Source organism: Streptomyces sp. R11 (assembly GCF_041051905.1).
Lineage (GTDB): Bacteria > Actinomycetota > Actinomycetes > Streptomycetales > Streptomycetaceae > Streptomyces.
In genome coordinates, this window is the sequence record NZ_CP163432.1 from 1136532 (window position 1) to 1193570 (window position 57039).

51 protein-coding genes are annotated in these 57039 nt (G+C 70.5%); 30 read left to right on the forward strand and 21 right to left on the reverse strand.

The genetic code is table 11. The features are described from left to right. Nucleotides 1-173: 173 nt before the first annotated feature. Both AB5J55_RS05205 and AB5J55_RS05210 read right to left on the reverse strand, forming a co-directional pair. Nucleotides 174-377, reverse strand: a complete 204-nt coding sequence (locus AB5J55_RS05205; protein WP_079664111.1) for a cold-shock protein — start codon at nucleotides 375-377, stop codon at nucleotides 174-176. 113 nt (nucleotides 378-490) lie between these two features. Continuing rightward, nucleotides 491-913 carry a secondary thiamine-phosphate synthase enzyme YjbQ gene (locus AB5J55_RS05210; protein WP_369269517.1) on the reverse strand — a complete coding sequence of 141 codons (423 nt, stop codon included), beginning with the start codon at nucleotides 911-913 and terminating at the stop codon, nucleotides 491-493. 209 nt (nucleotides 914-1122) lie between these two features. Between AB5J55_RS05210 and AB5J55_RS05215 the strand changes: the two genes are divergently transcribed. The 5 genes from AB5J55_RS05215 (at nucleotide 1123) to AB5J55_RS05235 (ending at nucleotide 5369) form a co-directional block, all read left to right on the forward strand. Beyond that, nucleotides 1123-1206 carry a putative leader peptide gene (locus tag AB5J55_RS05215; protein ID WP_349817350.1) on the forward strand — a complete coding sequence of 28 codons (84 nt, stop codon included), beginning with the start codon at nucleotides 1123-1125 and terminating at the stop codon, nucleotides 1204-1206. A gap of 142 nt (nucleotides 1207-1348) precedes the next feature. Continuing rightward, nucleotides 1349-2239, forward strand: a complete 891-nt coding sequence (locus AB5J55_RS05220; protein WP_369269518.1) for an ABC transporter permease — start codon at nucleotides 1349-1351, stop codon at nucleotides 2237-2239. Further along, nucleotides 2212-3006, forward strand: coding sequence for an ABC transporter ATP-binding protein (locus AB5J55_RS05225; RefSeq protein WP_369269519.1), 795 nt, complete (start codon nucleotides 2212-2214; stop codon nucleotides 3004-3006). Before AB5J55_RS05220 ends, AB5J55_RS05225 begins: the two co-directional genes overlap by 28 nt. A gap of 26 nt (nucleotides 3007-3032) precedes the next feature. Next, nucleotides 3033-4058, forward strand: a complete 1026-nt coding sequence (locus AB5J55_RS05230) for an ABC transporter substrate-binding protein (protein WP_369269520.1) — start codon at nucleotides 3033-3035, stop codon at nucleotides 4056-4058. Between the two features lie 225 nt (nucleotides 4059-4283). Next, nucleotides 4284-5369: an NAD(P)-binding domain-containing protein gene (locus AB5J55_RS05235; protein ID WP_369269522.1), complete on the forward strand. Its 1086-nt coding sequence runs from the start codon at nucleotides 4284-4286 to the stop codon at nucleotides 5367-5369. Nucleotides 5370-6014: 645 nt separating this feature from the next. On the opposite strand, the gene mltG is transcribed toward AB5J55_RS05235, so the two are convergent. Then, on the reverse strand, nucleotides 6015-6878 hold the full coding sequence (mltG, locus tag AB5J55_RS05240) for an endolytic transglycosylase MltG (RefSeq protein WP_369269523.1): 864 nt from the start codon (nucleotides 6876-6878) through the stop codon (nucleotides 6015-6017). Between the two features lie 43 nt (nucleotides 6879-6921). Continuing rightward, entirely contained in the window at nucleotides 6922-8724 is a 1803-nt protein-coding gene (locus tag AB5J55_RS05245; protein WP_369269524.1) for an ABC transporter ATP-binding protein, read from the reverse strand. A gap of 93 nt (nucleotides 8725-8817) precedes the next feature. Between AB5J55_RS05245 and AB5J55_RS05250 the strand changes: the two genes are divergently transcribed. Next, complete coding sequence (locus AB5J55_RS05250; RefSeq protein WP_369269525.1) at nucleotides 8818-9267, forward strand: MarR family winged helix-turn-helix transcriptional regulator; 450 nt, start codon at nucleotides 8818-8820, stop codon at nucleotides 9265-9267. Between the two features lie 89 nt (nucleotides 9268-9356). Here AB5J55_RS05250 and AB5J55_RS05255 read toward each other — a convergent pair whose 3' ends face one another. The 3 genes from AB5J55_RS05255 to AB5J55_RS05265 form a co-directional block, all read right to left on the reverse strand. Continuing rightward, nucleotides 9357-10796 carry a cation:dicarboxylase symporter family transporter gene (locus AB5J55_RS05255; protein ID WP_369269526.1) on the reverse strand — a complete coding sequence of 480 codons (1440 nt, stop codon included), beginning with the start codon at nucleotides 10794-10796 and terminating at the stop codon, nucleotides 9357-9359. Nucleotides 10797-10994: 198 nt separating this feature from the next. Beyond that, complete coding sequence (locus AB5J55_RS05260; RefSeq protein ID WP_369269527.1) at nucleotides 10995-12650, reverse strand: peptide-N4-asparagine amidase; 1656 nt, start codon at nucleotides 12648-12650, stop codon at nucleotides 10995-10997. 51 nt (nucleotides 12651-12701) lie between these two features. Further along, a complete protein-coding gene (locus tag AB5J55_RS05265) occupies nucleotides 12702-13451 on the reverse strand; it encodes a hypothetical protein (protein WP_369269528.1) in 750 nt (249 codons plus the stop codon). Between the two features lie 662 nt (nucleotides 13452-14113). Here AB5J55_RS05265 and AB5J55_RS05270 point away from each other — a divergent pair. The 4 genes from AB5J55_RS05270 (at nucleotide 14114) to AB5J55_RS05285 (ending at nucleotide 19400) form a co-directional block, all read left to right on the forward strand. After that, nucleotides 14114-15964 carry an ABC transporter transmembrane domain-containing protein gene (locus AB5J55_RS05270; RefSeq protein ID WP_369269529.1) on the forward strand — a complete coding sequence of 617 codons (1851 nt, stop codon included), beginning with the start codon at nucleotides 14114-14116 and terminating at the stop codon, nucleotides 15962-15964. Further along, complete coding sequence (locus AB5J55_RS05275; RefSeq protein WP_369269530.1) at nucleotides 15961-17754, forward strand: ABC transporter ATP-binding protein; 1794 nt, start codon at nucleotides 15961-15963, stop codon at nucleotides 17752-17754. The genes AB5J55_RS05270 and AB5J55_RS05275 overlap by 4 nt, the downstream gene beginning before the upstream one ends. 809 nt (nucleotides 17755-18563) lie before the next feature. Further along, nucleotides 18564-19031, forward strand: coding sequence for a DUF5709 domain-containing protein (locus tag AB5J55_RS05280; protein ID WP_369269531.1), 468 nt, complete (start codon nucleotides 18564-18566; stop codon nucleotides 19029-19031). Nucleotides 19032-19139: 108 nt separating this feature from the next. Further along, entirely contained in the window at nucleotides 19140-19400 is a 261-nt protein-coding gene (locus AB5J55_RS05285; RefSeq protein ID WP_369269532.1) for a type B 50S ribosomal protein L31, read from the forward strand. Nucleotides 19401-19501: 101 nt separating this feature from the next. On the opposite strand, the gene AB5J55_RS05290 is transcribed toward AB5J55_RS05285, so the two are convergent. Further along, nucleotides 19502-20296 (reverse strand): metal-dependent hydrolase, encoded by a 795-nt coding sequence (locus AB5J55_RS05290; protein ID WP_369269533.1) that lies wholly within the window; start codon nucleotides 20294-20296, stop codon nucleotides 19502-19504. A 145-nt stretch (nucleotides 20297-20441) separates the two neighbouring features. On the opposite strand from AB5J55_RS05290, the gene AB5J55_RS05295 reads away from it, so the two are divergent. Together AB5J55_RS05295 and AB5J55_RS05300 are read left to right on the forward strand one after the other, a co-directional pair. Further along, nucleotides 20442-22955, forward strand: coding sequence for a DEAD/DEAH box helicase (locus tag AB5J55_RS05295; protein WP_369269534.1), 2514 nt, complete (start codon nucleotides 20442-20444; stop codon nucleotides 22953-22955). A 19-nt stretch (nucleotides 22956-22974) separates the two neighbouring features. Then, entirely contained in the window at nucleotides 22975-23844 is an 870-nt protein-coding gene (locus tag AB5J55_RS05300) for an acyl-CoA thioesterase (RefSeq protein WP_369269535.1), read from the forward strand. On the opposite strand, the gene AB5J55_RS05305 is transcribed toward AB5J55_RS05300, so the two are convergent. Beyond that, the gene (locus AB5J55_RS05305) at nucleotides 23831-24745 is read right to left on the reverse strand and encodes a DUF6397 family protein (protein WP_369269536.1); all 915 of its coding nucleotides are present in this window, start codon (nucleotides 24743-24745) and stop codon (nucleotides 23831-23833) included. The genes AB5J55_RS05300 and AB5J55_RS05305 overlap by 14 nt on opposite strands. Nucleotides 24746-24870: 125 nt before the next feature. Beyond that, entirely contained in the window at nucleotides 24871-25284 is a 414-nt protein-coding gene (locus AB5J55_RS05310) for a roadblock/LC7 domain-containing protein (protein ID WP_369269537.1), read from the reverse strand. 96 nt (nucleotides 25285-25380) lie between these two features. Between AB5J55_RS05310 and AB5J55_RS05315 the strand changes: the two genes are divergently transcribed. Continuing rightward, nucleotides 25381-25809, forward strand: a complete 429-nt coding sequence (locus AB5J55_RS05315; RefSeq protein ID WP_369269538.1) for a PPOX class F420-dependent oxidoreductase — start codon at nucleotides 25381-25383, stop codon at nucleotides 25807-25809. Nucleotides 25810-25897: 88 nt separating this feature from the next. Here AB5J55_RS05315 and AB5J55_RS05320 read toward each other — a convergent pair whose 3' ends face one another. From AB5J55_RS05320 to AB5J55_RS05340, 5 genes are all read right to left on the reverse strand, one after another. Beyond that, the gene (locus AB5J55_RS05320; RefSeq protein ID WP_369269539.1) at nucleotides 25898-26500 is read right to left on the reverse strand and encodes an ATP/GTP-binding protein; all 603 of its coding nucleotides are present in this window, start codon (nucleotides 26498-26500) and stop codon (nucleotides 25898-25900) included. 124 nt (nucleotides 26501-26624) lie between these two features. Next, nucleotides 26625-27038: a DUF742 domain-containing protein gene (locus tag AB5J55_RS05325; RefSeq protein WP_369269540.1), complete on the reverse strand. Its 414-nt coding sequence runs from the start codon at nucleotides 27036-27038 to the stop codon at nucleotides 26625-26627. A 22-nt stretch (nucleotides 27039-27060) separates the two neighbouring features. Continuing rightward, nucleotides 27061-27498: a roadblock/LC7 domain-containing protein gene (locus AB5J55_RS05330; RefSeq protein WP_369269541.1), complete on the reverse strand. Its 438-nt coding sequence runs from the start codon at nucleotides 27496-27498 to the stop codon at nucleotides 27061-27063. Continuing rightward, a complete protein-coding gene (locus tag AB5J55_RS05335; protein WP_369269542.1) occupies nucleotides 27495-30017 on the reverse strand; it encodes a nitrate- and nitrite sensing domain-containing protein in 2523 nt (840 codons plus the stop codon). Before AB5J55_RS05335 ends, AB5J55_RS05330 begins: the two co-directional genes overlap by 4 nt. Before the next feature lie 65 nt (nucleotides 30018-30082). Continuing rightward, entirely contained in the window at nucleotides 30083-30856 is a 774-nt protein-coding gene (locus tag AB5J55_RS05340; RefSeq protein WP_369269543.1) for an MHYT domain-containing protein, read from the reverse strand. Between the two features lie 152 nt (nucleotides 30857-31008). Between AB5J55_RS05340 and AB5J55_RS05345 the strand changes: the two genes are divergently transcribed. Continuing rightward, entirely contained in the window at nucleotides 31009-31608 is a 600-nt protein-coding gene (locus tag AB5J55_RS05345; RefSeq protein WP_369269544.1) for a class I SAM-dependent methyltransferase, read from the forward strand. A gap of 10 nt (nucleotides 31609-31618) precedes the next feature. Here AB5J55_RS05345 and AB5J55_RS05350 read toward each other — a convergent pair whose 3' ends face one another. After that, complete coding sequence (locus AB5J55_RS05350) at nucleotides 31619-32368, reverse strand: alpha/beta fold hydrolase (protein ID WP_369269545.1); 750 nt, start codon at nucleotides 32366-32368, stop codon at nucleotides 31619-31621. A gap of 143 nt (nucleotides 32369-32511) precedes the next feature. Here AB5J55_RS05350 and AB5J55_RS05355 point away from each other — a divergent pair, with 143 nt between their 5' ends. Then, complete coding sequence (locus AB5J55_RS05355) at nucleotides 32512-33036, forward strand: PadR family transcriptional regulator (protein ID WP_369269546.1); 525 nt, start codon at nucleotides 32512-32514, stop codon at nucleotides 33034-33036. Here the strand turns inward: AB5J55_RS05355 and AB5J55_RS05360 are convergent. Then, entirely contained in the window at nucleotides 33022-33918 is an 897-nt protein-coding gene (locus tag AB5J55_RS05360) for an oxygenase MpaB family protein (protein WP_369269547.1), read from the reverse strand. The two genes, AB5J55_RS05355 and AB5J55_RS05360, sit on opposite strands and share 15 nt — an antisense overlap. Nucleotides 33919-34008: 90 nt before the next feature. On the opposite strand from AB5J55_RS05360, the gene AB5J55_RS05365 reads away from it, so the two are divergent. The 3 genes from AB5J55_RS05365 (at nucleotide 34009) to AB5J55_RS05375 (ending at nucleotide 36907) form a co-directional block, all read left to right on the forward strand. Beyond that, nucleotides 34009-34305, forward strand: a complete 297-nt coding sequence (locus AB5J55_RS05365) for a hypothetical protein (protein WP_369276099.1) — start codon at nucleotides 34009-34011, stop codon at nucleotides 34303-34305. 135 nt (nucleotides 34306-34440) lie between these two features. Continuing rightward, nucleotides 34441-35307, forward strand: coding sequence for a hypothetical protein (locus AB5J55_RS05370; RefSeq protein ID WP_369269548.1), 867 nt, complete (start codon nucleotides 34441-34443; stop codon nucleotides 35305-35307). Nucleotides 35308-35509: 202 nt separating this feature from the next. Beyond that, nucleotides 35510-36907 (forward strand): tannase/feruloyl esterase family alpha/beta hydrolase, encoded by a 1398-nt coding sequence (locus tag AB5J55_RS05375; RefSeq protein ID WP_369269549.1) that lies wholly within the window; start codon nucleotides 35510-35512, stop codon nucleotides 36905-36907. Here AB5J55_RS05375 and AB5J55_RS05380 read toward each other — a convergent pair whose 3' ends face one another. Next, nucleotides 36908-37090, reverse strand: coding sequence for a hypothetical protein (locus tag AB5J55_RS05380; RefSeq protein WP_062704261.1), 183 nt, complete (start codon nucleotides 37088-37090; stop codon nucleotides 36908-36910). A gap of 359 nt (nucleotides 37091-37449) precedes the next feature. On the opposite strand from AB5J55_RS05380, the gene AB5J55_RS05385 reads away from it, so the two are divergent. The 3 genes from AB5J55_RS05385 (at nucleotide 37450) to AB5J55_RS05395 (ending at nucleotide 43218) form a co-directional block, all read left to right on the forward strand. Continuing rightward, a complete protein-coding gene (locus tag AB5J55_RS05385) occupies nucleotides 37450-40317 on the forward strand; it encodes an SNF2-related protein (RefSeq protein ID WP_369269550.1) in 2868 nt (955 codons plus the stop codon). After that, nucleotides 40314-41600, forward strand: coding sequence for an SWF or SNF family helicase (locus tag AB5J55_RS05390; protein WP_369269551.1), 1287 nt, complete (start codon nucleotides 40314-40316; stop codon nucleotides 41598-41600). The genes AB5J55_RS05385 and AB5J55_RS05390 overlap by 4 nt, the downstream gene beginning before the upstream one ends. 253 nt (nucleotides 41601-41853) lie before the next feature. Then, nucleotides 41854-43218, forward strand: a complete 1365-nt coding sequence (locus AB5J55_RS05395; RefSeq protein WP_369269552.1) for an esterase-like activity of phytase family protein — start codon at nucleotides 41854-41856, stop codon at nucleotides 43216-43218. Between the two features lie 41 nt (nucleotides 43219-43259). On the opposite strand, the gene AB5J55_RS05400 is transcribed toward AB5J55_RS05395, so the two are convergent. Both AB5J55_RS05400 and xylA read right to left on the reverse strand, forming a co-directional pair. Beyond that, the gene (locus tag AB5J55_RS05400) at nucleotides 43260-43535 is read right to left on the reverse strand and encodes a hypothetical protein (protein ID WP_369269553.1); all 276 of its coding nucleotides are present in this window, start codon (nucleotides 43533-43535) and stop codon (nucleotides 43260-43262) included. Nucleotides 43536-43951: 416 nt separating this feature from the next. After that, nucleotides 43952-45118: a xylose isomerase gene (gene xylA / locus AB5J55_RS05405; RefSeq protein WP_369269554.1), complete on the reverse strand. Its 1167-nt coding sequence runs from the start codon at nucleotides 45116-45118 to the stop codon at nucleotides 43952-43954. A 191-nt stretch (nucleotides 45119-45309) separates the two neighbouring features. On the opposite strand from xylA, the gene xylB reads away from it, so the two are divergent. From xylB to AB5J55_RS05450, 9 genes are all read left to right on the forward strand, one after another. After that, nucleotides 45310-46755, forward strand: a complete 1446-nt coding sequence (xylB, locus tag AB5J55_RS05410; RefSeq protein WP_369269555.1) for a xylulokinase — start codon at nucleotides 45310-45312, stop codon at nucleotides 46753-46755. A gap of 24 nt (nucleotides 46756-46779) precedes the next feature. Next, a complete protein-coding gene (locus tag AB5J55_RS05415) occupies nucleotides 46780-47988 on the forward strand; it encodes an ROK family protein (RefSeq protein ID WP_369269556.1) in 1209 nt (402 codons plus the stop codon). A gap of 373 nt (nucleotides 47989-48361) precedes the next feature. Continuing rightward, nucleotides 48362-49372 (forward strand): acetamidase/formamidase family protein, encoded by a 1011-nt coding sequence (locus AB5J55_RS05420; RefSeq protein WP_369269557.1) that lies wholly within the window; start codon nucleotides 48362-48364, stop codon nucleotides 49370-49372. Between the two features lie 104 nt (nucleotides 49373-49476). Continuing rightward, nucleotides 49477-50076: an N-acetylmuramoyl-L-alanine amidase gene (locus tag AB5J55_RS05425; protein ID WP_369269558.1), complete on the forward strand. Its 600-nt coding sequence runs from the start codon at nucleotides 49477-49479 to the stop codon at nucleotides 50074-50076. Nucleotides 50077-50194: 118 nt separating this feature from the next. Beyond that, nucleotides 50195-51472: a GAF domain-containing protein gene (locus AB5J55_RS05430; RefSeq protein WP_369276100.1), complete on the forward strand. Its 1278-nt coding sequence runs from the start codon at nucleotides 50195-50197 to the stop codon at nucleotides 51470-51472. Between the two features lie 141 nt (nucleotides 51473-51613). Next, nucleotides 51614-53137, forward strand: a complete 1524-nt coding sequence (gene adh / locus AB5J55_RS05435) for an aldehyde dehydrogenase (RefSeq protein ID WP_369269559.1) — start codon at nucleotides 51614-51616, stop codon at nucleotides 53135-53137. Between the two features lie 775 nt (nucleotides 53138-53912). Then, a complete protein-coding gene (locus tag AB5J55_RS05440) occupies nucleotides 53913-54488 on the forward strand; it encodes a hypothetical protein (protein WP_369269560.1) in 576 nt (191 codons plus the stop codon). A 61-nt stretch (nucleotides 54489-54549) separates the two neighbouring features. After that, nucleotides 54550-55239: a GAF and ANTAR domain-containing protein gene (locus AB5J55_RS05445; protein ID WP_369269561.1), complete on the forward strand. Its 690-nt coding sequence runs from the start codon at nucleotides 54550-54552 to the stop codon at nucleotides 55237-55239. A 78-nt stretch (nucleotides 55240-55317) separates the two neighbouring features. Beyond that, the gene (locus AB5J55_RS05450) at nucleotides 55318-56034 is read left to right on the forward strand and encodes a GAF and ANTAR domain-containing protein (protein WP_369269562.1); all 717 of its coding nucleotides are present in this window, start codon (nucleotides 55318-55320) and stop codon (nucleotides 56032-56034) included. Between the two features lie 614 nt (nucleotides 56035-56648). Here AB5J55_RS05450 and AB5J55_RS05455 read toward each other — a convergent pair. Further along, nucleotides 56649-56927, reverse strand: a complete 279-nt coding sequence (locus AB5J55_RS05455; protein ID WP_369269563.1) for a hypothetical protein — start codon at nucleotides 56925-56927, stop codon at nucleotides 56649-56651. Nucleotides 56928-57039: the final 112 nt, after the last annotated feature.

The window sequence follows — 57039 nt, forward strand, 5'->3', positions numbered from 1 at the left end:
AAAAGGGCACGCACCGAGAAATTCCCGACAGGAATGAGCCGGATAAATTGCAAGAGCGAGCCGAATGCAAATCCAAAGAAAAAGAATCAAAAAAGAATTCCGGCGGATGCCGGAAAAATTAAGCTGAGGCCGCACCGCAAGGCGTGGCCTCAGCCCTCTCACACGTTTCGACGTCAGGCAGGAGTGATGTTCTCCGCCTGCGGACCCTTCTGGCCCTGCGTGACGTCGAAGTTCACCTTCTGGCCCTCCTGGAGCTCACGGAACCCCTGGGCGGCGATGTTCGAGTAGTGGGCGAAGACGTCCGGGCCGCCGCCGTCCTGCTCGATGAAGCCGAAGCCCTTTTCCGAATTGAACCACTTGACGGTGCCGGTAGCCATGTCTTTTCTCCCAACTGCAACTATCGTCAAGTTTAGCACGGTACGCGCATCCGGCATTACTCGAGGAAAGCCAATCGCACCTCTGGAATCCCTCGGCGGCCCTTGCCGGGCACCTAACCGAGGAAGCTCAGTCGCACCTGCCGGTCAGGGTTGTCCCGGTTGGTGTCCACAAGGCACACCGACTGCCACGTCCCGAGCTCCAGCCGCCCGTTCAGCACCGGCAGCGTCGCATGCGGCGGGACGATGGCCGGGAGGACGTGGTCGCGGCCGTGGCCGGGACTGCCGTGGCGGTGCTGCCAGCGGTCGTCGGCGGGGAGCAGGGTGTGCAGGGCGGTCAGGAGGTCGTCGTCGCTGCCGGCGCCCGTCTCGATGATCGCGATGCCTGCGGTGGCGTGCGGCACGAAGACGTTCAGCAGGCCGTCGCGGCCCGCGGCCACCTCCCGCAGGAAGGCCTCGCATTCGCGGGTGACATCCACGACCCGCTCCGAGGAGCCGGAGGCGACGTTCAGAACTCGGGTGGTGAAGGCGTCTGACATGCTCTCCATCCTCGCCCATCCACCAGAGTTCAAGCGCGAGGACACGTCCCGGACGGCCGAGGGACGACTGGGGGACGACCGAGGGACGACTGGGGGACGGCCGAGGGGCGACTGAGGGACGGCCGAGGGACGACTGAGCCGTGATACACGAGGTCCACTTCGCGAGACGCCGTTGACCGTCACGGCGCCATCTGGCTAATTTCAGCGGCATGTTGCGTTCAGCCCTGCTCACCACGCGCGGTCACATCGACCTGCTGCGGGTGGCCTCCGCCGCGTGTCGCCGCGGCTGCTGACGCCCTTTCCTCCCTTCCCCCGCGCCCCCCGCGCCTGCACACCCCCCTGCCCGCACGCCTGATGCCCTGATCGGCATCCGGCGCGGCGTGCCCGCAGTACGGCGCGTCTCATCACCTGCCGCTCTCCTCACGTGGAGCATTCATGAGCATCAGTCATGCCCCGCCCGACTCGCTGGAATCCGATATTTCGGATATAGCCGATCCATCCAGCACCGCTCAAGGCCCCTCCTCCGACCTCATCCCCCTCGTCCCCACCTCCTCCCGCCGCACCCGCGTGCCTCGCTGGCTGCGTCGCACCACCGGACCGCTGCTGCTGCTCGCCCTCTGGCAACTCCTCAGCAGCACCGGTGTGCTGACTGCGGACGTGCTCGCCTCGCCCGGCCGTATCGCGCAGGTCGGGGGTGATCTGATCGCCGACGGCTCGCTGCCGTCCGCCATGGGCACCTCACTGCAGCGCGTCGCGCTCGGGCTGCTCCTCGGCACGGTCGTCGGCACCGGACTCGCCCTGTTGTCCGGGCTGTTCCGGATCGGCGAGGACCTCGTCGACGCGCCCGTGCAGATGCTGCGGACCGTGCCCTTCGTCGGGCTCATCCCGCTGTTCATCATCTGGTTCGGCATCGGCGAGGCGCCGAAGGTCGCCATCATCACGCTCGGCGTGACGTTCCCGCTCTACCTCAATGTGTACGCCGGAATCCGCGGCGTGGACTCCCAGTTGATCGAGGCCGGGGAGTCCCTCGGGCTGTCCAGGTGGGGGCTCGTACGGCACGTCGTACTGCCCGGCGCGCTGCCGGGCGCCCTGACCGGCCTGCGCTACTCGCTCGGCATCGCCTGGCTCGCGCTCGTCTTCGCCGAGCAGGTCAATGCCGACTCCGGCATCGGGTTCCTCATGGTGCAGGCACGGGACTTCCTGCGGACCGACGTGATCGTGGTCTGCCTGATCGTCTACGCCTTCCTCGGCCTGATCGCCGACTTCATCGTCCGCTCCCTCGAAAGGCTGCTGCTGCAATGGCGACCGACGTTCACCGGCCGGTGAGCCCCAAGGCCACCGAGGCCGTGCCGACCACCCGGGCCGTGCAGGCCGCCGCGCAAGCCCCCAGGGCCGTGCACGTCGATGGGCTGACCCGCTCCTTCGACGGGCGTGCCGTCATCGACCGGCTCCAACTGGACGTCCGGCCGGGCGAATTCGTGGCTCTCCTCGGGCGCAGCGGCTGCGGCAAGTCCACGCTGCTGCGCATCCTCGCCGGGCTCGACCGCGACATCGAGGGCACCGTCCTGGTACCGCGCCGCAAGGCCGTCGCCTTCCAGGCGCCGCGGCTGATGCCCTGGAAGAAGGTGTGGCGCAACGTGCTGCTCGGCCTGCCGGGCAAGCCCGGTCGCGCCGTCGCCGAGAAGGCGCTGAAGGAGGTCGGCCTGGACCACCGTACGGACGCCTGGCCCAAGACCCTCTCCGGGGGCGAGGCCCAACGGGCCTCCCTCGCACGGGCGTTGGTTCGCGAGCCGGATCTGTTGCTGCTCGACGAGCCGTTCGGTGCGCTCGACGCGCTCACCCGGATCAAGGCCCAGCGCCTGGTAGGTGAGTTGTGGCAGCGGCGCGGCTGCGCGGTCCTGCTCGTCACGCACGACGTGGAGGAGGCCGTGCTCCTCGCCGACCGCGTCCTCGTGATGGACGACGGGGTGATCGCGCACGAACAGCGCATCGACCTCGACCGGCCCCGCGACATCACCGACCCCCGGTTCGCGGAACTGCGCGCCGGACTCCTGGAGCGGCTCGGCGTCGACACCGCAGCCGAAGCCGCCTGAACCAACCACCCCAGAACGGAACCATCATGCGACGACGTCTCGTCCCCGCCGCGCTTGCCCTCCCCCTCGCGCTCCTGCTCACGGCCTGCGGCGGGAACTCGTCCGCCGGCACGGGGACCGACACCGACGGCCAGGGCTCGCTCACCCTCAACGTCGGTGACCAGAAGGGTGGTTCGGAGGCGATCCTGCGCGCCGCCGGAGAGCTGGAGAACCTCGACTACAAGATCAAGTGGTCCACCTTCAGCTCCGGTCCGCCGCTTCTGGAGGCCGTCAACGCGGGCGCCGTCGACATAGGCGGTGTCGGGAACACGCCGCCGGTCTTCGCGGCAGGCGCGGGCTCGAAGATCAAGGTGGTGGCCGCCTGGCACGGCACGTCCAAGGGCGACACCATCCTCGTCCCGAACGACTCGAAGCTGTCCGGCACCGCTCAGCTCAAGGGCAGGTCCGTCGCCGTGGCCCAGGGTTCCTCCGCCCACTACCAGCTGGTCGCCTCCCTGAAGAAGGCCGGGCTGAGCCTGAGCGACGTGAAGGTCAAGTACCTCCAGCCCGCCGACGCGCTGGCCGCGTTCACCTCCGGCAAGGTCGACGCGTGGGCGGTGTGGGACCCGTACACCTCGCAGGTGCTCAAGGCGAAGCAGGGCCGTGTCCTGACCACCGGCGACGGCATCACCAACGGGCTGACCTTCCAGGTGGCGGCGCCGAGCGCGCTGCAGGACAAGAAGAAGGCCGCGGCCGTCAAGGACTATCTGGAGCGGCTGCGGCGCGCCCAGCAGTGGGTGTACTCGCACGAGGACGACTGGGCGAAGGTCTGGGCGAAGGACACCGGGCTGCCCGAGGACGTGGCGCTGGCCGCGGTGAAGCGGACGTACACCACCAGGGTCGCGGTGGCCGTCGACAAGCCGCTCATCGCCTCCGAGCAGGAGATCGTCGACACCTTCGCCGATCTGAAGCTCATCCCGAACAAGGTCGACTTCGGCGGCTTCACCGACACCCGGTTCAACGGCGACCTCCCGCCGTCGACCGCCGCGCCTCGACCCTCGGAAGGCTCGTGACCTGACCGTACGTCTCCACTCCGGCGGCGCGCGGGTCGATCGGCAGTTTCGGCGTTATCGGCCATGCGGCCTCGGAGTCCCGTCCGGGGTTCCGCTGCCGGTCGCGGGCGGGCATGGACCTCTCGGCTCCCGGCCTCCGGGCCGTGCCGGGACCGTCCGGGACCGCCGTCCGGGCCGTACGGAGTCCTCGGGAAGATCCACGGCCTCGAAGCGGTTGGTAGAAACGTGAATGATGCCGAGGCGGTCAACTTCGTCGACGTGGTCGTCATAGGCGCTGGTCAGGCGGGCCTGTCCAGCGCCTATCACCTGCGGCGCACCGGCTTCGAGCCGGACAGCGGCTTCGTCGTGCTCGACCACTCTCCCGGCCCGGGCGGTGCCTGGCAGTTCCGGTGGGCGTCGTTGACGTACGGCAAGGTCCACGGGATGCACGCGTTGCCCGGTATGGAACTGACCGACGCCGACCCCGAGCGGCCGTCGTCCGAGGTCATCGCCGAGTACTTCGACCGCTACGAGCGGACCTTCGACCTGCGCGTCCGGCGGCCCGTCGACGTGCGTGCCGTACGCGAGGGCGCGGACGGGCGGCTGCTCGTCGAGACCTCGGCGGGGACCTGGTCGACGCGGGCGCTGATCAACTCGACCGGCACCTGGGACCGGCCGTTCTGGCCGCGCTATCCCGGCCAGGAGACGTTCCGGGGACGGCAGTTGCACACCGCCCACTACCCCGGGCCGCAGGAGTTCGCCGGGCAACGGGTCGTCGTGGTCGGCGGCGGCGCCTCCGGAACCCAGCACCTGCTGGAGATCGCCCGGTACGCGGCCGCCACGACGTGGGTCACACGGCGCCCGCCCGTGTTCCGCGAGGGTCCCTTCACCGAGGAGTTCGGCCGGGCGGCCGTCGCGCTCGTCGAGGAGCGGGTCCGGCAGGGGCTACCGCCGAAGAGCGTCGTCTCGGTCACGGGGCTGCCCCTCAACGACGCGATCCGGCAGGGGCTCGCGGACGGAACCCTGGACCGGCAGCCCATGTTCGACCGGATCGCGCCGGACGGCGTGGAGTGGAACGACGGGCGCCGCGTGGACGCCGACGTCATTTTGTGGGCCACCGGTTTCCGGGCCGCCATCGACCATCTCTCCCCCCTCCGCCTGCGCGAGCCGGGCGGTGGCATCCGCGTGGAGGGCACACGCGCAGTCGCCGATCCCCGCATCCACCTGGTCGGCTACGGCCCCTCCGCCAGCACAATCGGCGCCAACCGAGCCGGCCGCGCGGCCGTACGGGACATCAGGCGGTTGCTGGCGGAGGAGTCGGTGGCGGCGTGACTGGGTGGGGCGGGCGTCTCAGGGTCGGCCGAGCGGCGTCCCGCCAGGGAAACCCTCCGCCAGACCTGCCCTGCTCCGGCCCGAGGCGCCGAACGGCGTTGGGCTGGCGAACCATCCGCCCCTGATGATGCGGCGGGCCGGTCCACCGCACTACCTCCCGTCGGGGCCACCTTCCAGCACCCCATGCCCCCACCCGAGGCGCCGACGGGAGCCGGGCGGGCAAAGCAGTCGCCCTGACGAAGCGGTGCTTCCGCCCATCGCGTGACGCCCTTTCAGGGCAACCCTCCGAGGGGGGTGCGCACGCCCGAGGCACCGAACGGAGCCGGGCGGGCGAGCCAACGCCCCAGATGGTGCGGCGGGCCGGTCCACCGCATGCCGCCCCGCCGGGGCGGCCCTCCGGTGAGTGCACCCCCGCCTGAGGCACCGACCGGAACAGGGCGGGCACGCCGTCGCCCTGAAGACGGGAGCGGCCAAGCCGCACCTCACATCCCACCCCGCGCCGCACTAGTCGGCTCGCCGCCCCTGGCCCGCAGGACGATCGTCGGCCTGCCGTCTCCCGGCCGACGCCCTGTCGGTGTCCACGTCTGCCGCGCACGCGTGCCCGCCGCACGCCCACGCCGGGCACGACAACACACCCTCGCCGACTCAGTTCGTCGGCTTCGGGCTCGCCTTCTTCTTCTTCTTCTGCTGCTGGGCGTTGAACTCCGCCACGTTGCGCTGGTGTTCCGGGTAGTCGGCCGTGAAGCGGGTGTCGCCGGGCTTGACGGTGACGAAGTAGAGCCAGTCGCCCGCGGCCGGATTGATCGCGGCGCGCATCGCCTCCTCGCCCGGGTTGGCGATCGGCGTGGGCGGCAGACCCATGCGCTGGTAGGTGTTGTAGGGGCTCTCGATCCGCGTGTCGGCCTCGGTGGTCCTGATCGTGGAGCGTTTCAACGCGTAGTTGATGGTGGAGTCCATCTGCAGCGGCATCCCGCGTTCGAGCCGGTTGTAGACGACCCGGGCCACCTTGCCCATGTCGGTCTTGGTGGCGGCCTCGGCCTGGATGATGCTCGCGATGGTGACCGTCTGATAGACGTTCATCGAGTGGCGCTGCGCGCCGGCGGCGATCGGGGCGCCGCCGAAACGCTTGTTCGCGGTGTCGACCATCGCCGACAGCAGGGAGTCCGGCGTGGCCTTCTTCCCGTCGCGCTCAAGTGGATACGTCGCCGGAAAGAGGTAGCCCTCGGGGTTGCCGTCGGCGTCGTTCGGCAGTTTGAGGTCGAGCTTCGCGAGGGACTTCTTCGTGGTCCCGGCCGGCAGGGTGAGCGCCTTGTCGACGGCGGCATAGACCTGGCTCGCGCGCCAACCCTCCGGGATCACCAGCGTGGTGGGCTTCGCCTCCTCCTCATCCACGCTCAGCAGCGGCACCGCCACGGCGGTGCCGGCCACGACGGCGCCGGCGGCAATGAGGGCGATACGGCCCCGGCGCGTCAGTCGAATCGTGCTCCGTGACGGAGTGTTCATGTGCATGCGGGCACGGTAACCCTCACATGCTTACAAACCCGGCATAACGTCACCCCGTCGGCTCCAGTTGGGCGTCTCGGCGGACCAGCCCCGCATACCGCCCGTCCTGCTCCAGCAGCTCCTCGTGGGTGCCCTTTTCGACCACGCGCCCCGCGTCGAGTACCGCGATCTGGTCGGCGCCCCGAATGGTGGACAGGCGGTGCGCGATGGTCACCGTGGTGCGGTTGGCGGAGAGGGCGTCGATGGCCTCCTGGACGGCATGTTCGGTGCGGGTGTCCAGGGCGCTGGTCGCCTCGTCGAGAATCAGGACCGGCGGGTCGCGCAGGATGGTGCGGGCGATGGCCAGGCGCTGCTTCTCACCGCCGGAGAAGCGATGACCGCGCTCGCCGACGACCGTGTCGTAACCGTCGGGCAGGGCCGCGATGTGGTCGTGGATCTGGGCCGCCTTGGCCGCCTCGTGCAGTTCCTCGTCGGTGGCGTCCGGCTTGGCGAAGCGCAGGTTGTCGGCGACCGAGGCGTGGAAGAGGTACGTCTCCTGCGACACGACGCCGACCGCACGTGCGAGGGTGTCGAAGTCGAGGTCGCGCACGTCGACCCCGTCGAGGGTGACCCGGCCGCCCGTCACGTCGTACAGCCGCGGCACGAGATGGCCGAACGTCGACTTCCCGGCGCCGGTCGGGCCGACGACCGCGAGGCTGCCGCCCGCCGGGACGGTCAGGTCGATGCCCTCCAGGATCGGGCCGCTCTTGCCGTCGTACCGGAACTCGACGTTCTCGAAGCGGACCTCGCCCTTGATGCTGTCGAGGCGGGCGGGGTTCTCCCGCTCGGTGATGTCGATGGGCAGGTCCAGGTACTCGAAGATGCGCTGGAAGAGCGCGAGCGAGGTCTGGATCTGGACGCCGGTGGACAGCAGGCTGACCGCCGGACGGAACAGGCCCTGCTGGAGCGAGACGAAGGCGACGATCGTGCCGATCGAGACCTGCGGGCCGCCGAGCTGGAGGGCCATCCCCGCGGTCCAGTAGATGAAGGCGGGCATCGCGGCCATGACGATGGTGATGACAGCCATGCGCCACCGGCCGGCCATGTTCGACCTCACCTCTAGGTCGACCAGTCGTTCGGACTCGTCCGTGAAGGTGTCGGTCAGCGAGTCGGAGCGGCCCATCGTGCGGCCGAGCAGGATGCCGCTGACCGAGAGCGACTCGGTGACCGTGGCCGCCATCGCGGCCATCTGCTTCTGGCGCTGGGTGGTGATCTTCTTGCGTTCGTTTCCGACGCGGCGGCTGATCCAGACGAAGGCCGGCAGCAGGAGCAGCGAGACGACGGTCAGGCGCCAGTCGAGGGCGATCATCGCGACGATCGTGGCGACCACGCTGGTCAGGTTGGAGACCAGGGAGGTGGCGGTGGAGGTGACGGTGGCCTGCATGCCGCCGATGTCGTTGGCGATGCGGGACTGGACCTCGCCGGTGCGGGTGCGGGTGAAGAAGGCGAGGGACATGCGCTGGAGGCGGCCGTAGACCGCGGTGCGCAGGTCGTGCATGACGCGCTGGCCGACCGTCGTGGAGATGAGGGTCTGCAGCACACCGAAGACGCTGGTCAGGACCGCGCTGAGGATCATGCCGAGCGCGAGCAGGCTGAGCAGGCCGGTGCGCCCCTGGGGGATGGCGACGTCCAGGATCGCCTTGAGGAGGAACGGCGTGGCGACGCCGACCAGCGACGACGCACCGACCAGGAGGCCCACCACGGCCAGGCGGCCGCGGTAAGGACGGAAGAGCTGCAGGATGCGGCGCACCTGCCGGGGCTGTTCCGGCTGCTCGGCGAGTGGCGCCCGGGTGGGTTCGTTCTCGGGGTGCATGGGCTCCTACGGAGGTGTGGTGATGCGGACTGACGGAGCTTAGCTCATTGTTACCTATGCTCACAATGAACGTAGTCCTGATATTGTTCCCGCATGACCACCCCCGATCCCGACGGCCCGCTCGCCGAGCAGCTGCTGCGCCTCACCCGCCGGGTGCACCGGATCCAGAAACGCCACCTGCACGAGTGCGGCCTGGGCGTCACCCCTGCCCAGTCCCGACTGCTGCGCACGCTCGCGCACTACGACTCGCCACCCCGGATGGCCGATCTCGCCGAGCGCCTGGAGGTGGTCCCGCGCGCGGTGACGACGCTGGTCGACGGGCTGGAGGCGAGCGGGAAGGTGCGGCGGGTGCCGGATCCGACGAACCGGCGGGTGATCCGGATCGAGCTCACCGGCGACGGGCGCAAGGCCCTGCGGGAACTGCACGGTGCGCGCCGGTCGGCCGCGGAGGAGATCCTGGCACCGCTGACGGAAGAACAGCGTGAGGTGCTGGGCAAGTTGCTGGACACCCTGATCGACGGGGCTGTCGAGCCGCGGTGTTGAGCGGCCTTGGCCGAGAGGGCACGTGACATGGCCGCGGCCACCGCTCCATGCTGCTGGAGTGGTGGCCGCGGCCATTGCGGTGGGTGGGCTCAGCCGACCCCGGAAGCCGTCTCCTTTGCGCCCTGGGCCGGCACGGCGACAGGGGCCTCGGGACCCGGAGCCTCGGCCTCGGAGGTCTCGGGCGTTCCTGGCTTCCCTGGCCGCGCCTTCTCCGACTCCTCGTCGTCCAACTCGACCAAGATCTCGCCGTCCAGCACCTTCTTCGCCCGCTCCTTGTCGAGAGCCCCGTCCCAGCGGGAGACCGCGAAGACGGCGACGCAGTTGCCGAGCAGGTTGGTGACGACGCGCATCGAGTCCATGATGCGGTCCACGCCGAGGAGCAGAGCGACGGCTCCGGCCGGGATGGCGCCCAGCGAGGAGGCGGTCGCGGACAGGGCGAGGAAGGCCGAGCCGGGGATGCCCGCCATGCCCTTGCTGGTCAGCATCAGCACCAGGACCACGGTGATCTGCTGACTGAGGCTGAGGTCCACACCCACGGCCTGGGCGATGAACAACGTGCCGATGGACAGGTAGAGCGAGGCGCCGTCGAGGTTGAAGGAGTAGCCCGTCGGCAGCACCAGGCCCACGGCGTCGTCGCGGGCGCCCGCCTTGCGCAGCTTCTGCATCACGCGCGGCAGGACGGACTCGGTGGAGGCCGTGCCGAGCGCGAGCAGCATCTCCTCACGGATGTAGCGCAGGAACTTCCAGAGGCTGAGCCCGGTGACCACCTTCAGGGCGACGGCGAGCAGCGCGATGAAGAGCGCCGCGGCGGCGTAGCACAGGACGATCAGCTTGCCGTACGTCTCGATGACGCCGAGCCCGTAGTTGCCGATGAGGACGGCCATCGCGCCGAACACCGCGATCGGGGCCAGCCGCATGACGAAGCCGACAATCGCGAAGATGATCTCCTGGGCCTGCTCGATGGCCGGCAGCACCTGCGGCACCTTGGTGTGACCGAGATGCAGCAGCGCGGCACCCACCAGGCAGGCCAGGACGAGCACTTGGAGCAGAGCGTTCTCCGCGAAGGCCCCGATGAACGAGGTCGGGATGGCCTCCAACGCGAACTCCGTCGTCGAGGGCAAATGCCCGCCGCCCGTCTTCGCGTCGACCGCCGCGGCGTCGAGCGTGGACGGATCGACGTTCATCCCGGCACCGGGCTGGACCACGTTGGCGGCGAGAAGGCCGATGACCAGCGCGAGCGTGCTCGCGACCTCGAACCAGATCAGCGCCTTCAGCCCGATCCGGCCGAACGCCTTCAGATCACCGGCCTTGGCGATGCCGACGACGACCACGCAGAACACCAGCGGCGAGATGATCGTCTTGATGAGCCGGATGAAACCGTCGCCGAGCGGCTGGAGGTCCGCGGCGAATCCGGGCCACAGCTTCCCGACGACGATTCCGAGCACGAGCGCGCAGGCGACCTGCGCGAAGAGAGAGGTACGCAGTGTGCGTGCGACGCGTCGCGGAAGGGACGGTACGGACGGCGGCACGGGAACTCCTTGGGGACGGCGGCACACAGAAGCCCCAAGGGACGGCGGGGACTTCTGCCATACGGAAAGCGCATTCCGTGCCGATCACTTTGGGGGTGACGTTGTTCCCGCACAAGACCCCCGCGTTGCATCCGTGTAAATCACGTCCCGCGTGACGCATCGCACACAACTCGCCTCAGCAGCCCCTGCCGACCCGCCTCAACAGCCCTGGCGATCCTCGGTGAGCACCCCTTGGACACTGGTGACGGAGCGGTCGTAACAGCCGCCCGAGCCGTGCACCCGATAGCGCTCGCTCGTCGTGCCGACCGCGTGGCGCTGGTCGCGTGGCACGTTCAACGTCCATGCGGCGTCGCCCTCGACGGTGTCGTCGAGCCATGACCACGAGGTCCGCCGTCCACCTTCGGTCGTCACGACCGCGGCGCGGTCACCGAGGGTCAGCACGGTGCGCAGCCGGTCGTCCGCGCCGATCGTGATGGAGCCGTCCATGGTGTACGTCCGCTGCGTGCGCGTCGTCCGGGCGGGCCCGCGTCCGTCGACGGTCACCGACTGGTCGTCCGTCCAGGTGGCGTCGAGTGCGTCCAGGTTCTCGCCGTCGGTCCAGCGGTGTGCGGAGCTGTTCGCGAGCGACCGGCGCACGGTGGTCGTCACCCGGCCGTGCGAGGTGTCGACGTATCCGGCGACGGTCAGCCGGTGACCACCCTCGGTGTCCACTCGGTGCTCCGAACCGGGCGTGTACGTCGAGGAGTTGGCGAGGGCGCCGACCTTGTGCGCGGTGAGTCTGCCGGTGACGTGCGCGCTCTTCGCGTCCTGCCGGACGAGGACGTTCACGGGCGCGCTCCAGCCGCTCCGGCCCTCCGGAACTCCGACGACGGAGACCTCGACGCGGTGCGGGCGCCCGTCGTTGAGGAGACCCGCGAACGGCGTCAGGTCGTATTCGATCGGCTTGACGTCGAAGGCCCGTGGCCCCGGAGTCACGTACCAGAGGAAGGGATTGGACCAGCCGCCCGTCCAGACGTGCGGGAACGGCGCTGCGATTCCGGCGAGTTGACCGTCGACCTTGATCTGCACCTCACGGTACGGACCGCCGTCGGCCTTGCAGGAGTACGGGGCCGGCTCGGGCGCCGACAGGTACCAGAACTCCTCGCACCCGCCGCCGGAGCCGGTCGCGTACACCTCGGCGACGATACGTTCGCTGTTGCGCGGCGTGGTGAGCGTGCCGTCCTGGAGGGCGAGGACGCGGTCGGGGGTGCCGGCGGCAGGGCGGCCGGCGTAGAACGTCAATGTGACCTTGACGTCGATGACGCCGGTATACGTGTCGTCGACGACGTTCCCGATGAGCATCTCGACGTCCTGGCTGCGGCGGAAGGTGTCGCTGTACCGCGTGACGTCCTTCTCGACGGACCACTCGATCCCGTCCGGTGACGGTTCGGGGGTCGACGTACGGAAGACCTCGACCCCGCCGACCTGCAGATGGCCGAGCCGGTCGTACTGGCGTCCCTTGACCTTGCCGTCCATCCGCAGCACGACCTTGCTCCAGCGGTCGCCGCAGCCTTCGGGCGGGGTGTAGGTGCCCTTGTACGGGGTGAAGTCGCGGAACTGTGCCTCGGCCACGGCGACTTGGCAGGACTTGCCGGAGGGTTTACTGACGGGCGGGGCGGCGGTGAAGGGGTCGTGCCAGTCGGTGCCGAACTCGGCGGGGACATTGGCGGGGGCGTCGGCACCGGCGCCTTGGGTCGCGGGGACGGTTGGGGCCGCGGGGTCGGGTTGGGCCGCGGGGGCGGGGCTCGCTCCGATGAGGGTGCTCGCCAGGAGGGTCGCTCCCGTGAGCATGGACATGACTATCCGTCTCTTCATGGCCGGTGTTCTACGGCGAGTCGGGCATCCTCCGCAATGACGCCTACCGCGTCAGTGCGGGCGCTTCAGGTCGGCCCTGTCCCCCATCACCACCACGGGATGCCGATCGGGGTCGAGCGTGCGCAGCAGGTACTCCATCGCCGATCCGGACAGACTGACGCAGGCCGACGTGCCGCTGCCGTGGTCCATGTGCAGCCAGATGCTGCCGCCCTTGTCCTGACCACCGGGGCGGGAGGGGTCGTTGGGTGGGGTGCCCTTGACGCGGTTGTAGTCGATGGCGATGACGTAGTCGAAGTCGTGCCAGTAAGACTTCGCCCACCAGCGCGGCGCGGCGAAGGCAGCTGACCGCGTGTACGGCAACTTGGACCCGGGGTTCTTCAGCACGCCGCCTGCGTCGCTGAGCGTGAACGCCCCTACGGGGCTGCGGTTGTCGCCCTCGTGATGGTCGGTGGTCCAGCCCTTCTTGCCGTTGTGCGCGGGCCGGCTGCGGAGGCGGTCCCAGGCTGAGCCGCGCTTGGTGTAGAGCGCGACCGTGGAGTCCGGGGAGTTCTTGCCATGGCCGTAGACCGCCACCACCTGACGCGACTCGGCCGGGATGCGGCGCTGCCATCGGTCGCCGACACCAGGGATGCGCGTCGGGTCCACGGTGGTGGCCGATCGTCTGGGCACGGCCTTGCCGCCGCCCGAACCAGCGCCGTACTGAGGGCCGCCGCACGCGGTCAGGGTCGTGAGGGCCGTCAGGAGGGAGCAGCCGAGGGCCGCCGCCGCGACCGTGGCTCGCCGTAGTCCGCCGTTCCGCATCGGTCCATGGTCGCACCGGGGTCGGGGTGACGGCGGGAGCGACAGCAAACCGGCGGAGTGGGTGGCAGCCAAGCGGGGGCGGGGGCCAACCGGGGGCGGGCCGCAGCCAACCAGGGGCGGGGCGGCAGCCAACCGGCGGGGAGAGCGTCTGCCCCAGCGGCGGGATGGGCGGCTCGGCCGGACCGGCAGCGAGGGCGGAACCGGCCTCAGGAGCCAGAGCGGTGGCCGGGGTGCATTGGCCTCGTAGAGGCGGACCGGCGACGGAAGCCGCAACGGCTGCTGCGGCCTGAGCGGCAGCGGGAGCCGCAATGGCTTTCTCCGGCCGGACCGACAGCCGGAGCCACAACGGCTTCTCCGAGCCGGACCGACAGCCGGAGCCACAACGGCTTCTCCGAGCCGGACCGACAGCCGGAGCCACAACGGCTTCTCCGAGCCGGACCGACAGCCGGAGCCGCAGCACTTCTCGGGGCCGGAGCAGCAGCCGAATCTGTGCGACGGCCGGGAAAACCGCTTGCGTCCGGCCACGCTGCGACGCGAATCTGTCACGGTTTGCTGCTCCGCCGCGCCGATCCGCCGAGTGCTACCCACTCCCCGCATCGGCACCCGAACCACACCCCATCCCCATCCCTGATCCCCCCACTGACACGAGCCACTGGGACGTCATGCAGATTCAAGACCTTCCGTATCCCGATCCAGGTGTGCCGGACGCACGCTCGGGTCCCCGATTCCTGTGGTGGCTCTTCCGGAACCAGCTGGACGGACAGCTGAAGGCCTTGGCCTGGGGGCTGCTGCACTTCCTGTCCGTCTCCGCGCTGCCGTTCTGCGTGGGCGTCGCCGTACAGGCCGTCGTCGACCGCTCCGGCGCGCAACTCGCCCTCGCAGGCGGCCTTTTGGCGCTGTGCTGCGTCGGAAACGCGCTCGGCGACACCTTCCTGCACCGCACCGCCGTCACCAACTGGATCACTGCCGCCGCCCGCCTCCAGCAGGTGCTGGCCCGCAAGGCGGCCCAGCTGGGCTCGGCGTTGACCCGGCGCGTCGCGGCCGGTGAGGTCGTGGCCGTTTCCACCGGTGACGTCGAGAAGATCGGCTGGTTCGTCGAGGCCTGGTCACGGTTCACGGCGGCGGCGGTCACCCTCGTGGTGGTCTGTGTCGGCCTGGTCGTCTACCAACCCGCGCTCGGTGTGGTGATCGCCGTGGGGTTGCCCCTGCTGGCGGTCGCCGTGCTGCCGCTGCTGCCCCGGGCGACCCGACGGGCCGACTTCCAGCGCGAGAAGGCGGGCCGCGCCACCGAGCTGGCCTCCGACACCGTCGCCGGCCTGCGCGTGCTGCGTGGCATCGGCGGCGAGGAACTCTTCCTCGACCGCTACCGCCGAGCCTCCCAGGAGGTACGCCACGCGGCCGTGCGCAGCGCCCGGATGTGGTCCCTGATCTCGGCGATCCAGGTGCTGTTGCCGGGCCTGCTGCTGATCGCTGTGGTCTGGTACGGCGTCCACCTGGCCCGCCAGGGCCGGGTCACCGTCGGCGAACTGGTCACCGTCTACAGCTCGGTCATGATCCTCACCTATCCGCTCCGCCACTTCGAAGAGATCGCGATGGCCTACTCCTTCTCCCGGCCCTCGGCCCGGCGGGCCGCGCGTGTGCTTGCGCTGGAGCGGGTCACCGACACCGACGGGTCCCGCGACGGGTCCGAGATGCCCTCCGGGGATCTGTACGACCCGGCCACCGGACTGCTCGCCCCCTCCGGCCGACTCACCGCCGTGGTGTGCGGCGACCCGGACGCGGCGGGACGGCTGGCCGAACGGCTGGGCGGACACCCCTCCGAGGAAGGCGCCTCCGTGCTCCTGGGCGGCGTCCCGCTCGACGAGTTGCCGCTCGACAACGCCCGTACGGCCGTCCTCGTACAGGACAAGGACCCCGTACTGCTCTCCGGCACACTGCGCGAACTGTTCGACGTACCCAGGTCGGGAGACGTCGGCCCCGAGGAGGCGCTGGCGGCGGCGCAGTGCGAGGACGTCCTCGCCGCTCTGGTCCAGGGATCGCTCGACACCGAGGACCCGATGGAGGCCCGCATCACCGAGCGCGGCCGGTCCCTGTCCGGCGGCCAGCGCCAGCGCATCGCGCTCGCCCGGTCGCTGGTCACGGACCCGGAGGTGCTCGTCCTGGACGAGCCGACCTCGGCCGTCGACTCGCACACCGAGGCCCGGATCGCCGAGGGCGTGCGGCACCTGCGGGCGGGCCGCACGACCGTGGTGTTCACCTCGTCGCCGCTGCTCCTGGACCGCGCCGACCGGGTCGTACTCGTCCACGAGGGCGAGGTCGCGGCGGTCGGCGTGCACCGCGAACTGGTCCACGCCGAGCCCCGGTACCGGGCCGTCGTGACCCGGGAGACCGACGAGGAGGCGGCCCGCGACGAGGCGCTGCCCGAAAGTGCCGCCCGCCAGAGCGGATTGCGCGAAGGGTCCGCCCTCAACGACGTCCTGAAGGAACTGGAAGAGATCGAGGAGTCGGCATGATCGGCGTTGCGCCACCGGCGTATGACCCGGCGGCCCCGACGACGGCGAACACGCTGCCGGTGGGCGCCCCGGCGACCGTACGCGCCTATGTCGTCGAGTTGTTCCGTCGGCACCGCCGTGCCTTCGTGCTCCTCGTCGTCGTCAACACGGTCGCCGTGGTGGCCTCGATGGCAGGGCCGTGGCTGCTGGGCGGACTGGTGGAGCGGGTGTCGGACGACCCCGGCACCGGCACCCGTGAGCTCCATCTGGAGCTCACCATCGGCCTGTTCGCGATCGCCCTGCTCATCCAGGCCGTGTTCGTCCGGCAGGTGCGGCTGCGCGGCGCGATGCTCGGCGAGCGGATGCTGGCCGACCTGCGCGAGGACTTCCTCGTACGGTCGGTCGGCCTGCCGCCCGGTGTCCTTGAGCGAGCCGGGACCGGTGACCTGCTGTCCCGGATCACGACGGACATCGACCGGCTGGCCAACGCGATGCGCGAGGCCGTGCCCCAGCTGGCGATCGGTGTCGTGTGGGCCGTCCTGCTGCTGGGCGGGCTCGTCGTCACCGCGCCGCCGCTCGCCGCCGCCGTACTGCTCGCGGTGCCGCTGCTGGTGGTCGGTTGCCGCTGGTACTTCAGGCGCGCGCCTGCCGCCTACCGCTCGGAGGCCGCCGGATACGCCTCCGTGGCCGCCGCGCTCGCCGAGACCGTGGACGCCGGGCGCACCGTCGAGGCCCACCGCCTCGGTGGACGCCGGGTCGAGCTGTCGGAACTGCGGATCAAGCAATGGACGGCGTGGGAGCGCTACACACTCTGGCTGCGGTCGGTGCTCTTCCCGGTCATCAACGTCACTCATGTGACCGTGCTCGCCTCCGTTCTGATCATGGGCGGGGTGTTCGTCCTGCAGGGCTGGATCGGAGTCGGTCAACTGACAACGGGTGCGCTGATCGCCCAGATGCTGGTCGACCCGGTCGGGCTGATCCTGCGCTGGTACGACGAGCTGCAGGTGGCTCAGGTGTCGCTGGCCCGGCTGGTCGGGGTCCGGGACATCGAGCCGGACGCCGGGGACGCCGGGCTGGAGCCCGAGGGCCGCGATGTGCACGCCGACCGGGTGCACTTCGGCTACCTGGAGGGCGTGGACGTGCTGCGCAAGGTCTCCTTGCAGGTCGCGCCCGGCACCAGGCTGGCGCTGGTCGGCCCCTCGGGTGCCGGCAAGTCGACCCTGGGTCGGCTGCTCGCGGGTATCTACGCTCCCCGGGACGGCAGGATCACCCTCGGCGACGCCGAACTGTCCCGGATGACCGCCGAGCGGGTCCGCTCCCACGTGGCCCTGGTCAACCAGGAGCACCACGTGTTCGTGGGCTCCCTGCGCGACAACCTGCTGCTGGCCCGCACCGGCGCGACCGACGCCGAGCTGTGGGCGGCGCTGGGCGCGGTCGACGCGGACGCGTGGGCCCGTGCCCTCGACGACGGCCTGGACACCGAGGTCGGCTCGGGCGGGTTCGCGCTCACTCCGGCCCAGGCCCAGCAGATCGCGCTGGCCCGTCTCGTGCTGGCCGACCCGCACACGCTGGTACTGGACGAGGCGACCTCGCTCCTCGACCCCCGCGCGGCCCGCCACCTGGAACGCTCCCTCGCCCGCGTCCTCGACGGCCGCACCGTAGTCGCCATCGCCCACCGCCTCCACACCGCCCACGACGCGGACGTCATCGCCGTCGTCGAAAACGGCCGGATCAGCGAGCTGGGCAGCCACGACGAACTGGTCAGGGCGGACGGGGCGTATGCGGCGCTGTGGCGCTCGTGGCATGGGTGAGCAGGTCGGACCGGAGGAGGGGGGTCGCCGACCGGGGCGCGGGGGTTGGCGGGCGAGGCCGGGCTCGGCGGGCGGCTGGGCGAGGGCAGTGGGCCGGTAGGGCCGGTGAGCCGGTAGGGCCGGTGAGCCGGTAGGGCCGGTGAGCCGGTAGGGCCGGTGAGCCGGTAGGGCCAGTAGGGCTGGGTGAGGCCAAGGCCCTGCGCCACCGGGGCTGAGAGCGCGCAGGGCTGAGCCGGGTGACGCGCAGGGCTGAGCCGGGTGACTTGGGCGGCTGGGGCGGAAGGCACGGTTCGCGGGGCCAGGTGTCGGGAGCCGGGGCGGGGCGCAGCCAGCCGGGGGTCGGATCGGGGACGCCGGGACCTTTGCAGGACCGCAGGACCGCAGGACCGCAGGACCGCAGGACCGCAGGACCGCAGGACCGCAGGACCGCAGGACCGCAGGACCGCAGGACGGAACGACCGGCGCCCGGCATAGCACCGGTACTCGGACACGCGGGGCCGGGCAGCCGTGGCACGCCCCTGCGCGGGCGAGGCAGAGGTTGAGCCCGGACTCGGCTCGGCCCCGCGCGGCGGGACGGATCCGGGCCCGGGGATCCGGAGTCCTCGCCGTGGCCCCATGCCGCCGCACCGGAGCGCACCCGTGCCGTTGCGCCGGGGTGAAAAGGGGTGGAAGGCTGGATAGCGGCACCGGTTCGGGGAGCACCCGGGAACCACGCGGTTTCGCGCCGGGTGCGGCCTGTGCCCCGCGTCGCGGCGGCCCACCGCCGACCGCGGTGAGTTCGGGCCCGTCCCCACCACCTGGAGGTACCCGTGAACAGCGCCGACGGATGGGGTGACGACGTCTACCAGCCCGACGCATCCGATCAACGCGAGGACACAGGGCTGCTCGACGCCGAGGACACACTGGAGAACGACGGCGTCGACGACCCCCTGGACCGTGGCTGGTCCCCACCGGACCGACCATGGGCGGTGGAACACAGCGGTGTCACGGCCGCCGAGCGCCATCAGGGCGAGACCCTCGACCAGCGGCTCGCCGAGGAACAGCCCGACCTGGTCGCCCCCGACGGTGACGGCCTCGGCGACGCCGAGGGCACCGACGGGGAACTCGTCGACAACGAGGTCGGCGCCGCCCGCTCCGGCCGCCTCGTCGCGCCCGACGAGGGCGCCCACGAGGACGAGGAGAGTGCGCTCGTCGCGACAGACGTGGGCATCGACGGCGCGGCGGCGTCCGCCGAGGAGGCCGCCATGCACATCGTCGACGAGGACACGTACGGCTGACCTCCGCAGTGCCTGCTCGGTTGATCCCCGCAGCCCCCGTGCCACAGTCCCCGCGCCTTCGGCGCCACGCCGTCGGTCGTTGCCGATGCCGGAATACGAGGAGCCCGCATGCAGCAGGACAAGCACCCCGACTACCACGAGGTCGTCTTCCGCGACCGCGCCGCAGGCTACGCCTTCCTGACGCGGTCCACGGCGACCAGCGATCAGACCATCGACTGGGACGACGGCAAGACGTACCCGGTCGTGGACGTCGAGATCTCGTCCGAGAGCCATCCCTTCTACACCGGGAAGGCACGCACGGTGGACACCGAGGGCCGGGTCGCGGCCTTCGAGCGCCGCTACGGCGGCGGAGCCGGACAGGGCGGCTGATCCGCAGAGCACACCGGAGGTCCAGGGTGTCCCGCGGCCCGGACGGTCAAAGCGTGCCGCAGGCCGATCACCGGCGTGCCGACCTGGCCGCCGCCGCCCGCTCAGATCACGTTGAGCGCTGCCGCGCAGCCCACCCCGCCGAGCACCATGAACGCCGGCATCAGCACCTTGAGCTCGACCCAGCTGCCCGCCCGGAACCGCATGGGCTTCGGCGGGCCCACCGGATACCAGCGCTTGCGGCCTACCGGAATCGGCCACAGGATCGGGCAGCCGGACACCGTCAGCGCGTCGCCGATGTCGTGCACCAGCGCACCCAGCACGATCGGCAGCCCCAGCCACAGGTACTCCTGGCCCGGTGCCGTGAACAGCCAGTCCGAGCCGTTGCCCGGCTTGTCCAGTACACCGGCGAGGATCCACGCACTGGTCGCCGCCAGCAACCAGACCAGGACGTCGGCACTGGAGCCCCGGGTCGCACGCCACAGCAGGCCCTCGATGGCCAGCACCATGTGCGCGAACAGGATCGCCAGCACCGCCCAACGCCCCCCGGTGATCGCCAGGGCGGAGGCGCCCCCGCCGATCAGGACCGCCCACAGCCAGGTGTGCGTGAGCGTGCGATGCCCACCGGAGCGCCGCGGGTCGCCCTGCTTCTTCGTCGCCTTGTAGACCGCGTAGGACAGCTTGTCGACGATCTCGCACAGCCAGCGCGACAGCGGACCGAAGGCCCGCGAAATGGTGGCCGCCTTGTGATCGAGGTCCGGGGCGAGGGCGGCCCCGGCGCAGATCAGCGCGCCGGCGAGGAGGACCGGCCAGGGCATTCCGTGCCCGGCAGCGGCAGCCGCCGCTCCGACGCCGAGCCAGGCGGCAGCGCCCGACAGTGAGTGTGCTGGTCCCATCATCGGTGTTGCCCGCCCCATTCTTCGTGTGCCGCTGTCCAGTTGACCGGGTTCGCTGACATGTCGTCGGCGACACAGCGTAGCGTTCGCGATCTTCGCGCCCGCAGCCGATTCCCCTCTGGGCCAGGAGGGCAGGCAAGATGGGTGGGTGACCCTCATCGATCAGTTGCCGCCGACCGCCGACCCCGACGCCCTCTACGAAGCCTTCGAGTCGTGGGCCGAGGAGCGGGGTCTGACTCTGTACCCCCACCAGGAGGAGGCGCTGATCGAGGTGGTCTCCGGCGCGAACGTGATCGTGTCGACGCCCACCGGCTCCGGCAAGAGCATGATCGCCGCGGGCGCCCACTTCGCCGCCCTGGCCCGGGACGAGGTCACCTTCTACACCGCCCCGATCAAGGCGCTGGTCTCGGAGAAGTTCTTCGAACTGTGCAAGATCTTCGGCACCGAGAACGTCGGCATGCTGACCGGCGACGCGTCCGTCAACGCCGACGCCCCCGTCATCTGCTGCACCGCCGAGGTGCTCGCGTCGATCGCCCTGCGCGACGGAAAGCAGGCGGACGTCGGCCAGGTCGTCATGGACGAGTTCCACTTCTACGCGGAGGGGGACCGCGGCTGGGCGTGGCAGATCCCGATCCTGGAGCTGCCGCAGGCGCAGTTCATCCTGATGTCGGCGACGCTCGGCGACGTCTCGATGTTCGAGGAGGACCTCACTCGGCGCACCGGCCGCCCGACCTCGGTGGTCCGCTCGGCAAACCGTCCCGTGCCGCTGTCCTACGAGTACAAGCTCACCCCGCTCACCGAGACCCTGACCGAGCTGCTGGAGACCAAGCAGGCGCCGGTCTACATCGTGCACTTCACTCAGGCTCAGGCCGTGGAGCGGGCGCAGGCGCTGATGAGCATCAACATGTGCTCCCGCGAGGAGAAGGACCAGATCGCCGAGCTGATCGGCAACTTCCGCTTCACCACCAAGTTCGGCCGCAATCTCTCCCGTTATGTCCGGCACGGCATCGGCGTCCATCACGCCGGGATGCTGCCGAAGTACCGGCGACTGGTGGAGAAGCTCGCGCAGGCCGGTCTGCTGAAGGTCATCTGCGGCACGGACACACTCGGTGTCGGCGTCAACGTCCCCATCCGCACGGTGCTGTTCACGGCCCTGACCAAGTACGACGGCAGCCGCGTCCGCACCCTGCGCAACCGGGAGTTCCACCAGATCGCGGGCCGCGCCGGGCGGGCCGGCTTCGACACGGCGGGCTTTGTCGTCGCCCAGGGCCCCGAGCACGTCATCGAGAACGAGAAGGCGCTCGCCAAGGCCGGGGACGACCCGAAGAAGCGTCGCAAGGTCGTCCGCAAGAAGGCCCCCGAGGGCTTCGTCGCCTGGACGGAGAACACCTTCGAGAAGCTCATCGCCTCCGAACCGGAACCGCTGACGTCCCGCTTCCGGGTCACGCACACCATGCTCCTGTCGGTGATCGCCCGACCAGGCAACGCCTTCGAGGCGATGCGGCACCTGCTGGAGGACAACCACGAGCCGCGCAAGCAGCAGCTGCGGCACATCCGGCGCGCGATCGCGATCTACCGCTCGCTTCTGGACGGCGGCATCGTCGAGAAACTCGACGAGCCGGACGCCACGGGACGCATCGTCCGCCTCACCGTCGACCTCCAGCAGGACTTCGCGCTCAACCAGCCGCTGTCCACCTTCGCGCTGGCCGCCTTCGAGCTGCTGGACCCGGAATCGCCGTCCTACGCCCTGGACATGGTGTCCGTCGTCGAGTCCACCCTGGACGACCCACGGCAGATCCTGGTCGCCCAGCAGAACAAGGCGAAGGGCGAGGCCGTCGCCGCGATGAAGGCTGACGGCATCGAGTACGAGGAGCGCATGGAGCGCCTCCAGGAGATCACGTACCCGAAGCCCCTGGAGGAGTTGCTCTTCCACGCGTACAACACGTACCGCAAGAGCCACCCCTGGGTCGGCGACCACCCGCTGTCGCCGAAGTCCGTCATCCGGGACATGTACGAACGCGCCATGTCCTTCACGGAGTTGGTGTCCTTCTACGAGCTGGCCCGCACCGAGGGCATCGTGCTGCGCTACCTCGCGAGCGCCTTCAAGACCCTCGACCACAACATCCCCGACGACCTCAAGTCCGAGGATCTGCAGGACCTGATCGAGTGGCTCGGCGAAATGGTGCGGCAGGTCGACTCCAGCCTGCTCGACGAGTGGGAACAGCTCGCCAACCCGGAGGAGATGACCGCCGAGGAGGCCCAGGAGAAGGCCGACGAGGTCAAGCCGGTCACCACCAACGCGCGCGCCTTCCGCGTCCTTGTCCGCAACGCGATGTTCCGCCGCGTCGAGCTCGCCGCCCTCGACCACGTCGAGGAGCTGGGCGAGTTGGACGCCGACGCCGGCTGGGACGCGGATGCCTGGGGCGAGGCGATGGACAAGTACTGGGACGAGTACGAGGACCTCGGCACCGGCCCCGACGCCCGTGGCCCCAAGCTGCTGGTGATCGAGGAGGAACCGGCGAACCGCCTGTGGCGGGTCCGTCAGATCTTCGACGACCCGAACGGCGACCACGACTGGGGCATCAGCGCGGAAATCGACCTCACCGCCTCCGACGCGGAGGGCCGCGCCGTGGTCCGCGTCACCAACGTAGGTCAGCTGTGAGCACAGGAGAATCCCACTCATGACGACGAATCCGGCCGAGAGACTCGTCGACCTGCTCGACCTGGAGCAGATCGAGGTCAACATCTTCCGCGGCCGCAGCCCGCAGGAGTCCCTGCAGCGGGTCTTCGGCGGCCAGGTCGCGGGCCAGGCGCTGATCGCCGCGGCGCGCACCACGGACGGTGACCGTCCGGTGCACTCGCTGCACGCGTACTTCCTGCGCCCGGGGCGGCCGGGCGTGCCGATCGTGTACCAGGTCGAACGGGTGCGGGACGGCAGGTCGTTCACGACCCGCCGGGTCACCGCCGTGCAGCAGGGCCGCACGATCTTCAATCTCACCGCCTCCTTTCACAAGCCTGAGCAAGGGAGCTTCGAGCACCAGCTGCCGCCGGCACGCAAGGTTCCGGACCCGGATTCGCTGCCGACGGTCACCGACGAGATCCGGGAACATCTGGGCACGCTGCCCGAGCAGTTGGAGCGGATGGCGCGCCGTCAGCCCTTCGACATCCGCTACGTGGACCGGCTCCGCTGGACCGACGAGGAAGTCAAGGGCGCAGAGCCGCGCAGTGCTGTGTGGATGCGCGCGGTGGGGCCGCTCGGTGACGACCCGGTCGTGCACACCTGCGCGCTGACCTACGCCAGCGACATGACGCTCCTGGACGCCGTCCGTATCCCGGTGGAACCGCTGTGGGGTCCTCGGAGTTTCGACATCGCCTCGCTGGACCACGCGATGTGGTTCCACCGGCCGTTCCGGGCGGACGAGTGGTTCCTGTACGACCAGGAGTCGCCGATCGCGACTGGCGGACGGGGTCTCGCCCGTGGTCGGATCTACGACCTGGAGGGGCGCCTGCTGGTGTCCGTCGTCCAGGAGGGACTGTTCAGGGCGCTGTAGCCCGCGGAGTTCTGCGCCGGAGCCAGCTGAGCACGCCGCGGGGCGGTTCCGGCTCCACGGGCCGGGACGCGCCGAGGAGCCCTACGTGGTGCGCCGGAGCCGGTGCCCGTTTCGGTGTCGGACGCGGCGCGGGCCGCCTGTCTCGCACCTCCTGCAGAACCGCCGCCAGTTCGGCTCGCAACAGGCTGATCTCGTCCGGGTCGTCCGCCGTCATGAGCTTCTCGGCGATGAGCGCGGAGGGTGAACCCGGTGCGCCGGATGCCGGCGGACCGGGGCGGAAGCGGTTGACGTGAGAGCGCTCATAGGGGTCGGGGACGAGCTCCGCGATCTGGACGGGGTCGAGGAAGGCGGCCAGCGCGCCGGCGCTCTCCCATGGGTCCTCGGCCAGTCGCAGCAGGAATCCCCGGTGCCGGCCCCGCCAGTTGCGCGGACGCAGATCCACTCCCGCGTCCAACATGCCTCGCAGCCCTTCGGGCATACGCCGGTCGTTCAGCAGTGGCCCATTCTTCTCGTCGGCGGCGAACTGCTTCAGTTCCTCAGCCAGATACAGCCAGACCACGGCTCGATACCGGTTGAAGTACCACTTCACCGGCACCACCAGGCCCAGCCGCGCGAGCCGTGTGAACCTGCCGGGGGACACGTCGACGAGGTCCGCGCCCTCGGTCGTACCCACCACCCGCACACGGTCCACCAGGGACTCCGGGAAACCGCGCCCGGAACTCACCCTGTCGATCTCGGACCGTGGGACCCGCCGGCCCCCGCCTCCCTCGTCGGGCACGGTCCGGATGAGGCCGAGATGGATTGCGAGGTCCAGCTCGCCTCGTTTCACCCCCAGTTCCCGGGCCGCGCGGCTCGGCGTGCAGGACAGGAGGTGCGGCTTCGTAATGGTGTCGCCTGACATGGTCGATCTCCCCCGTGGGTCAGTGGCTCACGCTCTGTGCGTTCGCCGTGACAGAAACGTAGCCGCTCGGCCAGATCTCGTGGTGAGCCTGTGGATAACTCCACGGGGGACGAAGAACAAGCAGGTCAGAGGTCTGTGAGAGGTGCCCGCTCGGGCTTTCGGGCGTCCACGTCGAGGTGCTCACCGACCCGGTTGACGAGCAGGGTCATCTCGTAGGCGATCTGGCCGATGTCGACCTCCGCGCCGCTGAGCACGCACAGACAACTGCCGGTGCCCGCCGCTGTCACGAACAGCACGGCTTCGTCGAACTCGACCATCGTCTGGCGCACCTTGCCCGCGCCGAAGTGCCGTCCGGAGCCTTTGGCCAGGCTGTGCAGCCCGGACGAGACGGCGGCCAGGTGCTCGGCGTCCTCGCGCCGCAGCCCCGTACTCGCGCCCGTCACCAGACCGTCGTTGGACAGCACCAACGCGTGCCGTACATGATCGACGCGCTCCGTCAGGTCGTCCAGGAGCCAGCCAAGTCCCTGGTTCTGCGCCATGATCCGGTCTCCCCGTGTAGATGTCTCCCCCTGCACCGGAGGAACTCTTCGCCACCCTTCCCGACGATCCGGCCCTCGGGCAAGGAGGATGGGGGCATGGCGAAGAAGATGACCGATGAGGAATGGCGGGCGTTCGTCTCGCAGGGCACACGCACCGGAAAGCTGTCGACCGTGCGAGCCGACGGCAGTCCGCATGTGACGCCGATCTGGTTCGTGCTCGACGGGGAGGAGCTGGTGTTCAACACCGGCAAGTCGAGTGTCAAGGGGCGCAATCTGATCCGCGACGGCCGGCTCGCGCTGTGCGTGGACGACGACCGGCCGCCGTACGACTTCGTGGTGCTGCAGGGCCGCGCCCGGATTTCGGAGGATCTCGACGAGCTGCGGCACTGGGCGAGTCGTATCGGCGCGCGCTACATGGGCGAGGATCGCGCGGAGGAGTTCGGCTCCCGCAACGGCGTGCCGGGTGAACTCCTCGTCCGCGTCACGATCGACAAGGTCCTGGCGGAGAAGAGCGTCGCCGAATAGCAGCGGCCCCAACGCCGATCGCAACGGGGGCCGACCGCGGCCGAGGCACCGGGGCGGCTTACGAAGCCTGCCGCACCCACGCAGCCAGTCAGCCCACCGAGTCGAGCAGCCGGGCGGTGTGCATCCGCCCGGCGTACTCGACGAGCCGGATCAGCACCTCCTTCCCCGAGTCGCGGTCCCGGGCGTCGCAGAGCACCACAGGCGTTCCCCGGTCCAGGTCGAGGGCGCGTGAGACGTCTTGTGCGCCGTAGGCCCGTGCTCCCGCGAAGCAGTTGACGGCCACGACGAACGGGATGTGCCGGTGCTCGAAGTAGTCCACTGCGGGGAAGCAGTCCTCCAGACGCCGGGTGTCCGCGAGGACCACCGCACCGAGGGCCCCCTGTGACAGTTCGTCCCACAGGAACCAGAAGCGGTCCTGGCCTGGTGTGCCGAAGAGGTAGAGGGACAGGCCGGACCGGATCGTGATGCGCCCGAAGTCCATGGCGACCGTCGTGGTGACCTTGTGGTCCACGCCGTCGGTGTCGTCCACCCACTGCCCCGCTTCACTGAGCAGTTCCTCGGTGCGCAGCGGCCTGATCTCGCTCACCGCGCCCACCAGGGTGGTCTTGCCCACGCCGAATCCGCCGGCGACAAGTATCTTCAACGCCAGCGCGGTCTCGCCGTCGGTGGCGTCGGAGTGCTCGGAGACCATCGTTCACTTCTCTCGGGAGTGCCGGTATCGGTCGAGGTCACTGTGCGAAGTCAGCAGCATGACAACTGCGGCTGCCCTTCGTGGGATTGGACCGCTTTCTTGCCGCCTGGTTGCGAAATGTCATCTACAGCGCCCGCAATCCTTCGATCACCTCACGCAGAATCCGTTCGTCAGGAAGCTGTGCGGGCGGTACCGGACGGCTGACGGTGACGCAGCCGAGTTCCAGGAGGTCTCCCAGGAGCACCCTGACGACCCCTACGGGCAGATCGGCGCCTGCGGCGAGTTCCGCGACCGACTGGGTCTCCGGTCGGCAGAGCTCGATGAGGGCCCGGTGTTCCGGCCCGAGCGACGTGTCGTCGTCGGCAGCGGGCGCGGTGGCGTCCAGGGTGACAAGGGCGATCAGATCGAAGCGCACGCCCGTGGGGCCGGGTCTGGTGCGTCCGCCCGTCATGGCGTACGGACGGACAAGGGGCCCGGCCTCGCCGTCGTACCACTGGCTGCCCTGCTCGCGCGGGGCGCCCGTCGTGTCCTCGGTCATGTGCACGGACCGCCCTTCCGGCTCATCCCGCCGCGGGCGGTCGCGCGGCCGCGCGTGGCGGCGCGTAGAGGTGCTCGCCAACGCGCTTGACCAGGCGTGCCATCTCGTACGCCACCAGTCCGATGTCGGCGGTCACGGCGGTGAGGACAGCGAGACAGGAGCCGTCGCCCGCGGCCGCCACGAACAGGAAGGCGTCGTCCATCTCCACCATGGTCTGCCGCACGCCGCCGGCGCCGAAGTGCCGTCCGGTGCCCTTGGCCAGGCTGTGGAAGCCGGAGGCGACCGCGGCGAGGTGCTCGGCGTCCTCACGGCGTAGGTCGCTGGAGGCGCCCACAGCGAGCCCGTCGTTGGACAGCACCACGGCGTGCCGTACTTCGCCGACGCGCAGTACCAAGTCGTCCAGCAGCCAGTCGAGTTCACCGGACCGCTGGGCGGCCCTCGTGCTCGGATCCTGCATCATGCGGGGTCTCCTTCGCTGCTGTCGCTGCGGGATCTGGAATCGGGCGTGGCACCGCGACCGGGCTGCCTGCCGCCACCGCGCGCCCAGCCGTCGCGGTAGGCCGCCATGCGGTCCCGGACGAGTTCGGGGGTGCGATGGCCGTCGTCGTGGGAGGCGGTCGTCCGTGCCTGTTCGTCGGGGCGTCCCTCGCGCAGTTGGGGGGCGAGGTTTGCCTGCCGAACGCGGCGCGGGAGGTCGTCGGAGGCTTCGGAGTCGTCCGGGGGCCGGTGCAGTCGCAAGGTCGTGACTCCCGGGGGTGGGGTGTCGGTGTGGGGCTGCGCCGCGGCCGATGCGGGAGCCACCAGCGCGGGCCGGTCGGCGACCGCGTGGACGGCCTCCTGGGGAGGTTCGGCGGCGGGCACGCGCGCGTACCCGTGTTCGGCGTGCCGATCGGTGCCCGCCGGCTTCTCGGGGGAACGTTCCGCCGTGGCGTTGTGCAGCAGGGCCGTGGGCAGCAGGACGACCGCGGTGGTGCCACCGTAGGGCGAGGTGCGCAGGTGCACCTTGATGGCGTGCCGGGACGCGAGCCTGCTGACCACGAAGAGGCCGAGCCGGTCGCTGTCGAACAGGTCGAGCGCCTCGGACTGTTCGATGCGCCGGTTGGCCTCGGCGAGGGTCTCCTTGCCCATACCGAGGCCGCGGTCCTCGACCTCTACTGCATAGCCGTTGCCGACGGGCTCGCCGGTGATGCGCACCCGCGTGTGGGGAGGCGAGAACTGGGCGGCGTTCTCCACGATCTCGGCCAGCAGGTGGGTGAGGTCGGCGACGGCCGCGCCGATGACGAACGCCTCGGGGAGCTGGCGTACCTCAACGCGCGCGTAGTCCTCGACTTCGGATACGGCGGCGCGGACCACGTTCGTCAGGGACACCGGCATCCGCCAGGCCCGCCCGGGCGCCGCCCCGGAGAGGATGATCAGGCTCTCGGCGTGGCGTCGCATGCGGGTGGTGAGGTGGTCCAGCCGGAAGAGGTCGCTGAGTTCGTTCGGGTCGTCGGAGCGCCGCTCCATGCTGTCCAGCAGGCTCAGTTGGCGGTGCACGAGGACCTGACTGCGGCGGGCGAGGTTGACGAAGACGCCGGAGATGCCGCTGGCGAGTTCGGCGCGCTCGACGGCGGCCCGGAGCGCGGCTCGGTGGACGGTGCCCAGGGCCTCGCCGACCTGACCGGTCTCGTCCTCGGCGGGCGGTCCGGGCGGTGCCTCGGCCCGGATGTCGATGTCCTCGCCGGCGCGCAGCTTCCGCATGGCCTCGGGGAGTTTGCGCCGGGCGATCTCCAGGGCACTGTTGCGCAGACTCACCAGCTCGACGACAAGGCCGCGGCCGATGCGGACGGAGATCACGAGTGAGGCGGCCACTGCGGCGAGACCGAGGAGCACGGCGGCACCGGCCGGGGTCAGCAGACCGCGGGTGAACGGGTCGGCACGATCCGCGACACCGCGCCCGGCGTCCTGCTCGATCGTCCGCATCGCGTCCTGCACGCGTGCGTGTGCCTGGCCCCAAGTGGCCTCCCCAGCTGCGTCGATCGCCCGCGCCCCCGGTGCGGTGGCCAGGACCCTGTCCTCGACTGCGACCACGGCCGCGTAGGCGCTGCCGTCTGCGAGGCTCTGCCAGGCACCGCCTTCCGGGCCACGCAGGTCGGCGACGGCCGCCTCGATGAGGGTGCGGCGGGTGTCGACGGCGCCGGTGAACAGCCGCAGCCGCTCGCCGTCGAGGCGCCCGGCCAGACGTGCGCTGTCCAGCACCACGTCCTCTTGGGCCAACGCCTCGCCCGCGCGGGCGAATTCGAGCAGCACGCGCGCGTCGGAGCCGAGTTCGGCGTCCTGGATACCGGTGAGCGCACCGCCCACCGAGAACGCGCTCGCGATGGTCGTTGTGTACCGTCCGTACGCCTCGTCCCAGCCCGCGCGGCGGTCGAGAACGGCATTTCGCACGGAGCTCAGTTGCTCGGCGCCGCTGACGAAGGCCTCGAGTCGCCGGGCGACTCCGGCGGGCAGTTCCTCGCCGTCGGCGACCGTGTTGCGGTCGCCGAGTCGCAGCCGCGCCACCGCCTTGTCGGTGTCCTGCGCGAGCTTCTTGAGGTCGTCGCCCTGTCCGGCGGACGGGTCGGTCGCGTAGCGCACGGCGGCCTCGCGTTCGGCCTGCAGGGCAGCGACGGCGGTTGCGGTGGGCGTCCTGACCACGGAGTCGACGCGCTGCAACTGGCGCAGCCTTGAGACGTCCTGGGCGGTCGTGACGGTGGCGTAGGCCCACAGGGCCAGCAGCGAGACGACCGGCACCATCAGCAGGCAGACGATCTTGGCGCGGACGGTGCGCGGCCGAATGCGCCAGCGCTCCGCGCGCTTGGGTATGTCGTCGGGCGGCACGCCCAGGGTCTCGTCCGGGCCTTCGTCGGCCGGCGGTCCGGCATGGGCGCGGCGACCGCGCGCGGGGGGCGGTGACGGCGTCCCGGCGCCGGCTGCGGTGGTCCTACGGGGTGTACGCATGGCCTCCTCGCTCGGAAGTGGTTCGGGGCGTGTCTTCCCTGGCCGTCGCCGGTCCGGCCCCGCCACTAGCCGGCGACGCTCTCGACCGATCCCTGAGCCGACGCTGATGCCGCACGCTCCCCCGTGGTGGGCGACAGCGCGACGAAGGCGGAGGTCAGGAAGAGGTAGGACCCGAGGCCGACGGCGAGGGGGAAGATGAACTGCATCGCCGTGGCCCCGGGCAGGACCTCACCGGCGGGCGTGACGTCCACGCTGACCGCGAACATCCCGGTGTAGTGCATGCTGCTGACCGCCGCACCCATGATCAGGGAGGCGATGGTGACAGCGACGGGCGACTTGATGTTGAGCGCCGCCCACAGGGCCGCCGTCGCCGCGACGACGGCGATCAGGACGGACACTCCGACGAGGACGGGGTCATAGGTGACGTCGCCATGGAGTCGTACGGCGGCCATGCCCAGGTAGTGCATGCTCGCGACGCCGAGCCCGGTGGTGAGCCCGCCGAGGAAGAGCGCGCGGGTCCGGTCGCGGCCGTATCCGACCGCGAAGACGCCTGCGCAGACGACGGCCATGGCGACAAGGAGGCTGACGATGGTGAGCGGCACGTCGTAGCGGATGTCGGTGCCGCTGACGCTGAAGCCCAGCATGGCCACGAAGTGCATGGTCCAGATGCCGGTGCCGATCGCCGATGCAGCGGTGATGAGCCAGTTGCGGCGCGACCGGCCGCTGGCGCCGAGGGCGCGGACGGTGCAGCGAAGCCCTAGCGCGGCGCCTATGCACGCCATCGCGTACGACAGTACGGGGGTCAGCCAGCCGAGGGCGGCGTGGTCCAGGTGTCCCATGGCCCCGGGACGCTAGCCGGGGCAGGGGCGCGCGCGAGGGGCGCATTTCGAAAGCTGTTGGAATATGACACGGAGATGCAGCGGAACGATCGCGTCACGCTCGAACGTGTGCACAGCGGCGTCATCCGTGCCAGTGAGAGATCATGCGGAACATGAGCGACGACCACACACATGTGCAGGAATTCTTCGGGACCCGCGCCGCCGACTGGGACAGTCGGTTCCCCGACGACGGGCCCGCCTACGCGGACGCGGCCGCCGCGCTCGGACTGCGTGAGGGGGATCGCGTGCTCGACGCGGGCTGCGGCACCGGGCGCGCCCTGCCGCCGCTGCGTGCCGCCGTGGGACCCTCGGGAGTGGTCCTCGGGGCCGATCTGACCCCGGCCATGCTGGACGCGGCCGCACGGGCAGGGCGCGACGCGGACGGGCAGTTGCTGCTCGCCGACGTGGCCGCGCTGCCGCTGCGGTCCGAGTCGCTCGACGCCGTGTTCGCGGCCGGCCTCATCGCGCACCTGCCCGATCCGGCGCAGAACTTGCGGGAGTTGGCACGTGTGGTGCGCCCCGGCGGCACGCTCGCGCTGTTCCACCCGATCGGCAGAGCGGCGCTGGCGGCACGCCAGGGCAGGCAGATCACCCCGGACGACCTGCGGGCCGAGCCCAACCTCCGAGCACTGCTGGCGGGGTCGGGGTGGCAGATGACGTCGTACGTCGACGAGGACGAACGTTTCCTGGCGCTGGCCGTACGGGATTCCTGAGCTCTCAGCCCTACCCGGCGACGGCCGCCACGAAGGCGTCCGGGTTGTCGAGCATGACATTGTGGCCGGCACCGGGCACGGTCAGCACTCGGACGCCCGCGGCCTCCAGGGCTTCACTGCTCGGGAGTTCACCGCTGAGCTCGCCCTGTAGGTACACGCGGTCGATCGTCAGTGCTTCGAGGATGTCGCGCATGATCGGCTCGGAACCGCGCCGCAGACCCACGGCGCTGCGGTGCAGTGCGCGCGGGTCGGCCAAGCGCATGGTCGCAGCCCACAGGGGCCCCACCGCTTCCAGCACGCGCGCGTGCCCCTCACCGACGAACTCCTCCTCTCCGTATGCCGTGATCCACGCGCTCCCCGCACTGGGCGGAGGCGAGGCGTCGAGGTTGGCCTCGGTGAGCACCAGCCGGGAAACGAGGTCGGGCCGTCGGTGGGCCAGCACAATGGCCACGGATCCACCCATGCTGTGCGCGATCAGTTCCGCGCCGCGCACCCCCGCCGCGTCCAGAGCCGCGGCCAGGGCGTCGGCGTGGTCCTCCAGCCGGTAGCCGAAGGCTTCGGGCCGGTCACTGATGCCGTGCCCCGGCAAATCGACGAACAGACTCCGTCGCCCTGTGAGTTCGGACCGGGCTGCGATATGGGCGTGGTACACGGAGGAGACCGACCCCAGCCCGTGAACGTACACACGCGCGGGTTCCTCTCCCGGCGCCTCCGTCCAGCGGATACAGCTGCCCTTGCCGTCGAACTCGGCCTGCCTCATCACGTCCTCCTGGGTACCTGGTCGGCCACGCCTTGCCGACTTCGTCATAGCGACGAGCCCAACGATATACATCGCAGTCGATGTATCAACACTTTGATGTATGCCGGGTTGGATGTACAACGGATGTGAGCGAGAATGTCAGGATGCTGGAGCTCGCCATCCTCGGATTCCTCTGCGACACCCCGCTCCACGGCTATGAGCTGCGCAAGCGCCTCACGGCGCTGACAGGGCACGTGAAACCGGTCGCAGAGAGCACGCTGTACCCAGCCATCAAGCGGCTGGAGAAGGCCGGCCTGCTCGCCCGCGCCACGGAGCCCGGGGCAGTGGCCGCTCCGCGTCACGTCCTGACGCTGACCCAAGGGGGCCGACAGGAACTGCGCCGCCGACTTGCCGAGCCCGAGCCGCGCGACATCAGCGACGAGAACCGGTGGTTCACGGTGCTTGCCTTCCTGCGACACCTGGACGACTCGGCCGCCCAGTCGACGGTACTGCGACGCCGACTGGCCTTCCTCGAAGAGCCCGCGAGCTTCTTCTACGACGGTGACCGGCCCCTTGGCGCCGAGGAGTTGGACGATCCCTTCCGGCGCGGCATCCTGACCATCGCGCGGGCCACCTCCCGGGCCGAACTCAGATGGCTGCGCGAGACGATCGCCTCACTCGACGGCTGACGAGCCGATGTTCCGCGCTGGGCAGCCGCGGACGCCAGACGTCGGGCGGGTGCCGAGATCTTCGATCCTGAAGCCGTTCGGGTAACCCTTGATCTCCCAGTTCTGCCGCGCGAAGTGCGGCACCCGGCGCGGCGGCAGCAGACGCACCGCGCGGCCACGCGCGCGTACCGCTCGTCGCACGAGGGTGCGGGTGGCCGCGCTCGGCGTCGGATAACGGAAGGCGCGCAGGAGCGAGTCGTCGAGCAAGGCGAGCGTCGAGGTGCGCAGCAGGGGGGCGAGGGGGCGCGGATACCAGGAGGCCATCAGGTCGAGCGTCGCGTCCGAGACCCGCCGCGCGTCCTCGTCCCAGCCGAAGTGGGCCTCCTCGTAGGCGTCGAGACAGGCCTCGAACTCCTCATAGGACTCGGGGACGCCCTTGATGCCCATGTGCGCGCCCAACGTGCCGTAGTGGACGGTGGAGGCGACGATCTCGTGGCGCGAGAGCCTGCGCCAGCCGTAGGCATCGATCCAACGCCGGGGCATGACCACGAACGTGGACAGGACGTACCGCATGTCGTCGTTGCTGATGTCGTAGCTGCCGTGCATCTGGTTGATCCGACGGATCGCCGTGCGACCCTGCTCGCTGTCGAAGCCGTGCTCAATGACGGCACCCAGGAGCAGCGAGGTGTCGTCGTAGCGCTTCTGTGTGCGGTCGGTCAGCTCGGCCGTCTCGGCGAGCAGCCGGCCGATGGCGGGCACGGCGTACGTGCGGTACAGCGCGAGCTCGAGCGCACGCGTGAAGTCCCAGGGGAATTCGTACGCCGAGGTGAGCCGGTAGATCTCCGAAGCTTCGCGGAACGGGTCCATCCGCCGGATCTGTTCGAGCCGCTCGAAGCGCTTCACCGTGCTGTCCCCCTTCTGTCGCCGAGGCTCCAACTCTACGTTGAGTAGTGCAAGATGGACGATCAGTCACGCAGGGGGAAGGTGGTCACTATGTGGGGCAGGGTGCGCGAGTTGTGTGCGAGAGTTCTCCGCTCCTTTCGCACGGAGGCGGACACCGGCAAGGACAGGCGCGCACACAACCTCTTCGAGGCCGCCGCCGTGTACGTGTCGGCCCGCGCGGAGGACGACCAGGAGCAGATCGACGAGGCCGCCGGCTGGGTGTCTCCGGAGGCGCTGTCGTTCGGGGTGAGCGAGCTGGCGTGCCGGGCCGTCATCGCGCTCGCCCGGGAACGCGACGAGTCTCCGCAGGCCGTCGCCCGGACCCTCCTCGGACTCCCGGCGGCCTGACACCGCGGACGATCTCGGTCGATTCGCCCCGACCGGCCGGAAAACTGCAGCTCCGGGTGTGCCTGGGAGTCGTGACAAGCGGCTTCCGGTCGCACTAGGGTGCGCGCCGATGGACGAACCGATGGGGAGGCTGGGATGGCAGAGACGGACGAGGAGGCCGTCGCCGCCGCGGACGATGCGCTGTACGTGCTCACGGCGGTGCTGCTGACGCCGGCGAAGTTCCCGAGCGTGCTGGGCGACGACTACCCGGAGGCCTGCGCGGCGCTCGGTCTCGCACCGCTCGCCGACGGATACGGACTGGTCATCGGCCAGGACGGCGACGGCGCCCGGTGGACGGTCGTCATCGACGACGTCTCCCTGGTCGCGGTCGCCATCGCGTCCTGGGACTGCGGCATGGAGTACGACCTGTCGCCCGACGAACGTACGGTCGTGGCCGCGCTGGCCGGCTGGCCCCTCGCGGTCGCCGTCGCCGCCCCGAATGTGCCCGCCCCGCACGATCCCGACCCCGAGATCGCGGACGGTCCGCCACTCGCGCCGCCGGACACGAGCGTGTGGGGGCCGGCCCAGCGGCGCCTGGGCGCCGACGAGATCGCCCTGCAGTGGGCGATGTGGCGCGAGCAGATCGACGACGCCGACTTCGCGACTCCGGGCGCCGGGGCGGACACCGCCGAGGGCCAGGTGCGAGAAGCCGAAGAGAAGGCCGAGAAGATCGAAAAGACCGAGCAGCAGGGCGGCCACAGCGGTATCCGGCGGGTGCTCGCGGAGGCACGCGCGTACGTGGAGTCCCCGCCGCCCCTCGGTCGCGTCCGGTCCTCCTTCGCCTCGGGCGACGCGAGGACCCTGCGCGCGGACGGCCCCGGCTGGTCGCTGGTCGCCAGGACCGACGACATCGCTTTCGTGCTCCTCGACGACGAGCCCGGCGAGGTCCTGCCGGTGGGCCGCGGTGCGGAGCTGCCCGGTCTCCTGGAAGCGCTCGACAAGATGGCGGTACGCCCCTCCTGAGCTCTCACGAGCCCCTCCTGACCTGCGCCTCGGGCGGCACGACAGCACGCCCGACGGACCTGCCGGTGTCTGGTGACCCCATTCAGCGGCAGCGTCACATGTGGCCCCAACCCATGGATGGCCCGGCAACAGGACCGCACCATGAGGCAGCCTTCACGGCTCCGTTCCCTCATGTGCCCCTACCTTCTGCCAGGAGGCCGTCATGCGCCTGTCCCGAGGTGTTCCGCTCCTCACCGCCACCCTGCTGGCCGGCGTCCTCAGCTGGCCGACTCCTGTAGCGGCCACTGCAGTCGGCGAGCAGCACTGCGCCCGCCAGGAACGCATACGAGTGCCCGGCGCGGCCTTCCAGCAGAGCGCTTGCCTTCCGGATCTGACCACGTCGGGGCTCGCCGGCACCCCTTACACCGACATGGCCGACCAGGCCGGGCTCACGGCACGGGGCACCCGGACCCCGACCGGGGTGCCCGGTATTCAGATCGACGGCTACTTCCCGGACTCCTCCCGCTTCAACGCCACACACGGGTGGCGTCACGACGCACAGTTCGTGATCCGGCTCCCGGACCGCTGGAACGGCGGGCTGGTCGTCACCGGCGCCCCCGGCACCCGCAGGCAGTACGCGACGGACACGGCGATCTCCGACCAAGTGCTCGCGCTGGGCTACGCCTACGCGGCGACCGACAAGGGCAACAACGGCTCCGACTTCTACCGCGACGGCAAGCGGCCCGGCGACGCGGTCGCCGAGTGGAACGCGCGCACCACTCAGCTCACCCGAGCCGCCCGCAAGGCGGTGGCCCAGCGCTACGGGCAGGCTTCCCGTCGTACCTACATGACCGGCATCTCCAACGGCGGCTACCTCACCCGCTGGCAGCTGGAGAACCATCCCGAGCTGTACGACGGTGGCGTGGACTGGGAGGGCGCCCTGTGGACCGCGGACGGCCCCAACCTGCTCACCTCTGTGCCCACCGCTGTGGCACGCATGCTCGGCTCCGCTCGGGACGAGGACCTGTACGCGGCCGGCTTCGCGCGCGGCTCCGAATTTCTGTGGCCCTACCACGAGCAGGCCTACTGGGGCGTCACGCAGAAGATCTACCGCGCCGAGTTCGACCCGGCATACGACCCCGGCTGTCCCGGCCCGTCCGCCGGGACCACGCCGGAGCAGATCCTGGCACCGTGCGCCTCCGATGCCACGTACGACTACGCGTTGCGCCCGGAGTCGGTCCGTCGCGCCGTGGCCCGCGTCTCTTTGACCGGGCGCATCGGCAGACCGCTGATCACGCTGCACGGCGATCTGGACGCGCTGTTGCCGAAGGCGGCCGACTCGGACGTGTACGCGCGCATGGTCGACGCGAGCGGGCGGGGTCCACTGCACCGGTACTTCACGATCGCGGGCGGCACGCATGTCGACGGGCTGTACGACACCTATCCGGACCGGCTCCGGCCGATCCTGCCCTGCTACCGGTCGGCGTTCGACACGCTGGTCGCGTGGGTGGAGCGGGGCGCCCGACCGCCCGCGGACCATACCGTCGGCAGGCCCGCGAGCGGCGATGTGCTCAATTCCTGCGCGCTGTCCACCCCGGTCGCACCGACGGCCGGGCAATGATCAGCGACCGAGTTCCTTGCGCGTGGCGCGGCGCAGCCTGCGCCGCTGTGACGGATCGAGCGTGAGGTACGCGGCGGCCGGGACTCCCAGGACTATCAGGAGCGCGGCCCACCAGGGCAGCCAGATCAACAGGATGAGACCGGCCGCCACACCTCCCGCGGCGATCTTCGCGTTCTTCGACATGTGCGTCGCCTCCTTCGCGGCCACTGCCGCTCTCTGTCCTGAAAACGGGCCCGCGCTTCCAGCGGTTCCGAACCGCGACCCTGAGACGACCCTGAGGTACGGCCCCTACTGGTCGCGGAGATCCGGTGACGACCGATGTCGGATGCGCCTTGCCCGGTGGCCAATGCCGACGCCCGACGCCCGACGGCCAGTGTCGATGTCCGTTGCCCGATCGACGCGCCGGATCCCGCACAAGAGGGATACCCACGCCCACCGGAGAGTGACCCAGATCATAGATCTGGCATTTCGGGTAGGCCACCGATTGCTGTACCCTCGGCCACTCGATCCTGAGTAGTCAAATTTGAGGAGCCTGCAGAGCTGTGCCGAGGCTTTCCAAGGCAACACCCTCCGAGATCTCCGACCTGGCCGACTGCTGCGCCGTGTTCGTACCAGGTGACCCGGCCCGCACCGGCCGGGTCGCCTTCTGGCGAGCCGACGGGGGCACTGTTCCGCTCGCCGCAGCAGGATCCGCCGAGGAGCTGGCCATCGAGGACCTGACCGCAGCCCTGCCCGGCGAGGACGGTGTCGAGCTGGTGAGCGTGCCGGCCGTCCTGGTGCCGGTACGCGCCGCCCTGCCTGTGCTCACGCGTGCGCGTGCGTCCGCGCAGGCTCACCGAGCGGGCGTCTTCTGGGGCACGGCGACCGTACTCGCCCTGCAACTCGTGGCTCGCGGATTGCTCCTGCCCGGCCTTTCGGCGGACGATCAAGACGCCTGGCGTGCCGGTCCCCTGCGCCCCGAGGACGTCGAACGCGTTCGGGCCCTTGCCGCCGCGATGCCTCCCGAGGCGCATGCAGTGCCGCTGGGGAACGTGGAGCCGCTGATGCTTCCGGATCCGGAGCGGCTGCTGCGGGCCTTCCTGGACGCGGTCGCCGACGCACTGCCCCGCTCCCCCGCGGCGAAGCTCGTCACGGGCGGTCCCGCCTACGCGGCCCGGGAGCCACAGCACCTGCCCGAACAGCGCGCATGGGCCGCAGATGTCGCCGCGGGCCACGACGCGGGCGTACGGCTCTCCCTGCGGCTCGAGGTGCCCGGCCTCGCTACGGCACCGCAGGATGGCGCAGCGCTGTCATTCCGGGCGGTGCTGCAGCTGCACAGCGTGCGTGATCCGGCGCTGGTCGCAGACGCCGCCGACGTATGGGCGGGGTCCGGCGCTTTCGGCCCACGCGCGAGGCTGGATGCCCTGCTGGCACTGCGCCGCGCGGCTCGCGCCTGGGCGCCGCTCACGCCGCTGCTCTCGGCGGCTGTGCCGGACGCGGTGGAACTGGCCGACGACGAGGTGACCGACCTCCTTCAGGAGGGCGCTCGGGCCCTCGCCGGAGCCGGCGTCGATGTGCACTGGCCCAAGGAGCTGACCCGCAACCTCACCGCCCGCGCGGTGATCGGCCCGCCGGACGAGGAGTCCGCGCCGGGCAAGGTGTCCTCGGACACCCCGTCGTTCCTGGCCGCCGACGCGCTGCTCGCCTTCAACTGGTGGTTCGCGCTGGGCGACCAGCGGCTCACCCGCGAGGAGCTGGACCGACTGGCCGAAGCGAACCGCCCCGTGGTGCGGCTGCGCGACCAGTGGGTCCTCGTCGACCCTCAGGAGGTGCTCCGCGCCCGCGCGCACCAGGACCACAAAGTGACGCCCATCGACGCGCTCGGCGCCGCGCTGACGGGCACCACCGAGGTGGACGGCCGCCAGGTGGAGGTCCGGCCCACGGGCTGGCTGGCGGAGCTGCGCGAGCGCCTCGCGGACCCGGAGGGGCAGGAGCCGGTGGCCCAGCCTGCGGCGCTCGCGGCCACACTGCGGGACTACCAGAGGCGCGGCCTGAACTGGCTGGCCCGGATGACGTCCCTCGGCCTGGGCTGTTGCCTGGCCGATGACATGGGTCTCGGCAAGACGATCACGCTCATCGCGCTGCATCTGCACCGGCAGTCCGACGCCTCGTCCGCCGGCCCGACGCTGGTCGTGTGTCCGACCTCCCTGATGGGCAACTGGCAGCGCGAGATCGAGAAGTTCGCCCCCGGCACGCGCGTGCGCCGCTTCCACGGGTCACAGCGTGACCTGGAGGCCCTGGCGGACGGGGAGTTCGTGCTCACCACGTACGGCACGATGCGGCTGGACGCGCGTCGGCTCGCCGAGGTGCCGTGGGGCATGGTCGTGGCGGACGAGGCCCAACACGTGAAGAACCCGTACTCGGCGACCGCGCGGGAGCTGCGCTCGATCGGCGCGCACGCGCGCGTGGCGCTCACCGGCACCCCTGTGGAGAACAACCTGTCGGAACTGTGGGCGATCCTCGACTGGACGACGCCCGGCCTGCTGGGCCGCCTCGGCACCTTCCGCGCGCGCTACGCCCAGGCCGTCGAGGGCGCCCAGGACCCGGCTGCCGCGGAGCGTCTCGCCCGGCTCGTACGCCCGTTCCTGCTGCGCCGGCGCAAGTCGGATCCGGGGATCGCGCCGGAGCTCCCGCCGAAGACGGAGACCGATCGCGCCGTGTCCCTCACCATGGAGCAGACGGGTCTGTACGAGGCAGTGGTCCGCGAGACGCTCGCCGAGATCTCCGGCGCCGACAGCATGGCGCGGCGCGGCCTGATCGTGAAGCTCCTGACGGGCCTGAAGCAGATCTGCAACCACCCGGCGCAATTCCTCAAGGAGGAGCGGCCGAGGATCGCCGGGCGCTCGGGGAAGCTGGAGCTGCTGGACGAGTTGCTCGACACCATCCTCTCCGAGGGGGCGAGCGTCCTGGTCTTCACGCAGTACGTGCGCATGGGACGCCTCATCGAACAGCATCTGGCTGCTCGTGGCATGCCCTCGCAGTTCCTGCACGGCGGAACACCGGTTGCCGAGCGTGAGGCCTTGGTGCGCCGCTTCCAGGACGGTGAAGTGCCCGTCTTCCTGCTGTCCTTGAAGGCCGCGGGAACCGGCCTGAACCTCACGCGCGCCGAGCATGTCGTGCACTACGACCGCTGGTGGAACCCCGCGGTCGAGGCGCAGGCCACCGACCGGGCGTACCGCATCGGCCAGACCCGGCCCGTACAGGTGCACCGGCTGATCGCCGAGGGAACCATCGAGGACCGTATCGCCGAAATGCTGAGCCGCAAGCGGAAGCTGGCGGACGCGGTGCTCGGCGCAGGCGAGGCGGCGCTCACGGAGCTGACGGACGCGGAGCTGGCCGATCTGGTGGAACTGCGAGGGGGCGCCCGATGACCCGACACGACGGTGACATGGAGCGCACGTTCGCCGCGCTGCCGCCCGCGCATGGGCGGGGATTCGCACAGACGTGGTGGGGACAGGCCTGGCTGCAGGCACTGGAGGAGTCGGCACTGGACTCGGGGCAGCTCAAAGCGGGCCGCAGGCTCGCGCGCGCGGGAGCGGTCGGCGCGGTGTCGGTGCGCCCCGGCCGCATCACAGCGGTTGTGCAGGGCCGCGACCGTACGGCGCACCGGGCCGACGTGCTGCTGGAGGAACTGTCCGCGGAACAGTGGGACCGCTTCCTGGACATGGCCGTCGAGCGGGCCGGGCATGTCGCCGCGCTACTGGACCGCGACATGCCGCCGCATCTGGTGGAGGACGCGGCCGCCAGGGGCATCGAACTGCTGCCGGGCATGGGCGATCTGGAGCCCGAGTGCGGCTGCGGCGCCTGGGACCACTGCGGGCACACAGCGGCCCTCTGCTACCAGGTGGCACGGCTGTTGGACCAGGACCCCTTCGTCCTGCTCCTGATGCGCGGACGGGGCGAGCGCGACCTCCTGGACGACCTGCAGGCCCGCAGCGCCGCCCCCGCGACTCCTTCGTCCGAGGCGTCCACCCCGCCCGAGGCGCAGGGCGTGGATGCCGCTGAGGCGTATGCGACCGGCGACATCCTGCCGCCGCTGCCCACTCTGCCCGAGTTGCCCGCTGAGCCGGGAGTGCCGCCGTCCTTGGACACCGAGACGCCTCCCGCGCCCGGTGTCGACCCGGCTGCCTTGGAGTTCCTGGCTGCCCGGACCGCGGCCGAAGCGCACCGCATGCTCGCGGAGGCGCTGCGGCCGGGTCCGGGACAGCAGGTCGTGGAAGCGGAGTTGACGCTCGACCAGGATGCTGTGCGCTTCGCCGCAGGTGCCCCTGGCGCCGACGTCGCGGAGCGGCTGGCCGACGGATCGGGACGCGGCCGGGAAGGGCTGGCGACGGCCGTAAGCGCCTGGCAACTCGGAGGAGTCGTCGCGCTGTCCGTGCTCGACGAGGAGTGGACCGTCGAGGGCGAAACGCTCGCACGCGCGCGTGCTGCCCTCGACTCAGCCTGGGACGAGGACGAACGGCCGTCGCTGCGGGCGAAGGGCAACCGCTGGACGGTCGTCGGCGCGCCGCGTCAGCTACGCCTGGGGCCGGACGGGCGCTGGTGGCCGTACCGCAAGGAGGGGAGCCGTTGGGTGCCCTCAGGGGGCCCTGCACATGATCCGGCAACGGCTCTTGCCTCGACACAGGTTGGGGCCGAGGAGGCGCAGCCTTAGGTCATGCCGGAAGGCCCGGACTAGTGCCCGTCCTGTAGCACGACTGGGCACCGGCACCCCGGACAGCCGTCGATGCGGCAAACGAGCACGGCTGTTGGGAAAGTTCGGTCTCCTTCGAGCGAGGTCGCCTCGAAGGAGACCGACCTCGGCTCGACGAGTGGCCGTCGCCCCGCGTTCATGCCGGAGTCGCACGGCGTTCCGTTCGAGCTCCAAATCTGGTCACTGTCAGACAACTTGGTCTTCAGGAGGCCCGATGTCCCCGCACGCCACCGGCCGGCGCCACGCCCAACGTCTCGTCGCCGGGGGCGTGCCCCTCGCCGTGATGGGGGCGCTCGCGGCCGCCGGTCCCGCCGCCGGCGCGGGGGACAAGGGCAGCATCGCGAGCAAGAGCCGCGCTGCACACGTCGTGCAGACGGCGACGCTCGGCGACATCCCGCTCGGCGCGTTCAGCAACGCCCTACTGCCCGGCAGCGTGGGCAACGACCGGGGTGTGGACCTGGGTGGCATCGGCAGCGACATCTACCCGGCGGGCCGCATGGGCGAGTTCTGGACCGTCACCGACCGCGGCCCCAACGGCCAGATCAAGGTGGACGGCACCAAGCGGCGCACATTCCCCGTGCCCGGCTTCGATCCGGCGATCGTGAAGATCCGGGTGGCGGGGGACACCGTGCGGGTGCTGGACGCGATCCCGATCACGACCGCTTCCGGGAAGCCCGTCACCGGGCTGTCGAACCAGGCGAGCCGCGACGAGGCGCCGTACTCCTATGACGCGCGGACGCCTCTGGCGTACAACCCGAACGGGCTGGACACCGAGGGCATCGTGCGGGCCGCCGACGGGAGCTTCTGGCTCGTCGACGAGTACGGGCCCTCCCTTGTGCACGTCTCCGCGCGCGGGAAGGTCCTCACGCGCTACGTTCCCAAGGGGCTCGGCCTCACCGGCGCGGGCTACCCGGTGGTGGAGGCTCTGCCCTCCGTCCTGCTGCACCGGAAGATCAACCGCGGCTTCGAAGGGCTCGCCCAACTGCCCGGCGGCGACCTGGTGATGGCCGTGCAGAGCCCGCTGTCCCTGCCGGACACGGATGCCGGGGAGACTTCTCGCACCACGCGCCTGCTGCGCTTCTCGCCGAAGAAGAAGGCGGTCACCGCGGAGTACACGTACCGCTTCGATCCGGTGAACGTGGTGGACCCGAGCGAGGACGACACCTCCGAGCTGAAGATCTCCTCGGTCGTGGCCGTGGGTGGCAATCGGCTGCTGGTCGAGGAGCGCACCGACAAGGCCGCGCGGGTGCATCTGGTGCGCCTGGACCGTGCGGCGAACATCCTCGGCGGTCCCTGGGACGACGACACGACGTCACCGTCCCTGGAGCAGCTCGACGACCCGGCGGCCTCGGGTGTGCCGGTGCTGTCGAAGCGGCTGGTCGTCGACCTGGGTACGGTCAAGGGGGTGCCCGGGAAGATCGAGGGCGTCGCGCGCGTGGACCGCGACACGCTGGCCCTCATCAACGACAACGACTTCGGGATGACCGACGGCGAGGGCGCGTTCGACGCCCAGGGCAGGCTCGTCGACAGCGGTGTCGAGACGTCGGTGATCTACGTGCGGCTGCCGCACGGCATCTGACGACCTGGGGCAGCTCGCCCGCCGAAGACGGGAGCCACGACCTAGGGCAGCTCGTCCGGAAGCGACGGGAGCAGCGATTCGAGATCACTCGGAAAGCCGCTCGGCAGCTCGGTGGGGAACCCCGACGGCAGGTCGGTCGGGAACCCCGACGGCAGTGATGTCGGCAGTTCGCTCGGCAGCTTGCTGGGGAGCTCGGTCGGGATGCTGAAGGACGGCCCGGGCGAGCTGCTCGTGCTCTCGGCGGGCGACTTCTCGTCGGGCGAGTCGTCGCTCGCGGAGACCAGCAGGACCACGGCCACCACCGCTCCGACGGCCACGATCGCGGCGAGCAGAATGAACAGCGGATTCCGCCGCCTTGGTCCACCGCCTCCGTCGGGCGACTCCGAGGGCGGCCAACCACCGTACGCGGGTGGGCCGCTGTCCCCCGGAGGGGGGCCGTAGCCTCCAGGAGGCGGTCCGAAGCCACGGCCCGGTGGGGGCGTGTCACCCGGCGGTCCTGGCGGCTGAGGCGGTACGGGCGGCATGGCCATACCGACAAGACTCGCCTCGCACCGGTCAGGACGCGAGCCCTTCTCGGGAGTTGATACGGGCCCATGCCGTGGAGCACATGGTTCCGGAACATTCCGAGCGGAGACCGGTCGACTACCGGCACCAATCCACGGCATTCATTGCCCGTCCCGCGTGTGACTGGCCTCCAGGCAGGCGGGTCACACGCGGGCACGCGCGCGGGGCCTCAGCCGCGCGCACCCAGCAGGTGGTCCATCGCCAGCTGATCGAGATGCTCGAAGGCCATCCCGCGCGCGGCGGCCGCCTCGACGTCGAACTCCTCGAAGGCCGTGCGGTCCGCGAGCAGCGACTTCAGGCCGTCCGCCGCCGTCGGCTGCGCCAGCTCGACCAGGCGCGCGGCACGCAGAGCCTCCTGGACCTCCGGGTCGGCACGGAAGGCGGCCGAGCGCTCCTTGAGGATGAGGTAGTTGCGCATGCAGCCCGCGGCCGACGCCCACACGCCGTCGAGATCCTCGGTCCGCGGCGGCTTGAAGTCGAAGTGACGGGGCCCGCTGTAACCGGCGCTCTCCAGGAGGTCGACCAGCCAGAAGGCGGCACGCAGGTCGCCGGCGCCGAAGCGCAGGTCCTGGTCGTACTTGATGCCGGACTGGCCGTTGAGGTCGATGTGGAAGAGCTTGCCCGCCCACAGCGCCTGCGCGATGCCGTGCGGGAAGTTGAGCCCGGCCATCTGCTCGTGCCCGACCTCGGGGTTGACGCCGTACAGCTCCGGACGCTCCAGGCGCTCGATGAACGCCAGCGCGTGCCCGACGGTCGGGAGCAGGATGTCGCCGCGCGGCTCGTTCGGCTTGGGTTCGATGGCGAACTTGAGGTCGTAGCCCTGGGAGGTGACGTACTCGCCGAGGAGGTCGAAGGCCTCCTTCATTCGGTCGAGAGCCACACGTACGTCCTTCGCGGCGCCGGACTCGGCACCCTCGCGCCCGCCCCAGGCGACGTAGGTCCTGGCGCCCAGCTCGGCCGCCAGGTCGATGTTGCGGATCGTCTTGCGCAGGGCGTAACGGCGCACGTCGCGGTCGTTTGCGGTGAACGCGCCGTCCTTGAAGACGGGGTGGGTGAAGAGGTTGGTGGTGGCCATCGGCACCTTCATGCCGGTGGCGTCGAGTGCCTCTCGGAAGCGCTTGATGTGCGCCTCGCGCTCGGTGTCCGATGACCCGAAGGGGATCAGGTCGTCGTCGTGGAAGGTGACGCCGTGGGCGCCGAGCTCGGCCAAACGCTGCACTGTCTCGACCGGGTCGAGTGCCCGGCGGGTGGCGTCGCCGAAGGGATCCCGTCCCTGCCAGCCGACGGTCCACAGGCCGAAGGTGAACCTGTCCTCGGGGGTGGGCTGGTAGCTCATGCCGCGGCTCCTCGCTTGCTGAAGACTGCTTGCTACGACTATTTCGTCATGGCCGTTTACAAATTAGTATGCCGACGCGTCCCTGGGAAGGGACAAGATGTCCCCGAAGGGGTGAGGTCCGGGTCTTGACGCTCCGGGCACCCTCGAAACAGCAGGCCGGTTCCCGCCGAGCCGCGGAAAGGGAGAGCCCGATGTCAGCAGCCGAGGGTCCGCTCGTCGTCGGCGTGGACACGTCCACCCAGTCCACCAAGGCGCTGGTCGTCGACGCGTCGACCGGGCAGGTCGTCGCGAGCGGCCAGGCGCCGCACAGGGTCTCCTCCGGCGCCGCCCGCGAGAGCGATCCACGCCAGTGGTGGGACGCCCTGTGCGAGGCGCTGCGCCAGTGCGGCGACGCCGCGCACGAGGCCGCGGCGGTGTCGATCGGCGGGCAGCAGCACGGCCTGGTCACGCTGGACGGCCGGGGTGAGCCGGTGCGTCCGGCGCTGTTGTGGAACGACGTGCGCTCGGCGCCGCAGGCCCGTCGCCTGACCGAGGAACTGGGCGGCGCGAAGTTCTGGGCCGAGCGCACGGGCTCCGTCCCGGCCGCCTCCTTCACGGTCACCAAGTGGGCCTGGCTCGCGGAGAACGAGCCGGAGTCCGTCCGGGCCACCAAGGCCGTACGTCTCCCCCACGACTACCTCACCGAACGCCTCACGGGGCAGGGCACCACCGACCGCGGCGACGCCTCCGGTACGGGCTGGTGGGCGTCGGGGACGGAGTCGTACGACGAGGAGATCCTCGCGCGCGTGGGGCTCGACCCGGCGATGCTGCCCCGTGTGGTCCGGCCCGGCGAGATCGCGGGCACCGTGCGCGACAGCCACGAGCTGCCGTTCTCCAAGGGCACCCTGGTCGCGCCCGGAACCGGGGACAACGCCGCCGCGGCACTGGGCCTCGGTCTGCGGCCCGGCATGCCCGTACTGAGCCTCGGCACCTCGGGCACGGTGTACGCCGTGTCGAGGCGGCGCCCCGCTGACCCGACCGGCACCGTGGCGGGCTTCGCCGACGCGCACGGCGACTGGCTGCCGCTTGCCTGCACCCTGAACTGCACACTCGCCGTCGACCGCCTCGCGACTCTGCTGGGCCTCGACCGCGAGGCCGTGGAACCCACCACGGGTCTCACACTCCTGCCCTACCTGGACGGCGAACGCACCCCGAACCTGCCGAACGCCTCCGGTCTGCTGCACGGTCTACGCCACGACACGACCGCCGGCCAGCTCCTGCAGGCCGCCTACGACGGCGCCGTCCACGCGCTGCTCGGCGCCCTGGACCTGGTCCGGGACGAGGACGCGGACCGCTCCGCGCCGCTGCTGCTGATCGGCGGCGGCGCACGGGGTACGGCCTGGCAGCAGACCGTACGACGACTGTCGGGGCGCCCGGTGCAGGTCCCCGAGGCCAGGGAACTGGTCGCGCTCGGAGCCGCCGCCCAGGCGGCCGGCCTGCTGACCGGCGAGGATCCGGCCGCGGTCGCCCGGCGTTGGAACACCACGCGCGGGCCGGTGCTGGACGCTGTAGAGCGGGACGACGAGACGCTGGCCAGGATCAGCGGGGTACTCTCCGACGCGGCCCCGCTGCTGGAGCGGAACCCCGAGGCTCACTGAGGACTGACGAGGATTGACGGAGGCATGACCGCACCGCTGCACGAGGCCCACCCGACCGGAGCCGGGCGCGCGCTGCCGGACACCCAGCAGGGCATGCGCCGCCGCAATCTCGCCCGGGTGATGCACACCGTCAGCGCCGAGGGTCCGCTCTCGCGTGCCGCCGTCGCCTCCCGTATCGGGCTCACGCGCGCGGCAGTGTCCACCCTGGTCGACGAGCTGATCCGCTCCGGCCTGCTGGAGGAACTCGGTCCCGAGCGGCCCGGCCGGGTGGGCCGCCCCGGCTCGGCGCTGGCTGTCAGCGGGCACGGTCCGGCCGGGATCGGGGCGGAGGTCGGCGTCGACCATCTCGCCGTCTGCGCGGTCGATCTGCGCGGCGAGGTGCGGTCCCGGGCGGTACGGCACGGCGCGAATCGGGACCGGGCGCCCGCACCGGTGATCGCGGAACTCGGCGAGCTGGTGCGCCAAGTCGTCGCCGAGGCCGAGCACGAGGGACTGTGGCCTGCCGGTCTGGCGGTCGCTGTGCCGGGTCTGGTGGCGCGGGACGCCTGCACGGTGGTGCGCGCCCCCAACCTCGACTGGCGGGACACGGACGTCGGCGGTCTGCTGCCCGTGGACTTCCCGCTGAGCGTGGGCAACGAGGCCAACTTCGGCGCACTTGCCGAGCTCTGGCTCGGCGACGGCACTCCGCGCGACTTCGTGCACGTGTCGGCGGAGATCGGCATCGGTGCGGCGGTCGTGGTGGACGGCGGGCTGCTGCGCGGGACGCACGGTTTTGCGGGCGAGTTGGGCCATGTGCCGGTCCAGCCGGACGGACCCGCGTGCCCGTGCGGGGGGCGCGGGTGCCTGGAGCAGTACGCCGGTGAGGAGGCGGTGCTGCGCGCGGCCGGGCTGGAGCCGGGCGAGGACCGCGTCGGCCTGCTCGCCGATCGTGCCGCCGAGGGCGACGAGGACGTACGGCGCGCTCTGCATGACGCCGGAACGGCGCTCGGCATCGCGCTGACGGGCGCGGTCAATCTGCTGGACCCGGAGAGCGTGGTGCTGGGCGGCGCGCTGGCGGGGCTGGCACCGTGGCTGCTGCCGTCGCTGGAAGCCGAGCTGGACCGACGCACCGCGGGGCCGGCCTGTCCGGTGTCCGTGTCGCGGCTTGGGCCGGAGGGGCCGTTGCTGGGGGCAGCGCACTCCGTGGTGCGGGCGGTACTGGACGATCCTGCGGCGGTGGCCGAGCGGGCCTGAATCCGACAGAGCTGGGCACGGAACCAGACCGACTCCCGGGCGTCCGGCGGCAGCTGGCCTGCTTCGATTCCACAGCTGGCCCGATTTCAGAATCCGCAACGGGCTCGGACTTCCGAGTCCACAACGGGCCCGATTCCAGGGTGAGTTCACTCGTGTGAGTGAGCGAGATATCCACAATCCCGCCGCTGTCCACGGAAACCGACGCTCGCTTCTGCCCGACCCACCGGCGCCGTACCGTGATTCACGCGAGCCGCAGTCAGCGCAGGGCTACGGCGCGACGCGTGATCGTTCCATGCGCCACCTGCCCCCCTGCCCGCTGTCCCACCTGCCCCAACTGTCCCACCGGCCTTCCGCAGAACGGAGCTGTGCAGCGATGAGCGACCCCAGGATCCTGACCGTGCGCCCCGAGCCCGGCGAGTACGCGTGGACGTTCGGCGGCGCACCGCCTGTGTCCCGCATCGCGCCCGGCACGGTTCTGGACCTGTACACGGAGGACTGCTTCGCCGGGCGGGTGCGGTCGGAGAAGGACCTGGTGTCCGAGGTGTGCGAGTTTCCCTACCTCAACCCGCAGACCGGACCGTTCCACATCGAGGGCGCCGAGCCCGGGGACACCGTCGCCGTGCACTTCGTCTCGATCGAACCTGCCCGGGACTGGGCCGCGTCGACCACAGTCCCCCTGTTCGGCGCGCTCACCTCCACGCACACCACGGCCACGCTGCAGCCGCCGCTCCCGGAGACCGTCTGGATCTGGCAGCTCGACCGGACACGACGTACGGCGTTGTTCCGGGCCCATGACAGTGACATCGAGGCGGAGCTGCCCATGGACCCGATGCACGGGACCGTGGGAGTTGCTCCCGCCAATCTGGAGGTGCGTTCCGCCCTGGTACCCGACGCGCACGGCGGGAACATGGACACGCCCGAGATGCGGGCGGGCGTGACCTGCTATCTCGGGGTGAACGTCGAGGGCGCGCTGCTCAGTCTCGGCGACGGACACGCCCGGCAGGGCGAGGGCGAGACGTGTGGTGTGGCGGTCGAGTGCGCGATGAACACCGTGGTGATCGTCGAACTGCTCAAGGGACTTGCCACACCATGGCCCCGTATCGAGTCGGACACCCACATCATCTCGACGGGCTCGGCCCGGCCGTTGGAGGACGCGTTCCGGATATCCCAGCTCGACCTGGTGCAGTGGCTGGTGCGTGACTACGGGTTCAGCGAGCTGGACGCCTACCAATTCGCGACCCAGGCCGTCGAGTCACCGCTGGCCAACGTGTGCGACACCAACTACACGTGTGTGGCCAAGATCCGCAAGCAGTGGCTGCCGGCCCGTGAGACGCACCGCGGAGTGCAAGCGCGACTTCGGGAAACGGCAGCGGCTCTGAGTTGAGCGCGCCGGCCGACCTCAGCCGCTGAGCCCCGGGCCACTCTGCGCCGAAGGCGCAATCCCCTGACACTGAACGGCAATCCTCCGCCCCGGAAAGGCAAACCCCTTTGGAACGCGCAAGACCACGCCCCAGCCGCCGGCTGATCCTCCAAGGCACCGCACTCGCCGCCGTCCCATATGTCCTGCTCCCCGAGCGACCGGCCGGTGCGCATGTCCCCGCACCGGACTACGCGCCCGCCGTGTGGCGCCCGGCGAGCTCCGACAACTACACGGTGGCGAGCCACCCTGCGGTCCGCCCCGTGGATCGGGTGATCATTCACGTGACGCAGACCACCTACACCAAGACCCTGTTCGTCTTCGAGAATCCCCGAAAGCACGTGTCCGCGCACTACGTCGTCCGGTCGGCCGACGGACACACGTCACAGTGCGTCCGCGAGGCGGACATCGCCTGGCACGCCGGGGATTGGGAGCACAACACGCGCAGCATCGGCATAGAGCACGAGGGCTGGGTCGACGAGCCCTTCTACTTCACCGACGTCATGTACGAGACGTCGGCCCGGCTCACGGCTGCCATCTGCACCAGGTACGGCATACCGAAGGACCGCGAACACATCATCGGCCACCACGAGGTACCGGGCACCGACCACACCGATCCCGGCCCGCACTGGGACTGGGAGCGCTACATACGGTTGGTCAACGCGGTCTGAGGCTTCACGTGGGGTCACCGGCGTGGCCATCGTTCGGGTGACCCGGGTCGAAAAGGTTGTCCGCGTGCGCACCCGGAGTGACGATGTCCTCAGCCACATCGCCTTCCGGGAGGCCGAGTTGACCGATCCATGGGTGGCTCTGGAGCCGGGAGCCGACCCTGCCGAGCGGGTACGGGTGCTGCGTCATGCGCATGAGACGTTCACTGAGGTGGGCACGGTGCCGAAGCCGGTGCGTGCCGTGGTGGCCGACTCGTGGCGGCGTTCGGCGCGGGCGGGTGTGGGTCCGGACGGAACCGCGAGCGTGGAGCTGGCGGACGGCGATCTCGGCGCCTATCGCGCTGAGCATCCACTGGCGCGGGTGATGCCGCTGTTCCGGGAACTGTTGGGCACCTTCGCCGCCGACGGGGAGCATCTGCTCGCGGTGTGCGACGCGCACGGCAGGCTGCTGTGGGTCGAAGGCGATCCGACGACCCGGCGCAAGGCGGGACGGATGAACTTCGTGCCGGGTGCGCGGTGGGCGGAGACCGCGATGGGGACGAACGCGCCGGGCACGGCGGTCGCGGTGGACCGGCCGGTGCAGGTGTTCGCGGCCGAGCACTTCATCCGCCGGGTTCAGCCCTGGACCTGTGCGGCGGCGCCGGTGCACGATCCGCGCACGGGGCGGGTACTGGGCGCGGTGGACATCACCGGCGGCGACGGGCTCGCGCATCCGCACAGCCTGGGGTTCGTGCAGGCGGTGGCGCGGGCCGCGGAGTCCCAACTGGCGCTGCTCGCCCCGCAGGTGCCGGCCGCCGACACGCCCGAGCTGTGCGCGCTGGGCCGCGACGAGGCACAGTTGCGCATCGGGGGCCGCCGGGTCAGGCTCAGTCGCCGGCACAGCGAGATCCTGGTGCTGCTGGCGCGCCACCCGGAGGGACTGACCGGTGACGAGCTGCTGTGTGCGCTGTACGAGGACGAGTCGGTGACGCCGGTGACCTTGCGGGCCGAACTGGCCCGCCTGCGCCGGATCCTCGCCCCCGGGCTGCTCGGCTCTCGGCCTTACCGGCTCACGGTGCCGGTCGAGTCGGACGTGGCGGTCGTCGAACGCCGTCTGAATGCCGGTGCGGTCACTGGCGCGGCCATGACATACGCCGGCCCGCTGCTGCCCGGCTCCCAGGCACCGGCAGTGGTGCGGCTCCGGCGGCGCCTCGCGGACGGGGTCCGAACGGCGTTGATCGCCCGCCGTGATCCCGACTTGCTGGCCGACTGGGCACACGCGCCGTGGGGCGAGGACGACCTCGACGTATGGCGGGCGCTGGCGGCGGTGCGTCCGACGTCGGCGGTCCGGTCGCGGCTGGCCGCGCTGGAGTCCGAGCTCACGGCACCGACCGCTTGGGAGCGCCGCCCGGCCCGCTGACCGAGCTCCGGTCCGCCGACAGACCTTCGGTGCTCCGGCAGAACCTCAGGCGCGCGCAACGTACTTGCAACCTCGCCGTCCCTAGCCTCGCGCCGAGAGCTGCCCAACGGCGGGCAGCGCTTCTTCGGGAGGCAGAGCAGTATGACCCGTTACGCGGCGCCCGGCACCGAGGGTGCGATCGTCTCCTACCAGGCGCGCTACGACCACTTCATCGGCGGTGAGTACGTGCCGCCGATACAGGGGCAGTACTTCGAGAATCCGTCGCCGGTGAACGGGCAGCCGTTCACCGAGATCGCGCGGGGCACGGCGGCGGACGTGGAGCGGGCGCTGGACGCGGCGCACGCGGCCGCCCCCGCGTGGGGCCGCACGTCGGTGACCGAGCGGGCCGACATCCTGCTCAAGATCGCCGACCGTATGGCGGCGAACCTGGAGCAGTTGGCGGTCGCGGAGAGCTGGGAGAACGGCAAGCCGGTGCGCGAGACGCTGGCGGCGGACATTCCGCTGGCCATCGACCACTTCCGCTACTTCGCGGGCGCGATCAGGGCTCAGGAGGGGTCGCTCGGCGAGGTCGACGACGACACGGTGGCGTACCACTTCCACGAGCCGTTGGGCGTGGTCGCGCAGATCATCCCGTGGAACTTCCCGATCCTCATGGCGACATGGAAGCTCGCCCCCGCGCTTGCGGCCGGCAACGCGGTCGTACTCAAGCCGGCCGAACAGACCCCGGCTTCCATCCACTACTGGCTCAGCCTGGTCGCCGACCTGCTCCCGCCCGGCGTGCTCAACATCGTGAACGGCTTCGGCGTGGAGGCGGGCAAGCCGCTGGCGTCGAGCCCCAGGGTGGCCAAAGTGGCGTTCACCGGTGAGACCACGACCGGCCGGCTGATCATGCAGTACGCCTCGGAGAACATCACCCCGGTCACCCTCGAACTCGGCGGCAAGTCACCGAACATCTTCTTCGACGACGTCTGGGCGGCGAACGACGAATTCCGGGACAAGGCACTCGAAGGCTTCACGATGTTCGCGCTCAACCAGGGCGAGGTGTGCACCTGCCCATCCCGGGCGCTGGTCCAGCGCGGCCAGTACGCCGAGTTCATGGAGGGGGCGGTCGCCCGCACGGAGCAGATCAAGAGCGGCCACCCGCTCGACACGGACACGATGATCGGCGCGCAGGCCTCCAACGACCAGCTGGAGAAGATCCTCTCCTACCTGGACATCGGTCGGCAGGAAGGCGCCAGGGTTCTCACCGGCGGCGAACGCATCGAGCACGACGGGGAGTTGAAGGGCGGCTACTACGTCCAGCCGACGATCTTCGAGGGCGACAACCGCATGCGGATCTTCCAGGAGGAGATCTTCGGCCCGGTCGTCTCGGTGACCTCCTTCGACGACTTCGACGACGCCATCAAGATCGCCAACGACACACTGTACGGCCTCGGCGCGGGCGTGTGGACCCGCGACATCAACACCGCGTACCGCGCGGGCCGCGCGATCCAGGCGGGCCGCGTGTGGACGAACTGCTACCACGCCTACCCGGCGCACGCGGCGTTCGGCGGCTACAAGGGGTCGGGCATCGGGCGTGAGACGCACAAGATGATGCTGGAGCACTACCAGCAGACGAAGAACCTCCTGGTGTCTTATTCGCCGAAGAAGCTGGGCTTCTTCTAGGCACCGATGAAGAGGGCGCCTGAACAGGGAAACATCCTGTCAGGCGCCCTTCGCTGCGCAGAGCTGGGCAGCGAGCCACCTCGCCCTCCGGAGTGATCCGACCACCGCACCGCCGAAGACAGGGCCGACGCCACAGGCACCCGCTGCCCGGCCGACCTCGGTGCGCACTCGCCCCTGACCGTTCGACTGCCGTTGCGATGCCTCGGACATGCGCGAGCCATCGCGCTCTTGCACCGTCCATATCCTGGGATTGGGCTGCTTGGGAGCGTCCGTCACTTCTCGCGAGGACTACGCTGTTGTGCAGACGTCCCAGACCCCGGCGGCACGCTGTTGCTGAACACAGATGGCTGCGGGGTGCGGACTTTTCGTCTGTCGCCCGGCGCATCCCTGGAGGGAACTGGGTGGGTCCTCTGTCCTGCTGCGCAGGCTGTCGGACCGGCCCGGCCGTTCTCTGCCTCTGCCGAAAAACACGCCCCTGCCGGGAGCCCGCCCAGGGGGCCGGAACTCCGGCCCACCGTGCCCGCTGCCGGCTGATCTTTCCGAACCGAGGCGTCATGCCCCTCTCACGGCTCGCCGTCCACCGCCATGACCGAAGGAAAGCCGACACCCCGGCCGCGCCCCTTCCGGCCCAGCGGCACAGGTCTGTCCCACTTGCACCTGTTCTCTGGGGAGACGTGCGATGAGGGCCGAACCAGGACGGGGACAGCCACGGCAGCCGAAGAACGGCGAGCCGTCCGCAGTGGCTCCGGCGCGGTTGCGTCGGCTGAGCCGTTGGATGGTGGAGGGCATGCGTGAGGATCTGGCTGATCTGTATGTGGAGTCCCGCACGACGGCGCCGAGTGATCCATACCGCCGTCCCAGCCGCCGGAGCTTCCTGAATCAACTCACCGTGGACATGCGCCGGCCGGCATTCGCCATGGTGATCGCCGAGACGGACGGGCTGAGGGGATGCGCCTTCGGATTCCCGGTGGGCGGCGACGGCTCCTGGTGGCTCGGCTTCGACGGAGCACTGCCGCGCAGCATCGAGCAACTCACAGTGTCCGGCAACGTCTTCGCGTTCGCCGACATCCTGATCCCGCCGCGCCCGCATGCCCGGGAGCTCGCCCGTCGTGTGCAGGAGCGGCTGCTGACCGACCACCAGGCATCACTCGGCGTCACCCTGGTGGACCGGGCCGATCGACCGACTTTCGATGCGCTCCGCTCCTGGGGGTGGCTGGACATCGGCGAGCTTCGCAGGCCGGCTGGCGCCACCACGTTCCGCACGCTGGTACTTCCCATCGGGGAACGCACCACTGCGAGACTGGAAGGCCTTGTCACGATGCCTGGCGGGGGTGGCCCCAGTGGGGCCTGACTGGCGGTCGACCCGCATTCGGATGCTGGTGGCCGAGCAGGCGGTCCGACGAGGTGCCAGGGTGAGTGTGGTGGACGTGTGCACCGCGGCCGTGGCCGCGCTGCCGGTCGGCGGGGCGGGGCTGTCGGCGATGTCCCGGACCGCGGCGAGCCATCCGTTGTGCAGCACCGACGAGATCAGCGAGCAACTGGAAGAGCTCCAGCTCACGCTGGGTGAAGGGCCCTGCGTGGACGCCTTTGTACGCGGCTCGGCCGTCCTGGCACCCGATCTGCTCACCATTGAACTTCAGGATCGCTGGGCCGTGTTCGCTGATGCGGCCCTGGGAGCCGGAGCCCGCGCGGTGTTCGCGCTCCCCCTGCAGAAGGGGGCGATCAGCCCGGGGGTTCTGTACCTGTACTCCAACATTCCGACCGCGCTGGACACGGAGGAACTGGCCGACGCGCGGGCGTTCGCCGATCTCGCGACGCTGCTCCTGCTCGACGCAAGGATCGACGAGACGGGTGGAGCGACCGGCGGGCCGATGCCGGACCGCCACTTCGAGGACCTGGGCTCATACCGAGCGGAGATCGACCAGGCCAGCGGGATGCTCACGGGTCAGCTCGGAGTAGGCATCGAAGAAGCCTTCGTCAGGCTCCGCGCGTACGCCTATGTGCAGGAACGCCGACTCGCGGACGTGGCCGCCGACGTGGTGGCCCGACGGCTTCGCTTCTCCCCGGACACGGAGCCGGACCAGAACGAGGAGGAAACCTGACGTTCGGTCCCGGCCAAGGAACGTGCCGTGCTTCCCGCCCCTTCGGGCAGGGACTAGTCTCAATCGAGGGTGCCCACGATGGATCAACAGCTTCTGGCCAAGACCTTCGTCGAGTTGGCCGACAATCTGGTCGCCGACTTCGACATCATCGACTTCCTGCGCCTGCTGACCGACCGCTGCGTCGGCATGCTCGACGTGAGCGCCGCCGGGGTGCTGCTCGCCGACCGGGACGGCAAACTCCGCGTCATGGCCGCCTCCGACGAACAGGTGCGCCTGCTGGAGCTCTTCCAGCTCCAGAACGACGAAGGTCCCTGTCTCGAGTGCTTCCGCACCGGCGTACCGGTGATCGTCCCCGACCTCGGTTCGGTGACGGCCCGCTGGCCGCGCTTCGCGGTGGCGGCCCAGCACAGCGGGTTCGGCGCGGTCCAGGCCCTGCCGATGCGTTTGCGGGACGAGATCGTCGGCGCCCTGAACCTCTTCCGCGCCACCGCCGCCCCGTTCGACCCGGCCGCCGCACCCGTCGCCCAGGCCCTGGCCGACGTCGCCACCATCAGCCTGCTGCAACAACGCACCGCGCAGCGCAGCACGGTGCTCAACGAACAACTGCAGACGGCCCTGAACAGCCGGGTACTGATCGAACAGGCCAAGGGGAAGCTCGCCGAGCGCCAGGGCATCGACATGGAGCAGGCGTTCACCGCGCTGCGCGGTTACGCCCGCGCCCACAACCGACGCCTGGCCGATGTGGCCCGCGCCCTCATCGACAGTTCCGAACGCCTCACCGGTCTGGGGTCCTGACCCACGTCGTTGCCGGGCCGCCATTGATGCAGTTCTCGGTGCCGTCCGCTGGGTGCGCCCTCCGTGATCGCCGATCCGCAGCGTGCAGGCGCCTCAGTGCTCCGCGTAGCTCCCCCTGTATCGGTTCCGGGAGCCTCCGGTCCGTCGTCGGGGCGACCAGGGCCGCGGCCACGTCCCGGAGCTCGATGTTTGCAGTGCTGCGACACGTCCACCAGCAAGTCCCATACCCTCTCGCTGGAACACGGGGCCAGGGCCATCACCATGCGTGCCTGCTCGATCGCCGCACGGCTCGCCAGCGCCCGACCCAACTGCTCGTTTGTGGCGCGCAGTTCGACGACCTCGGCAAGCAACGCCGCGTCGCCCTCTGAAGGCACATTCCTCAACGGCCGCTGTTCTTCGCGGGACGGGGTCATCTGGTGCACGGTCCGTACCTCACAGGGCAGTCATCCCGTCCGTGGATGGTCAGCGGCGCGCCGGTTGCCGTTGGCCGGCCGCACCGGGCTTGGCATCACGCTCGTGCGCTGCATGGCCTACACCTCGCCTGTCAACGATCTCGACGCGTCCGGCCTGGCTCTAGCAACCCGGATCCCCGGACTACCGGGCCATTCCCCGGGTCACCTGCGGTGTTCGCGGTCCCGACGGTCCTCGCCCCGCCAGCGCGCCCGGTTCTGGCGGGTGTAGCGGCGGTCCCAGCGTTCCTGACGAACGCGGCGCTCGCGGTAGTCCCGGTAGTCACCGAGATCGGAACTGCCGCCACGGCTCCGAACTCCGCCACGACCGCGGCCGTGTCGGGTGGCACCGTAGACCAGCACCGCCGCGGCCACCCACCAGATGGGATCGAGGAAGCCGAAGCCGAACAGGACCGCGATGAGGATGAGGAGCAGGACGAACACGGTGGGCCTCCCCGGGAGCGGGACACAGCATCGACACCGGGGACTGGGGCCTCACCCACAGCGTAGTCCTGTCCAAGGGGCGTGAATACCGTGCGACGTAGGCGCGTCCTGT

Coding starts and splice junctions, on each gene's coding strand:
- AB5J55_RS05205 (WP_079664111.1), bottom strand. CDS start 377: ATGGCTACCGGCACCGTCAAGTGGTTCAATTCGGAAAAGGGCTTCGGC.
- AB5J55_RS05210 (WP_369269517.1), bottom strand. CDS start 913: ATGTCAGACGCCTTCACCACCCGAGTTCTGAACGTCGCCTCCGGCTCC.
- AB5J55_RS05215 (WP_349817350.1), top strand. CDS start 1,123: ATGTTGCGTTCAGCCCTGCTCACCACGCGCGGTCACATCGACCTGCTG.
- AB5J55_RS05220 (WP_369269518.1), top strand. CDS start 1,349: ATGAGCATCAGTCATGCCCCGCCCGACTCGCTGGAATCCGATATTTCG.
- AB5J55_RS05225 (WP_369269519.1), top strand. CDS start 2,212: ATGGCGACCGACGTTCACCGGCCGGTGAGCCCCAAGGCCACCGAGGCC.
- AB5J55_RS05230 (WP_369269520.1), top strand. CDS start 3,033: ATGCGACGACGTCTCGTCCCCGCCGCGCTTGCCCTCCCCCTCGCGCTC.
- mltG (WP_369269523.1), bottom strand. CDS start 6,878: ATGCACATGAACACTCCGTCACGGAGCACGATTCGACTGACGCGCCGG.
- AB5J55_RS05245 (WP_369269524.1), bottom strand. CDS start 8,724: ATGCACCCCGAGAACGAACCCACCCGGGCGCCACTCGCCGAGCAGCCG.
- AB5J55_RS05250 (WP_369269525.1), top strand. CDS start 8,818: ATGACCACCCCCGATCCCGACGGCCCGCTCGCCGAGCAGCTGCTGCGC.
- AB5J55_RS05260 (WP_369269527.1), bottom strand. CDS start 12,650: ATGAAGAGACGGATAGTCATGTCCATGCTCACGGGAGCGACCCTCCTG.
- AB5J55_RS05265 (WP_369269528.1), bottom strand. CDS start 13,451: ATGCGGAACGGCGGACTACGGCGAGCCACGGTCGCGGCGGCGGCCCTC.
- AB5J55_RS05270 (WP_369269529.1), top strand. CDS start 14,114: ATGCAGATTCAAGACCTTCCGTATCCCGATCCAGGTGTGCCGGACGCA.
- AB5J55_RS05275 (WP_369269530.1), top strand. CDS start 15,961: ATGATCGGCGTTGCGCCACCGGCGTATGACCCGGCGGCCCCGACGACG.
- AB5J55_RS05285 (WP_369269532.1), top strand. CDS start 19,140: ATGCAGCAGGACAAGCACCCCGACTACCACGAGGTCGTCTTCCGCGAC.
- AB5J55_RS05290 (WP_369269533.1), bottom strand. CDS start 20,296: ATGATGGGACCAGCACACTCACTGTCGGGCGCTGCCGCCTGGCTCGGC.
- AB5J55_RS05300 (WP_369269535.1), top strand. CDS start 22,975: ATGACGACGAATCCGGCCGAGAGACTCGTCGACCTGCTCGACCTGGAG.
- AB5J55_RS05305 (WP_369269536.1), bottom strand. CDS start 24,745: ATGTCAGGCGACACCATTACGAAGCCGCACCTCCTGTCCTGCACGCCG.
- AB5J55_RS05310 (WP_369269537.1), bottom strand. CDS start 25,284: ATGGCGCAGAACCAGGGACTTGGCTGGCTCCTGGACGACCTGACGGAG.
- AB5J55_RS05315 (WP_369269538.1), top strand. CDS start 25,381: ATGGCGAAGAAGATGACCGATGAGGAATGGCGGGCGTTCGTCTCGCAG.
- AB5J55_RS05320 (WP_369269539.1), bottom strand. CDS start 26,500: ATGGTCTCCGAGCACTCCGACGCCACCGACGGCGAGACCGCGCTGGCG.
- AB5J55_RS05325 (WP_369269540.1), bottom strand. CDS start 27,038: ATGACCGAGGACACGACGGGCGCCCCGCGCGAGCAGGGCAGCCAGTGG.
- AB5J55_RS05330 (WP_369269541.1), bottom strand. CDS start 27,498: ATGATGCAGGATCCGAGCACGAGGGCCGCCCAGCGGTCCGGTGAACTC.
- AB5J55_RS05335 (WP_369269542.1), bottom strand. CDS start 30,017: ATGCGTACACCCCGTAGGACCACCGCAGCCGGCGCCGGGACGCCGTCA.
- AB5J55_RS05340 (WP_369269543.1), bottom strand. CDS start 30,856: ATGGGACACCTGGACCACGCCGCCCTCGGCTGGCTGACCCCCGTACTG.
- AB5J55_RS05345 (WP_369269544.1), top strand. CDS start 31,009: ATGAGCGACGACCACACACATGTGCAGGAATTCTTCGGGACCCGCGCC.
- AB5J55_RS05350 (WP_369269545.1), bottom strand. CDS start 32,368: ATGAGGCAGGCCGAGTTCGACGGCAAGGGCAGCTGTATCCGCTGGACG.
- AB5J55_RS05355 (WP_369269546.1), top strand. CDS start 32,512: ATGCTGGAGCTCGCCATCCTCGGATTCCTCTGCGACACCCCGCTCCAC.
- AB5J55_RS05365 (WP_369276099.1), top strand. CDS start 34,009: ATGTGGGGCAGGGTGCGCGAGTTGTGTGCGAGAGTTCTCCGCTCCTTT.
- AB5J55_RS05370 (WP_369269548.1), top strand. CDS start 34,441: ATGGCAGAGACGGACGAGGAGGCCGTCGCCGCCGCGGACGATGCGCTG.
- AB5J55_RS05375 (WP_369269549.1), top strand. CDS start 35,510: ATGCGCCTGTCCCGAGGTGTTCCGCTCCTCACCGCCACCCTGCTGGCC.
- AB5J55_RS05380 (WP_062704261.1), bottom strand. CDS start 37,090: ATGTCGAAGAACGCGAAGATCGCCGCGGGAGGTGTGGCGGCCGGTCTC.
- AB5J55_RS05390 (WP_369269551.1), top strand. CDS start 40,314: ATGACCCGACACGACGGTGACATGGAGCGCACGTTCGCCGCGCTGCCG.
- AB5J55_RS05395 (WP_369269552.1), top strand. CDS start 41,854: ATGTCCCCGCACGCCACCGGCCGGCGCCACGCCCAACGTCTCGTCGCC.
- xylA (WP_369269554.1), bottom strand. CDS start 45,118: ATGAGCTACCAGCCCACCCCCGAGGACAGGTTCACCTTCGGCCTGTGG.
- xylB (WP_369269555.1), top strand. CDS start 45,310: ATGTCAGCAGCCGAGGGTCCGCTCGTCGTCGGCGTGGACACGTCCACC.
- AB5J55_RS05415 (WP_369269556.1), top strand. CDS start 46,780: ATGACCGCACCGCTGCACGAGGCCCACCCGACCGGAGCCGGGCGCGCG.
- AB5J55_RS05420 (WP_369269557.1), top strand. CDS start 48,362: ATGAGCGACCCCAGGATCCTGACCGTGCGCCCCGAGCCCGGCGAGTAC.
- adh (WP_369269559.1), top strand. CDS start 51,614: ATGACCCGTTACGCGGCGCCCGGCACCGAGGGTGCGATCGTCTCCTAC.
- AB5J55_RS05440 (WP_369269560.1), top strand. CDS start 53,913: ATGGTGGAGGGCATGCGTGAGGATCTGGCTGATCTGTATGTGGAGTCC.
- AB5J55_RS05450 (WP_369269562.1), top strand. CDS start 55,318: ATGGATCAACAGCTTCTGGCCAAGACCTTCGTCGAGTTGGCCGACAAT.